This window comes from Primorskyibacter marinus (assembly GCF_003313245.1).
Taxonomy (GTDB): Bacteria; Pseudomonadota; Alphaproteobacteria; order Rhodobacterales; family Rhodobacteraceae; genus Primorskyibacter; species Primorskyibacter marinus.
Map to the genome: position 1 here is coordinate 227,259 of NZ_QJSD01000001.1, position 57,671 is coordinate 284,929.

The 57,671-nt window shown below is 61.4% G+C and carries 46 protein-coding genes and 1 tRNA gene (1 of these 47 only partly in view); 22 read left to right on the forward strand and 25 right to left on the reverse strand.

The features are described 5' to 3' along the window. Positions 1-117: 117 nt before the first annotated feature. The gene (locus DMZ65_RS01120) at positions 118-1,194 is read left to right on the forward strand and encodes a hypothetical protein (RefSeq protein WP_116597073.1); all 1,077 of its coding nucleotides are present in this window, start codon (positions 118-120) and stop codon (positions 1,192-1,194) included. 321 nt (positions 1,195-1,515) lie between these two features. Here DMZ65_RS01120 and tig read toward each other — a convergent pair whose 3' ends face one another. From tig to DMZ65_RS01135, 3 genes are all read right to left on the reverse strand, one after another. Beyond that, positions 1,516-2,850, reverse strand: a complete 1,335-nt coding sequence (gene tig / locus DMZ65_RS01125; RefSeq protein ID WP_116597074.1) for a trigger factor — start codon at positions 2,848-2,850, stop codon at positions 1,516-1,518. A 24-nt stretch (positions 2,851-2,874) separates the two neighbouring features. Continuing rightward, positions 2,875-2,959, reverse strand: a tRNA-Leu gene (locus tag DMZ65_RS01130). 150 nt (positions 2,960-3,109) lie between these two features. Next, a complete protein-coding gene (locus DMZ65_RS01135; protein ID WP_116597075.1) occupies positions 3,110-4,840 on the reverse strand; it encodes an NAD(P)H-hydrate dehydratase in 1,731 nt (576 codons plus the stop codon). A gap of 252 nt (positions 4,841-5,092) precedes the next feature. Between DMZ65_RS01135 and DMZ65_RS01140 the strand changes: the two genes are divergently transcribed. The 8 genes from DMZ65_RS01140 to DMZ65_RS01175 all read left to right on the forward strand — a co-directional run bounded on the left by DMZ65_RS01140 (position 5,093) and on the right by DMZ65_RS01175 (position 13,561). Beyond that, positions 5,093-5,431 carry a P-II family nitrogen regulator gene (locus tag DMZ65_RS01140; protein ID WP_084349898.1) on the forward strand — a complete coding sequence of 113 codons (339 nt, stop codon included), beginning with the start codon at positions 5,093-5,095 and terminating at the stop codon, positions 5,429-5,431. A gap of 115 nt (positions 5,432-5,546) precedes the next feature. Beyond that, entirely contained in the window at positions 5,547-6,953 is a 1,407-nt protein-coding gene (gene glnA / locus DMZ65_RS01145; RefSeq protein WP_116597076.1) for a type I glutamate--ammonia ligase, read from the forward strand. A gap of 196 nt (positions 6,954-7,149) precedes the next feature. Continuing rightward, complete coding sequence (locus tag DMZ65_RS01150) at positions 7,150-7,965, forward strand: lytic murein transglycosylase (protein ID WP_116597077.1); 816 nt, start codon at positions 7,150-7,152, stop codon at positions 7,963-7,965. A gap of 301 nt (positions 7,966-8,266) precedes the next feature. Continuing rightward, positions 8,267-9,478: a bifunctional alpha/beta hydrolase/OsmC family protein gene (locus DMZ65_RS01155; RefSeq protein WP_116597078.1), complete on the forward strand. Its 1,212-nt coding sequence runs from the start codon at positions 8,267-8,269 to the stop codon at positions 9,476-9,478. Positions 9,479-9,621: 143 nt separating this feature from the next. Next, entirely contained in the window at positions 9,622-10,923 is a 1,302-nt protein-coding gene (gene purB, locus DMZ65_RS01160; protein WP_116597079.1) for an adenylosuccinate lyase, read from the forward strand. Positions 10,924-11,189: 266 nt separating this feature from the next. Then, positions 11,190-11,348, forward strand: coding sequence for an adenylosuccinate lyase (locus DMZ65_RS01165; RefSeq protein ID WP_116597080.1), 159 nt, complete (start codon positions 11,190-11,192; stop codon positions 11,346-11,348). Positions 11,349-11,455: 107 nt separating this feature from the next. Next, positions 11,456-12,523, forward strand: a complete 1,068-nt coding sequence (locus DMZ65_RS01170) for a flagellar motor switch protein FliG (protein WP_116597081.1) — start codon at positions 11,456-11,458, stop codon at positions 12,521-12,523. Positions 12,524-12,568: 45 nt separating this feature from the next. Further along, positions 12,569-13,561: a lysophospholipid acyltransferase family protein gene (locus DMZ65_RS01175; protein ID WP_116597082.1), complete on the forward strand. Its 993-nt coding sequence runs from the start codon at positions 12,569-12,571 to the stop codon at positions 13,559-13,561. On the opposite strand, the gene DMZ65_RS01180 is transcribed toward DMZ65_RS01175, so the two are convergent. Further along, a complete protein-coding gene (locus tag DMZ65_RS01180) occupies positions 13,525-14,220 on the reverse strand; it encodes a DUF1223 domain-containing protein (protein ID WP_116597083.1) in 696 nt (231 codons plus the stop codon). The two genes, DMZ65_RS01175 and DMZ65_RS01180, sit on opposite strands and share 37 nt — an antisense overlap. A gap of 327 nt (positions 14,221-14,547) precedes the next feature. Here DMZ65_RS01180 and acnA point away from each other — a divergent pair, with 327 nt between their 5' ends. Together acnA and DMZ65_RS19985 are read left to right on the forward strand one after the other, a co-directional pair. Then, the gene (gene acnA / locus DMZ65_RS01185; protein ID WP_116597084.1) at positions 14,548-17,319 is read left to right on the forward strand and encodes an aconitate hydratase AcnA; all 2,772 of its coding nucleotides are present in this window, start codon (positions 14,548-14,550) and stop codon (positions 17,317-17,319) included. Between the two features lie 205 nt (positions 17,320-17,524). Next, positions 17,525-17,659 carry a hypothetical protein gene (locus tag DMZ65_RS19985; RefSeq protein ID WP_269801523.1) on the forward strand — a complete coding sequence of 45 codons (135 nt, stop codon included), beginning with the start codon at positions 17,525-17,527 and terminating at the stop codon, positions 17,657-17,659. Between the two features lie 78 nt (positions 17,660-17,737). On the opposite strand, the gene DMZ65_RS01190 is transcribed toward DMZ65_RS19985, so the two are convergent. The 9 genes from DMZ65_RS01190 to yajC form a co-directional block, all read right to left on the reverse strand. Then, positions 17,738-18,277, reverse strand: a complete 540-nt coding sequence (locus tag DMZ65_RS01190; RefSeq protein WP_232824841.1) for a DsbE family thiol:disulfide interchange protein — start codon at positions 18,275-18,277, stop codon at positions 17,738-17,740. Next, entirely contained in the window at positions 18,270-18,428 is a 159-nt protein-coding gene (gene ccmD / locus DMZ65_RS01195; RefSeq protein ID WP_198662599.1) for a heme exporter protein CcmD, read from the reverse strand. Before ccmD ends, DMZ65_RS01190 begins: the two co-directional genes overlap by 8 nt. Further along, positions 18,425-19,174, reverse strand: coding sequence for a heme ABC transporter permease (locus tag DMZ65_RS01200; protein ID WP_116597086.1), 750 nt, complete (start codon positions 19,172-19,174; stop codon positions 18,425-18,427). Before DMZ65_RS01200 ends, ccmD begins: the two co-directional genes overlap by 4 nt. A gap of 41 nt (positions 19,175-19,215) precedes the next feature. After that, the gene (gene ccmB / locus DMZ65_RS01205) at positions 19,216-19,872 is read right to left on the reverse strand and encodes a heme exporter protein CcmB (RefSeq protein ID WP_116597087.1); all 657 of its coding nucleotides are present in this window, start codon (positions 19,870-19,872) and stop codon (positions 19,216-19,218) included. Continuing rightward, on the reverse strand, positions 19,869-20,480 hold the full coding sequence (gene ccmA, locus DMZ65_RS01210; RefSeq protein WP_116597088.1) for a heme ABC exporter ATP-binding protein CcmA: 612 nt from the start codon (positions 20,478-20,480) through the stop codon (positions 19,869-19,871). Before ccmA ends, ccmB begins: the two co-directional genes overlap by 4 nt. A gap of 95 nt (positions 20,481-20,575) precedes the next feature. Continuing rightward, positions 20,576-20,929 (reverse strand): Mth938-like domain-containing protein, encoded by a 354-nt coding sequence (locus DMZ65_RS01215; RefSeq protein WP_116597089.1) that lies wholly within the window; start codon positions 20,927-20,929, stop codon positions 20,576-20,578. Positions 20,930-21,037: 108 nt separating this feature from the next. Next, positions 21,038-22,006, reverse strand: a complete 969-nt coding sequence (gene secF / locus DMZ65_RS01220; protein ID WP_116597090.1) for a protein translocase subunit SecF — start codon at positions 22,004-22,006, stop codon at positions 21,038-21,040. Between the two features lie 3 nt (positions 22,007-22,009). Next, positions 22,010-23,671 (reverse strand): protein translocase subunit SecD, encoded by a 1,662-nt coding sequence (secD, locus tag DMZ65_RS01225; RefSeq protein WP_116597091.1) that lies wholly within the window; start codon positions 23,669-23,671, stop codon positions 22,010-22,012. Between the two features lie 36 nt (positions 23,672-23,707). After that, positions 23,708-23,995, reverse strand: a complete 288-nt coding sequence (gene yajC / locus DMZ65_RS01230; RefSeq protein WP_116597092.1) for a preprotein translocase subunit YajC — start codon at positions 23,993-23,995, stop codon at positions 23,708-23,710. Between the two features lie 235 nt (positions 23,996-24,230). On the opposite strand from yajC, the gene DMZ65_RS01235 reads away from it, so the two are divergent. From DMZ65_RS01235 to DMZ65_RS01245, 3 genes are all read left to right on the forward strand, one after another. Beyond that, the gene (locus DMZ65_RS01235) at positions 24,231-25,040 is read left to right on the forward strand and encodes a trypsin-like serine peptidase (RefSeq protein ID WP_116597093.1); all 810 of its coding nucleotides are present in this window, start codon (positions 24,231-24,233) and stop codon (positions 25,038-25,040) included. Positions 25,041-25,247: 207 nt separating this feature from the next. Then, positions 25,248-26,540, forward strand: coding sequence for a serine--tRNA ligase (gene serS / locus DMZ65_RS01240; RefSeq protein WP_116597094.1), 1,293 nt, complete (start codon positions 25,248-25,250; stop codon positions 26,538-26,540). Positions 26,541-26,552: 12 nt separating this feature from the next. Further along, on the forward strand, positions 26,553-27,254 hold the full coding sequence (locus DMZ65_RS01245) for a TspO-related membrane protein (protein ID WP_116597095.1): 702 nt from the start codon (positions 26,553-26,555) through the stop codon (positions 27,252-27,254). 95 nt (positions 27,255-27,349) lie between these two features. Here the strand turns inward: DMZ65_RS01245 and DMZ65_RS01250 are convergent, their stop codons facing one another. From DMZ65_RS01250 to DMZ65_RS01265, 4 genes are all read right to left on the reverse strand, one after another. After that, the gene (locus DMZ65_RS01250) at positions 27,350-27,586 is read right to left on the reverse strand and encodes a hypothetical protein (protein WP_084349877.1); all 237 of its coding nucleotides are present in this window, start codon (positions 27,584-27,586) and stop codon (positions 27,350-27,352) included. Between the two features lie 456 nt (positions 27,587-28,042). Then, entirely contained in the window at positions 28,043-29,512 is a 1,470-nt protein-coding gene (gene der / locus DMZ65_RS01255) for a ribosome biogenesis GTPase Der (protein ID WP_116597096.1), read from the reverse strand. Between the two features lie 48 nt (positions 29,513-29,560). Then, positions 29,561-30,901 carry a PQQ-like beta-propeller repeat protein gene (locus DMZ65_RS01260; RefSeq protein WP_332871554.1) on the reverse strand — a complete coding sequence of 447 codons (1,341 nt, stop codon included), beginning with the start codon at positions 30,899-30,901 and terminating at the stop codon, positions 29,561-29,563. Between the two features lie 55 nt (positions 30,902-30,956). Beyond that, positions 30,957-31,622: a hypothetical protein gene (locus tag DMZ65_RS01265; RefSeq protein WP_116597098.1), complete on the reverse strand. Its 666-nt coding sequence runs from the start codon at positions 31,620-31,622 to the stop codon at positions 30,957-30,959. A 251-nt stretch (positions 31,623-31,873) separates the two neighbouring features. Between DMZ65_RS01265 and DMZ65_RS01270 the strand changes: the two genes are divergently transcribed. Then, complete coding sequence (locus DMZ65_RS01270; RefSeq protein ID WP_116597548.1) at positions 31,874-33,166, forward strand: efflux RND transporter periplasmic adaptor subunit; 1,293 nt, start codon at positions 31,874-31,876, stop codon at positions 33,164-33,166. Then, positions 33,163-36,894 (forward strand): efflux RND transporter permease subunit, encoded by a 3,732-nt coding sequence (locus DMZ65_RS01275; protein WP_116597099.1) that lies wholly within the window; start codon positions 33,163-33,165, stop codon positions 36,892-36,894. Before DMZ65_RS01270 ends, DMZ65_RS01275 begins: the two co-directional genes overlap by 4 nt. 40 nt (positions 36,895-36,934) lie before the next feature. Here the strand turns inward: DMZ65_RS01275 and DMZ65_RS01280 are convergent, their stop codons facing one another. From DMZ65_RS01280 to DMZ65_RS19800, 3 genes are all read right to left on the reverse strand, one after another. Beyond that, complete coding sequence (locus DMZ65_RS01280) at positions 36,935-38,119, reverse strand: multidrug effflux MFS transporter (RefSeq protein WP_198662600.1); 1,185 nt, start codon at positions 38,117-38,119, stop codon at positions 36,935-36,937. A gap of 186 nt (positions 38,120-38,305) precedes the next feature. Next, entirely contained in the window at positions 38,306-40,159 is a 1,854-nt protein-coding gene (locus DMZ65_RS01285; protein ID WP_116597550.1) for an ABCB family ABC transporter ATP-binding protein/permease, read from the reverse strand. A 104-nt stretch (positions 40,160-40,263) separates the two neighbouring features. Beyond that, positions 40,264-41,823: a LysM peptidoglycan-binding domain-containing protein gene (locus DMZ65_RS19800; protein WP_232824842.1), complete on the reverse strand. Its 1,560-nt coding sequence runs from the start codon at positions 41,821-41,823 to the stop codon at positions 40,264-40,266. Positions 41,824-41,941: 118 nt separating this feature from the next. Here DMZ65_RS19800 and DMZ65_RS01295 point away from each other — a divergent pair, with 118 nt between their 5' ends. The 3 genes from DMZ65_RS01295 (at position 41,942) to DMZ65_RS01305 (ending at position 45,399) form a co-directional block, all read left to right on the forward strand. After that, positions 41,942-42,535: an LOG family protein gene (locus DMZ65_RS01295; RefSeq protein WP_116597100.1), complete on the forward strand. Its 594-nt coding sequence runs from the start codon at positions 41,942-41,944 to the stop codon at positions 42,533-42,535. Between the two features lie 317 nt (positions 42,536-42,852). After that, positions 42,853-44,061 (forward strand): multidrug effflux MFS transporter, encoded by a 1,209-nt coding sequence (locus DMZ65_RS01300; protein WP_116597101.1) that lies wholly within the window; start codon positions 42,853-42,855, stop codon positions 44,059-44,061. Between the two features lie 123 nt (positions 44,062-44,184). After that, positions 44,185-45,399 (forward strand): NADP-dependent isocitrate dehydrogenase, encoded by a 1,215-nt coding sequence (locus DMZ65_RS01305; protein WP_116597552.1) that lies wholly within the window; start codon positions 44,185-44,187, stop codon positions 45,397-45,399. A 133-nt stretch (positions 45,400-45,532) separates the two neighbouring features. Here the strand turns inward: DMZ65_RS01305 and mfd are convergent, their stop codons facing one another. Then, positions 45,533-49,024 carry a transcription-repair coupling factor gene (mfd, locus tag DMZ65_RS01310; protein WP_116597102.1) on the reverse strand — a complete coding sequence of 1,164 codons (3,492 nt, stop codon included), beginning with the start codon at positions 49,022-49,024 and terminating at the stop codon, positions 45,533-45,535. Positions 49,025-49,418: 394 nt separating this feature from the next. On the opposite strand from mfd, the gene DMZ65_RS01315 reads away from it, so the two are divergent. Together DMZ65_RS01315 and typA are read left to right on the forward strand one after the other, a co-directional pair. Continuing rightward, positions 49,419-49,757, forward strand: a complete 339-nt coding sequence (locus DMZ65_RS01315) for a DMT family transporter (RefSeq protein WP_116597103.1) — start codon at positions 49,419-49,421, stop codon at positions 49,755-49,757. 58 nt (positions 49,758-49,815) lie between these two features. Next, positions 49,816-51,636, forward strand: a complete 1,821-nt coding sequence (gene typA / locus DMZ65_RS01320; RefSeq protein WP_116597104.1) for a translational GTPase TypA — start codon at positions 49,816-49,818, stop codon at positions 51,634-51,636. A 131-nt stretch (positions 51,637-51,767) separates the two neighbouring features. Here the strand turns inward: typA and DMZ65_RS01325 are convergent, their stop codons facing one another. The 3 genes from DMZ65_RS01325 to recA all read right to left on the reverse strand — a co-directional run bounded on the left by DMZ65_RS01325 (position 51,768) and on the right by recA (position 55,925). Beyond that, positions 51,768-52,055, reverse strand: coding sequence for a DUF1330 domain-containing protein (locus tag DMZ65_RS01325; protein ID WP_116597105.1), 288 nt, complete (start codon positions 52,053-52,055; stop codon positions 51,768-51,770). A 3-nt stretch (positions 52,056-52,058) separates the two neighbouring features. Beyond that, entirely contained in the window at positions 52,059-54,719 is a 2,661-nt protein-coding gene (alaS, locus tag DMZ65_RS01330) for an alanine--tRNA ligase (RefSeq protein ID WP_116597106.1), read from the reverse strand. Between the two features lie 126 nt (positions 54,720-54,845). Then, positions 54,846-55,925, reverse strand: a complete 1,080-nt coding sequence (recA, locus tag DMZ65_RS01335; protein WP_116597553.1) for a recombinase RecA — start codon at positions 55,923-55,925, stop codon at positions 54,846-54,848. Between the two features lie 197 nt (positions 55,926-56,122). Between recA and DMZ65_RS01340 the strand changes: the two genes are divergently transcribed. Further along, on the forward strand, positions 56,123-56,716 hold the full coding sequence (locus DMZ65_RS01340; RefSeq protein ID WP_116597107.1) for a sulfotransferase family 2 domain-containing protein: 594 nt from the start codon (positions 56,123-56,125) through the stop codon (positions 56,714-56,716). Between the two features lie 97 nt (positions 56,717-56,813). Here the strand turns inward: DMZ65_RS01340 and DMZ65_RS01345 are convergent, their stop codons facing one another. After that, on the reverse strand, positions 56,814-57,671 hold the final stretch of the coding sequence (locus DMZ65_RS01345) for an ATP-binding protein (protein WP_116597108.1). It continues 1,443 nt past the right edge of the window; 858 of the gene's 2,301 nt are visible here — the last part of the coding sequence; its start codon lies beyond the right edge, outside the window; its stop codon occupies positions 56,814-56,816.

Genomic DNA, 57,671 nt, shown 5'->3' on the forward strand with positions numbered 1-57,671 from the left:
ATCTGCAAAACGATAACCTGCGGGCAGCTTCCACAGCCTACACCCGCGCTACGTTACTGGAAAAATGCGCGACACTCCGACTGCCCAGTCTTCGACCCACACCACACAGGATGACACATGAAAGCCGCCCGCCGTCCCCTTTTTTTCTACAATGTCGCGATGTGGTTGCTGTCACTCGTCATCACAGTTTTCCTGATCGAGCTTGGCGGATTGGTCTTGTCCGACCTGCCGACAGCCGGGCAACCCGTGTCCAAGCTGGAATTCGTCGATACGCAGGCGCTTGAAACGACCGAAGAGGAAATCGACAAGCTCGAACTCTCGATGCAGAGCACCGAAAATGACATCGAAGATGCGAAGTTTGTCCTGGAATCCCGCAGATTGGATTATCAAACCCAGCGGTCAAACTTTGAGAGCTGGATCAGGACGCGCGGTGCAACCGGATTGACCGAACAAAACCAGCAAGTGGTTGATCGCGTAGAAGCGATTGAACTGCTGAAAACCCAAGAGCGCGACGCCCAGCAAGCGGTACAATCGCTGGAACAACAGCAGGTCGAGACCAACCGTATGTTGCAATCTCTTCGGGTTCAGCGCGATCAAATATTTGACGCTGCAACGGCACCCTACGAAAAAGCGCGCCAGAACGAGATCCTGAAAGTATTCCTCTACCGGCTGGCGCTGACCCTACCGTTATTGCTTATCTCCATCTGGCTGTTCGTCAAAAAACGCGGCACCACCTATTGGCCGGTCTACCGCAGCTTTGTCATGTTCTCGCTCTTTGCCTTTTTCGTCGAGCTGGTCCCCTACCTGCCCTCATACGGCGGATATGTCAGAACGGGCGTCGGGATAGTCCTTTCTCTGCTATTCGCACATTTCGCAGTCAAAGGCATGGGCCGGTATATTCAGAACAAGAAGAACGAAGAGGAAAAACCCGAAGCTGAAAAACGCAAAACAATCGAGTACGAACAGGCCGTCAAGAAGATATCCGAGGGTGTCTGCCCAAGCTGCGACAGACATTTTCAACCCAAGGTAACCGGTAAAAAGAGCGGATCTGTCGAAGCGCATGTGGATTACTGCGTCCATTGCGGGTTTTGCTTGTTCGACAAATGCGGACAATGCGGCACGCGCGAAAACTCGTTCTACAAGTTCTGCGGTTCATGCGGCTGCCCATCGGACACAGAGCCTGCCAACGCGTAGTCAACATCATTATTTTTAGTTTTTTGACAGCTGCGATAGGCATCTGGAAGGCCTGCTAATGGCTGGCCCGCTATTACGAATGCCTATGTGGTCAGCTTGATCTCGGCTAACTCAATGCCGTGCGAACACATACGCACACCTACTAACAAATGCACTGTTAGCGAATGGCGCGGTCGCCAGTATAATGCGGATTACCCGTTCAACGCAGTGTCTTCACATCGGCACTGATGTCGCCTTAACTCAAACGCCAATTCACACCGCACACAAAAAAACCGCGCCAGCGAAGGGCGCGGTTTCATGTAATTTCGAAAAAATCGAAGATTATTCGTCTTCTTCCAGCGCCTCGACCGCCTTCTGAAGATCATCCTTCGAGATTTCCTTCTCGGTCACATCAGCCTGTTCGACGATATGATCAACGACCTTGTCCTCGAAGATCGGCGCGCGCATCTGCTGCTGCATCTGCTGATTCTGCTGGATGAACTCAAAGAACTGGCGTTCCTGGCCCGGATACTGCCGCGCCTGGTTCATGATCGCCTGCGTCATCTCGGCATCGGTGACCTGAATCTCGGCCTTCTGGCCCAGTTCCGCCAGAAGCAGGCCCAGACGCACGCGGCGCTCGGCCAGCTTTTTGTGCTCGTCGGTAGGCTCTACCGGATCGTGGTCATGGCCTTCGACTTCGGGGTTTTCTTCGTGCCAAAGCTGATGCGCGATCTGCTTGGCTTCGGCATCCACCAGCGACGGCGGCAGCTCGAAGCTGACAATAGTATCCAGCTGATCCAGCAGTCCGCGCTTCATCACTGCACGGGCCGCGCCCGCATATTCGGCTTCAAGACGCTCGGAGATCTGGGTTTTCAGCGCGGCCAGATCATCGGCACCAAAACGCTTGGCCAGCTCGTCGTCGATTACTGCAGCCTGAGGTGCCTTCACCGACTTGACGGTGCAATCGAAGATCGCCGCTTTGCCTGCCAGATGCTCGGCCTGATAGTCCTCGGGGAACGACACTTCGACGGCCTTCTCGTCGCCTGCTTTCACGCCGACAAGCTGCTCTTCGAAACCGGGGATGAAGCTGTTTGATCCCAGCGTCAGCGGATAATCCTCGGCAGAGCCGCCTTCGAACGCTTCGCCATCCACCTTGCCGACGAAATCAATCACGATCTGGTCGCCATCCTCAGCTGCGGCACCCTCTTCACGGTCCTCGAAATTCTGCGCGGTCTCAGCCAGGTTTTCCAGCGCCTCGGTCACCGAAGCGTCATCCGCCTTGGCCACCAGCTTTTCCAGCTTGATCACGCTTAGATCGACCTCGGGGATCGTCGGAAGCGCCTCATAGCTCATCTCGACATTGACGTCGTCGCCTTCTTTCCAGTCCTCATTGGTCATCTTGACCTCGGGCTGGGCTGCCGGACGGTCGCCGCTGTCTTCGAAATGCTGGTTCATCGCGCCGTCGATGGTTTCCTGCATCGCCTCCCCCAGGAGACGCTGGCCGAACTGCTTTTTCAGCAGCGGCATCGGAACCTTACCCTTGCGAAAGCCCTTCATCTCAACCTCGGGCTGCGCCTCGGCCAGCTTTTCGTTGACCTTCGCGTCAAGCTCATCAGCGCTGACGGTGATCGCGTATCCGCGCTTCAACCCTTCGTTCAGAGTCTCGGTGACCTGCATTTACGTGTCCTTTTTCTCATTCTCTGGTGCGGGTGGAGGGACTTGAACCCCCACGCCTTGCGGCGCCAGAACCTAAATCTGGTGCGTCTACCAATTTCGCCACACCCGCAAAAACCCAAGAGGCAGCCCAACGGGCCGCCCAAGTCCGGCGCTGTCTAGCAAACCCGCAAGCCGGATGCGAGCGGAAAATTCGCCTGAAACGGACAGGGCGGCAGGGTTTTTCCGGTACAGGCAACACGCGGCCGAAACAGAGTGGATCTCAATCCCCCAGAAGACGGCTCAGGACCTGGGGCAAAACCTCCGGCAGGTCCTCAGCTATCAGGCCCGGCCCAAAGCTGCGCGCGCATTCCACATGCAGCCAGGCGGCACTTGCAGCGGCGTCCATCGGACAATAGCCGCGCGCCAGCAATCCGGTGATGAACCCCGCCAACACGTCCCCCGACCCGGCCGTCGCGAGCCAAGGTGCGGCACGATCATATTTGGCCAAGTTTATCCTGCAAGCCCCGGAAGGATCGGCGATCACCGTGTCCGGCCCCTTGAAGAGCACCACGCATCCTGCCCGTTTGGCCGCTGCACATGTGGCATCGACCTTGGAATAGGCCGGACCTTTGGTTGCGGGAGCGTTCGATTTTTCAGCGATGTCAGGAAACAGCCGTTTGAATTCACCCGCATGTGGCGTCAGCACGCACTGATCATGCACCAATGCAAACAGATCCGGGTCGCACGCAAGCAGGCTCAGCGCGTCAGCATCCAGCAGCACTGCCCGCCCCGGGCTTGACCCGGGGCCTTGCGAAACAGAAGGCCCCGGCTCGGGGGCCGGGGCGCGCAGCGCTGCGGCGAGCAGCCCCGCCGCGCGCTCATCCAGTCCCAATCCCGGCCCCAGACACAGCGCATTGATGCGCCGGTCTTCCAGCGCCGAAGCCACCCCGCCACCATCCTCAATCCGCTTCAGCATCATCGCGCTGATCTGACAGGCCACCTCCATCTGCGCCGAGCCGGGCACACCCAAAGTCACCAGCCCCGCCCCGACCCGCAAAGCACCCCGCGCCGCCAGCCGTGCCGCCCCCGTGCGCCCTGCACCACCGGACATGATCAGGGCGTGGCCATGAGAGTACTTATGCTGATAACCTTCTTTTCCGAGACAGATCGGAACTCTGGCAAGCGTGACCTGCTCATGCCACCCGTCCCGCTGTCCGTCCGGCCCCTCACGCAACCACCGGGAGACAAACGTCTCAATCCCCAGAGTTTTGACGACGACCTTGCCACAATGATCTGGTCCATCAGCCAAGACGTGCCCCAATTTCATGCCATGAAAGGTCACTGTCAGATGCGCGCTGGCTGAGACCCCGTGTCGAGAGTCTGAGATCGCGAATATGCGGCCACTATCAGCGCAAATGCCAGTTGGAAGGTCGATGGCGACGATGGCCGCCCGACCGTTTTCATGCCCAACCTCAATGGGACGGGGCCCCACCATATCTTCCATTTTTGAGAATAGGCCATCAAATTCCCGAACCGCGCGCTTAAGCCCGGTTCCGAACAGTGCATCCACCAGCAGGTCGCAGTTCCACAATTTTTCTTCGTATTGCAAAAATGAATAGGTCGATCCCAGCGCGCACCACCGCTCATAATTCACTTTCGCATCGGCCGGCAGTTGCGACGGATCACCATAGAGGAAAACCTGTACCTTCCAGCCCTGTCCTTGCAGCAACCGCGCCACAACAAACCCGTCTCCCCCATTATTCCCCGGCCCGCACAGCACAACGGCCCGCAGAATACTTGCCTCTTCTTCTTGGACCAAATACTCCGGGGGTGTGGGGGCTGGCCCCCGCTCCGACGTCGTATCTCGTGCAAACGCCGGCCATTCCTCGAAAATCGCCTCGACGACACCCCGCCCTGCCCGCTCCATCAATTCCAGACCACTAACCTCGCCGCTGTTTATCGCGGCCTGTTCAATGGCGCGCATCTGCGCGGCGGTCAGAAGTTCGGCCATGCACAACTGTCCTGTCTCTGGTGTAAGCGTTCGACCCCTTATCCGCCCTTCAGGACATAGCTGACAAGAGGACAACCGTGCGGGTTGGCATACAGAGTTTTCTGTTCGCCTATTATTAAGTCAGAACGCACAAATTATGTGCATCCCATTCTGACATCCGGCGTCGAAACAGCCATATCACCCGAATCCGATTGAGCCACGATGCCCCCCATGATCAACCCCTAGCGACACCTGTTGCGACGGAGATTTCAGATGAAGAAGATCGAGGCGATTATCAAGCCATTCAAGCTTGATGAGGTGAAAGAAGCCCTGCAAGATGCTGGCATACAGGGGCTGAGCGTCATCGAAGTCAAAGGTTTCGGACGCCAGAAGGGCCATACTGAACTCTACCGAGGCGCGGAATATGTCGTCGATTTCCTGCCCAAGGTGAAGATCGAGGTCGTGCTGGACGATGATCTGGTCGATGATGCCATCGCGGCAATCATCGACGCGGCCAAGACCGACAAGATCGGCGACGGCAAGATTTTCGTCAGCCCGGTCGAACAGGCGATCCGCATCCGAACCGGAGAGACCGGCTCAGACGCGCTCTGAGCCTGCCCCGGACCTGATCCGGGGCCTCGACGCTTCAACACTGCCACCCGATTTGAATTCTAGATGAAAGCTCACGGCCACCGGCCGGGACGCGATGAGAAGAGGACAACCAAAGATGAGCAATGACGCAATTCTGAAAATGATCAAGGACGAGGATATCGCTTATGTCGATATTCGCTTCACCGACCCGCGTGGCAAGTTGCAGCACGTCACGGTGGTTTCCGACCTGGTCGACGACGATTTCCTGGAAGAGGGTTTCATGTTCGATGGCTCCTCGATTGGTGGCTGGAAATCGATCGAAGCCTCGGACATGAAGCTGATGCCCGACACTGAAAGCGCCTATATCGATCCGTTCTATGCCGAAAAGACGCTTTGCATCCATTGCTCTGTCGTCGAGCCGGATACCGGCGAAAGCTATGAACGTGACCCGCGCGGCACCGCGGAAAAGGCAGAGGCTTACCTGAAATCCTCTGGCATCGGCGACGTGTCCTACTGGGGTCCGGAAGCCGAGTTCTTTCTATTTGACGACGTTCGTTTTTCCAACTCGATCAACAAGGTATCATACGAAGTTGATGCGATGGATGCGTCCTGGAACAGCGACACACAATATGAAATGGGCAATACCGGGCACCGCCCCGGCCTGAAGGGCGGGTATTTCCCGGTCAACCCGATCGATGACGGTCAGGACATCCGCGCCGAAATGCTGACCACCATGAAGCGCCTCGGCATGAAGGTCGACAAGCACCACCACGAGGTTGCGTCCTGTCAGCATGAACTGGGCCTGATTTTCGGCACGCTGACAAAGCAGGCCGACGAGTTGCAGAAATACAAATACGTCATTCACAACGTGGCGCAGGCTTACGGCAAGACCGCGACCTTCATGCCCAAGCCGATCTACGGCGACAACGGCACCGGCATGCATGTGAACATGTCGATCTGGAAAGACGGCAAGCCGCTCTTCGCGGGCGACAAATACGCCGATCTCAGCCAGGAAGCGCTGTATTTCATCGGTGGCATCCTGAAACACGCCAAGACGCTTAACGCCTTTACCAACCCGGCGACCAACAGCTACAAGCGGCTGATCCCCGGCTTCGAGGCCCCGGTGCTGCGCGCCTATTCGGCCAGCAACCGGTCCGGCTGCGTTCGTATTCCCTGGACCGAATCGCCCAAGGCAAAGCGCGTCGAGGCACGTTTCCCCGATCCCGCCGCAAACCCCTATCTTTGCTTTGCGGCCCTGCTGATGGCCGGACTCGACGGTATCAAGAACAAGATTGATCCGGGCGAAGCGATGGACAAGAACCTGTACGATTTGCCGCCGGAAGAGCTGGAAGGCATCCCGACGGTTTGCGGCTCGCTGCGCGAAGCGATGGACGCCCTCAAGGCCGATCACGGCTTCCTTCTGGCGGGTGACGTGTTCACGAAGGACCAGATCGACGGCTATATCGCGCTGAAGATGGAAGAGGTCGAACTTTACGAACAAACACCGCACCCGGTCGAATTCGGCATGTATTACAGCTGCTGATGTCCAGCAGGAACAGCTATCGGAACGGGGCGTCTTCACGGACGCCCTTTTTCTTTTCTGCCTTCGGAAAGAACATCGCTTCGACGCGCTCTTGCGCGCATTGCCGCGCCGAAAAACCGCATTTGCCTTCCCTCTTGGCCCAGAGCATCACTGCGGGTAGGGTCGTCCCGATCAGTTACCTATTCCGGAGACCGCAATGCGTCCGATTTTTACCGCCCTTTTCCTGTCGCTGCTGACTGCCTCTCCGGCATTGGCGGCGAATTGCATCACGAACAAGGGCAGCTTTGGCACCTATAAGCAGGGTCTCAGCCAGCAGGCCGCAGCCAACGGAGTCGGCCAACGCGGCCTTCAGGCGCTTGGCAGCGCGTCCCTGTCCAGCCTGACATGGCGGTTCGAATCCAACCCGTCCAGCCAAAGCGGCGTCTCATACGGCGATCCGGCGGCGTTTCTTGCCAAGCGTTCAGGCAGCTCTGCGCAAAGTTTCATCAACATGGCGCGCTCAAAGAAAAGCAAGAATCCCAACACGTTCTCGTCGATCGAGCGGACTTATGGCGTACCGGCCGATCTGCTGGTGACAATCTGGGGACTGGAAACAAGCTGGGGCGGCTATCTTGGCAAGACGCCCATCGTCGACGGGGCGATCACGCTGGCCTCCTATTGCCGACGGCATCCGCGTTTTGAAGGCAGCGCGATCGCGGCTTTGAAACTGGTGGATCGCGGGGTGATCTCGACCAGCACGCAGGGTGGTCCGTCGGGCGAATTGGGGCATATGCAGTTTCTGGCCGAGAACTGGCTGCGCTACGGGGTTGACGCCAACGGCGATGGCAAGGCCGATCCGTATAGCGCGGCCGACGCGCTGGCCTCTGCCGCCAATATGCTGCGCCAGAACGGCTGGCAGCCCGGTCAACCATATGGCGAAGGCACACGCAACTTTCAGGCGCTGTCTGCCTGGAATGACAGTGGGAACTACCAACGCGCGATTGTCTACGCGGCCCAACGGATTGGAAGGTGAGTTAAAGGCCACACTTAACAGAAACTTATCAATGACTTAAAAGGGAAACGTAAGGTTCTAGATGAAGATGCGCCCGCTCTTGATGGTTGCAACAGGCGTCGGGCGCGCTGCATCTCGATAAGATTGAGCGGCATCGGGCGTGCGGACGGGTGTTCGAAACCGGCCACTCCGCCCGCAGGGTCCGATTTCTGCTGAAAACCAAACAACACCGGTCGTCACCTTGACGTGACAGCCATGACACATCTCTGGCGGGCAGGCACATGTCTGCTTACCCTTTCAATCACATCAGAAAGGAGCCGCCATGGCCACCGAACGTATCACTTTTGACGGCCACGCGGGTGCCCCGCTCGCCGCGCGGCTCGACCTGCCGGAGGGCCCGCATCTGGCCACGGCGCTGTTTGCGCATTGCTTCACCTGTTCCAAGGATATCGCCGCCGCGCGCCGGATCGCGGGTCGGCTTGCGATGATGGGGATCGCCGTTCTGCGGTTCGATTTCACCGGGCTTGGGCATTCAGGCGGCGAGTTTGCCAATACGTCTTTCTCGTCGAACGTGCAGGATCTGCACAACGCCGCCGCATATCTTGACGCGCGCGGCATGGCACCGTCGCTTATGATCGGTCACTCACTGGGCGGCGCGGCGGTGCTGCGCGCGGCGGGCAGCATCGACAGCGTACGCGCGGTCGTCACGATTGCAGCCCCCTTCGATCCCGCCCATGTGACGCAGAACTTTTCCGACGCGCTGGACAAGATTGCCGAGGATGGCCGTGCAGAGGTTGATCTGGGTGGGCAGACCTTCACGATCTCGCAGGATTTCGTGCAGGACGTCACGTCGGAAAAGCTTGAAAGCGCCATTTCCGGCCTGAAACGCGCGCTGCTGGTGATGCACGCGCCGCGCGACAGCGTTGTGGATATTTCCAATGCGACACGCATCTTTACCACTGCGAAACATCCGAAAAGCTTTGTCACGCTGGACGATGCCGATCATCTGGTCAGCCGCGCAAGCGATGCAGAATATGCAGCGCAGGTGATTGCCGCCTGGGCCGGGCGCTACCTTGATTTGCCAGCGCCCGCACCGCCCCCCGGCGCGCCCGAAGGCGTGGTCCGCGTGGCCGAGGCCGATCCGGACGGTTTCCTGCAAGATGTACAAAGCGGCCCGGATCATCACATGCTGGCGGACGAGCCCGAGGCCTACGGCGGCAGCAATCGCGGCATGTCGCCCTACGGGTTCCTGGCTGCCGGTCTGGGTGCCTGCACCTCGATGACGATCCGCATGTATGCGCGCCGCAAGGGCTGGCCGCTGGATCACGTCTCGGTGGATGTTCGCCACGACAAGGTTCATGCGCAGGATGCGGCCTCTGGAAGTACCGACAAGATCGACACGTTCCGCCGCCGGATCACGCTTGAAGGTGATTTGTCACAAGAGCAATGCGCCAAACTGCTGGAGATTGCGGATAAATGCCCCGTCCATCGCAGCTTGGAACGCGGCGCGAAGGTGTTGACGGAACTGGTCTGACGCGCCGCGCTGGTTGACATCAGGAACGGTTGCGTCCCCGAACGGCTGCCATGGCACGCGGGTTGGGGCGCTACTGCCTTGTGGGCAAGGCCGCTTGGGTCTAAACCCCGCGCAATCCTGTTTGCAGCTTGGAAGGCCCGCCGATGATCCCCCGCTATTCCCGCCCCGACATGGTCGCAATCTGGTCGCCCGAGACCAAGTTCCGCATCTGGTACGAAATCGAGGCACATGCCTGTGACGCTCAGGCCGAACTGGGGGTCATCCCGAAGGAAAATGCCGAAGCGGTGTGGAAGGCCAAGGACGTAGAGTTTGACGTGGCGCGGATTGACGAGATCGAGGCCGTCACGAAGCATGACGTGATCGCCTTTCTGACCCACCTGGCCGAGATCATCGGCAATGACGAAGCGCGGTTCGTGCATCAGGGCATGACCTCTTCGGATGTGCTGGACACAACTTTCAACGTGCAACTGGTCCGTGCTGCCGATCTTTTGCTTGCCGATATGGACAAGCTGCTGGAGGCGCTGAAACGTCGCGCGCTGGAACACAAGGACACGGTCCGCATCGGCCGCAGCCACGGCATTCACGCCGAACCCACCACCATGGGCCTGACCTTCGCGCGCTTCTACGCCGAGATGGACCGCAACCGCACCCGCCTGGCCACCGCCCGCGACGAAATTGCAACCGGCGCGATCTCCGGCGCCGTTGGCACATTTGCCAATATCGACCCCGCGGTCGAAGAACATGTCTGCGCAAAGCTGGGGCTGAAGCCCGAACCGATCAGCACGCAAGTGATCCCGCGCGACCGTCATGCCGCGTTCTTCGCGGCCCTCGGCGTTGTCGGCAGTTCTATCGAGAATGTCGCGACAGAGATTCGCCACATGCAGCGCACCGAGGTTCTGGAAGCCGAAGAATTCTTCTCGGCCGGTCAGAAAGGCTCTTCCGCGATGCCGCATAAACGCAACCCGGTGCTGACCGAAAACCTGACCGGGCTGGCCCGTCTGGTGCGCATGGCCGTGGTTCCCGCGATGGAAAACGTGGCCCTCTGGCACGAGCGCGACATCAGCCACAGCTCTGTCGAGCGCAATATCGGCCCCGACACCACCATCACGCTGGATTTCGCTCTGGCCCGGCTGACGCAGGTGATCGACAAGCTGGTGATCTATCCCGACAACATGCTGGCCAACATGAATAAATTCAAAGGTCTGGTGATGTCGCAGCGGGTTCTTCTGGCGCTGACGCAGGCCGGTGTCAGCCGCGAGGATTCCTATCGCCTTGTCCAGCGCAACGCGATGAAGGTCTGGGAAAAAGGCGCCGATTTCAAGACAGAGCTTCTGGGTGATGACGAGGTCACAGCCGCCCTGTCGATAGAAGAGATCGAAGAGAAATTCGACCTTGGTTATCACACCAAACATGTCGACACGATCTTCAAACGCGTCTTCGGCTGAAGCCACAAGACCCGTACCATCGCAATCCCTCACTGCCCAGCAGTGGGGGATTTTTCGTTTTTCGACGTCGCGCAGAAGGCGTTTCGTGCCGGCCTGAAGCGTCGCTAAGGTGCTGACAGACAGACGGCCGGACGTTCCAGCGATTCCGGCCAAACCCCAACGCGCGATGGCAAGCTGACGCCGATCTCATTGAACAGGTGTCTTGGTGTTTTGTCGCAGGCCAAGGCTGTGCTATCCTTGCTGAACAGTTCAACAGGAGGATTGCAATGAATATCAAGACAATTCTGGCCGCCACCGCTCTGGCAATCATTCCCGCAGTCGGCGCTTGGGCGTCCTGTTCGGGCCATAGCGAGGCGATGTCCTGTGCGCAAGGCACCGTCTATGACAGCGCAACGGGTAGCTGTGTCGAACAAGTGACCGGCTGACGCAATAAGAACAAACTGCGATCAAACAACGCTCGTTCAGGGTTTGTTCACCCGACTCGGGTTAGGTCCGGAACATACCGGATGTAACCGGATGAGGTCCTGAACGGATGACGAAGCAGACACAGATCGCCACATTGGCACCCCCTGCCGCCCGCCCACCGGTCGGCATGAACCCCGTGTTGACCCGCCGCCAGAAGGCGGCGATCGTGGTGCAGTTCATTCTGAATGAAGGTGCAGAGGTGGCATTGACCACCCTGCCCGATGATTTGCAGGCCACGCTGACCCAGCAGCTTGGCGATATGCGCTATGTGCACACCGACACTTTGAACGAGGTGTTGACGGAATTCGCCGATGAACTTGGCGGTGTAGGTCTCAGCTTTCCGAAAGGGATCGCGGGGGCCTTGTCGGCGCTGGACGGAAAAATCAGCGCTCAGACAGCCCAACGCCTTCGCAAAGAGGCCGGCGTGCGTCAGGCAGGCGACCCTTGGGCGCGTATCGCGAGTCTGTCGGCCGATGAATTGCGCCGCATGCTGGAAGCTGAAAGCACCGAGGTCGCCGCCGTTGCCCTGTCAAAGATTGACGTGACCCGTGCGGCAGAAGTTTTGGGCAAACTTCCCGGAACCCAAGCCAGACTGATCGCCTATGCCGTATCGCAGACCGGCTCTGTCACGCCAAGCGCGGTCGACCGGATCGGCCTGAGCCTTGCAAGCCAGTTGGATAACAAGCCCGAACGCGCCTTCAATGCGGCCCCGGAAAATCGCGTCGGGGCAATTCTGAATGTCTCGCCCTCGCTGACCCGCGACGATGTGCTCAGCGGGCTGGACGAGACCGACAGCGTTTTTGCGCAAGCCGTGCGCAAGGCAATCTTCACCTTTACCGACATTCCGACGCGGATTGCGGCACTGGACGTGCCGCGTATCCTGCGCGACGCCGATGGTGACGCGATGGTGACCGCGCTGGCCTTTGCGGCCAGCACTGAACAAGGGGCGGCGCGCGACCACATCCTTGAAAATCTGGGCAAGCGCATGTCCGAACAGGTCCGCGAACAGATCGAAGAGCGCGGCACGCCGAAATCCAAAGACGGAGAGGCCGCGATGAACACCGTGGTCGCAGGTATACTGTCCTTGGTCGAAGCCGGCGAGATCACATTGGTCCAGCCTGACGAAGAAGAATGAACTCAGCCGATACTGGCAATGTAACGGTGTTATACAACTGAGCTGATGCTTGTGATCGGTCCTGCCTCGGCCTATGTCACGGCAGTCCTTTCAAGGAAAGCCGTCACAAACGTGCCAGACAAGACATCTTCGACGCCCCCCAAGGGCAGCTTTGGCGACTGGATGACCGATCGCATATTACGGGCGATGATCCAGCTGGCACTGGTCTTGCCGCTGCGTGCCCGGCTCTGGCTGATGGGCCGGCTCATCAGCCGCATCGTCGCGCCACTTGCCGGATACCGCGACCGCGCCATGGCCAATCTTGCCCATATCTGGCCCGACCTGCCCGAAGTGGAACGCAGGCGACTCGCAGATGCCGTGGCCGACAATGCCGGGCGCACGATGATCGAGAATTACGACGTCAAAGGTTTGCTGCGCAAAATGACCGACACACCCGTCTATGGGCCAGGTGTTGCCGCCGCAGAACAGGCCCGTGCAGAAGGCCGCCCGGTGGTTTTTGTCACCGGGCATTTTGGCAATTTCGAGGCTCCGCGAGCGGCCCTTGTGGCGCGCGGATTTGAAATTGGCGGGTTGTACCGGCCGATGTCCAACGCCTATTTCAACGCACATTACGCCGCCAATATGCATGCCCTGTCCGGCCCGGTCTTTGAACAGGGCCGCCGCGGTACGCTGGGCCTGATGCGCCATATCCGTGAGGGTGGCATGGGGGTGTTGCTGTTCGACATATACGACAGTTCAGGCACGCCCCTGCCGTTTCTGGGCAAGCCTGCACCGACGGTCACTTCGGCCGCTGATATCGCGCTGAAAACCGGGGCCTTGCTGATCCCGTTCTTTGGCACAAGGCAGCCGGACGGTCAGAATTTCCACATCGAATTCGATGAGCCGGTACAGCACGGCGATCCGCTAGAGATGATGCGGCAGGTGACGCAAGCGCTGGAACGCCGGATCGAAGCGCATCCCGCACAGTGGTTCTGGATCCATCGCCGGTGGAAACCGAAACGTCAGCGCAAACGTGCCGCCGCTAAGATCGGTCCGTAACCTGCACGCTGCACCAGCACCACCACCGGGCGCGGGCCTTCGACCGACAAACGTGCCTTGTAGGTGCCCTGCCCGTCCCAGCGCCCCAGAACCCGCCAATCGGTCACGATATTGTGGTAGGTCAGCGTGCGTCCGGCATTCTCGCCGCGCTTGATAGCGACAATCTGTTCAGGCTCGTAGCGCACCAGATGAATGTCTGCCGGACCGGCAGAGCGCAGGGCACGCGCCGAAATCACCAGTTCCGAGCCGTTACGCGCAAGGTCCACCGACACGGGCAGGCGTTGCGATTCATGTTTGCGGATCAGATCGGCCACATCCATCCTGCGGTTGCCGACGACATCCTCTGTCCCTTGCACGACCATCTGCGGCGTGTAGATGCTGCGAAGCCCGGCGACTGCGGCATAGGCCTTTTGCCGCTTGGTGAACCCGGCCTGGGCGAAGACATCTTTCCAGCCGATATAGTCCCAGTAATCGACATGCAGCGCCAGCGCGATCACATCGTCCCGTCTCGCCAATTCGCCAAGCAGTTGATCGGCAGGCGGACAAGAGGAACAGCCCTGCGAGGTGAAAAGCTCTACCACCACCGGATGGTTCTGCGCCGCAGCAGCGCCGGCCAGCGTGATCCAGATTGTGGTGATCCATCCAACCAGCTTTCGCATGCGTCACTCTATTCCGTTTGAAATGTCCCAACGTCATTAAAACGATCATGCTGAAATAGCCAATCAAGGATTTGCGATAACCCGAGAGCCGCCCCCAAGACCCGAGTCGCCCCCGTTTTGGCACCGCCGATCTTTCGCCTCAGCGACGAAAGCGGACGCATAGACACACTGTTCCATGTCAGGTGTCGAAATTTCTGGATCTGGCGGCCCAAATTCGGTGTGCAATGGTATACATAACGACGCACCCCCCTTGATTGGCACGTCAGGTTAGGGCAGATAACAGCCAGCAACACCCTTATCACCCGCATTTTCGCAAGGGAGCCAACAATGCCCATCACAGTCGGTCAGGATACAGCCAAGACACGCAAGACGTTGTCTGTCGGCGACCAGTCGTTCGCCTATTATTCGATCCCCGCAGCCGAAGCAGCCGGGCTTGGGGATTTCTCGAAACTGCCCGCCGCGCTGAAGGTCGTGTTGGAAAACATGCTGCGGTTTGAGGACGGCAACACCGTCACCGTCGACGACATCAAGGCTTTTGCCGAATGGGCGACAAAAGGCGGCCAGAACCCGCGCGAGATCGCCTATCGTCCGGCCCGCGTGCTGATGCAGGATTTCACCGGTGTTCCCGCCGTAGTTGACCTTGCCGCCATGCGCGACGGCATCAAGCATCTCGGGGGCGATCCGCAGAAGATCAACCCGCTGAACCCGGTCGATCTGGTCATCGACCACTCGGTGATGATCGACGAATTCGGCAATCCGCGCGCCTTCCAGATGAACGTGGACCGCGAATATGAGCGCAACATGGAGCGCTATACTTTCCTCAAATGGGGCCAGACCGCGTTCAACAACTTCCGCGTTGTGCCACCGGGCACCGGCATCTGCCACCAGGTGAACCTGGAATATCTCAGCCAGACCGTCTGGAGCGACAAGGATCAGAACGGCGATGTTGTCGCCTATCCCGATACGCTGGTCGGCACCGACAGCCACACAACCATGGTCAACGGCGCGGCCGTTCTGGGCTGGGGCGTTGGCGGGATCGAGGCCGAGGCCGCGATGCTGGGTCAGCCGATCTCGATGCTGATCCCCGAGGTCGTGGGTTTCAAGCTGACCGGCCGCATGATCGAAGGCACCACCGGCACCGACCTTGTGCTGAAAGTCGTGGAAATGCTGCGCGAAAAAGGCGTGGTCAGCAAGTTCGTCGAGTTCTACGGCGACGGTCTGGACAACCTGCCACTGGCCGACCGCGCCACGATTGCCAACATGGCGCCTGAATACGGGGCCACCTGTGGCTTCTTCCCGATCGACGACGAAACCCTGCGTTACCTGCGCAATACCGGCCGTGAAGACGACCGCATCGCGCTGGTCGAGGCCTATGCCAAGGAAAACGGTTTCTGGCGCGGCGCGGATTACGATCCGGTCTATACCGACACGCTGGAGCTTGACATGGGCACCATCGTGCCTGCGATCTCCGGCCCCAAACGTCCGCAAGATTATATCGCGCTGGATTCCGCGGCCACCGCATTTGGCCACTATGTCAAGGGCATCCGCGAAGGCAAGGACACCAGCGCGAATTCCGAGGTTCGCTGGGAAGGTGAAGGCGGCGCGCCGGAACCCACGGACATCCCCGGTGATGAGGGGCATCACAAACGGGGGTTCGTTCCGACAGAGAAAAGCCACTACCAGCTGCATGACGGCTCTATCGTGATTGCCTCGATCACGTCCTGCACCAACACGTCGAACCCTTATGTGATGATCGGTGCGGGCCTTGTGGCGCGCAAGGCGGCGGCCCTTGGGCTGACACGCAAGCCATGGGTCAAGACATCCCTCGCTCCCGGATCGCAGGTCGTCTCTGCCTATCTGGAGGCCGCGGACCTGCAAAAAGACCTCGACAAGATCGGGTTCAACCTTGTCGGTTATGGCTGCACCACCTGTATCGGCAACTCCGGTCCGCTGGCCGAGGAAATCTCGAAATGCATCAACGACAATGACCTGATCGGCACGTCGGTCCTGTCGGGCAACCGCAACTTCGAAGGCCGGATCAGCCCGGATGTACGCGCCAACTATCTGGCATCGCCGCCGCTGGTTGTGGCCTATGCGCTGGTGGGTGACATGAATGTCGACATCACCAAGGACAGTCTTGGCAAGGACAAGGACGGCAATGACGTCTACCTCAAGGACATCTGGCCGACCACAAAGGAAATCGCGGATCTGGTCGAACAGACCGTGACGCGCGAAGCGTTCCAGTCGAAATATGCCGATGTCTTCAAAGGCGACGAAAAGTGGCAGGGCGTCGAGGTTCCGCAGCAGGAAACCTATGATTGGCCCTCCGCGTCGACCTATATCCAGAACCCGCCCTACTTCCAGAACATGAGCAAGGAACCGGGCACCATCAGCAATATCGAAGGTGCGCGTGTTCTGGCCTTGCTGGGCGACATGGTCACCACCGACCACATCAGCCCGGCCGGGTCATTCAAAGACACCACGCCCGCCGGCCGCTACTTGACAGAGCGTCAGGTGCCCGTGCGCGAATTCAACTCCTATGGCAGCCGTCGCGGCAACCATGAGGTGATGATGCGCGGCACATTCGCCAACATCCGCATCAAGAACGAGATGCTGGACGGGGTCGAAGGCGGCTACACCAAAGGCCCGGATGGCGAACAGGCGGCCATTTTCGACGCCGCGATGGCCTATCAGGAAAACGGCACGCCGCTGGTGATCTTCGGTGGCGAGCAATACGGTGCGGGTTCCAGCCGTGACTGGGCAGCCAAGGGCACGGCCCTTCTGGGCGTCAAGGCAGTCATCGCCGAAAGCTTTGAGCGTATCCACCGGTCCAACCTGGTGGGCATGGGCGTCGTCCCGCTGGAATTCACCGGTGGCGACACGCGCAAATCGCTGAAGCTGACGGGTGACGAGACGGTCTCAATCTCGGGTCTGGACACGATCAAGCCGCTTCAGGATGTGCCTTGCACCATCGCCTATGCCGACGGGACCGAGAAGGAAATCACGTTGAAATGCCGGATCGATACCGCGATCGAGATCGAATATATCGAGCATGGCGGCGTTCTGCACTATGTGCTTCGCAACCTCGCGGCGTCCTGATCCGTCAGGAACCGCAATCCCCGGCTGATGGGGTTCAATCCAGAAAATGGCGCGTCGCTTCGGTGGCGCGCCTTTTCGTTTCGCGCAACCCTGCTATGCGCGAGTCTTCGCCAAACACGGTTTCGTGACGCGCCAGCCCGGAAATTTCCCCTTATGTCATTTGCTGTAATGCCCCATTTGAAGGGCAAGCAAAGAGGCAGAGACCATGAAGTTTACGATTACATTCGCGCAGATCATCGCATTGAGCATTCTTGCCGTTTACGGTGCCCAGGCCAGCAACAAGTCGCCCCCGGCCTGCCCCTCGCTCAGCGCGTCGGAACATTGCGCGATCGCGCCCTGATATAAGGGCCACGCTATTCTTGGTATTTCATATCACATGCGCGTTGCCCCGGCTCGGACTGGGCCGGGGCAGCAAGCGTCAGTCAGCCAATGCTTTTTCCAGCTCAGGCGCGAAACGGTTCTCATAATCTGATCCGATCAGCGGCCCCGCAAAACGAAACAGCACTGTGCCATCGCCATCGACGATGAATGTCTCGGGTGGCGCGGTCACGCCCCAATCAATCGCGCTGCGGCCCTTGGGGTCAAACGGAACGGCTATGAACGGGCTGTCCGACTCGGCCAGATATTTCTGTGCGTCCTCGGCCTGATCCTTGAAGTTCACACCGACGATCCGTATCCCCTCTGCCTCCAGCTCCAGCAGCTTGGGGTGTTCGGCGCGGCAGGGCGGGCACCAGCTTGCCCAGAAATTCACCACCGTCACCTCACCGGACGCCAACGCCCCCGGTTCCAGCGCGGGATAGCCTGTCAGGGCCGTCTCGGTGATCGCCGGTGCGGGTTGTCCGATCCGGGTGGAGGGCAGCCCCTGCGGATCGTCGCGGAACATGCCGACGTAAAACAATGCGGCCAGTCCGGCAAAGATCGCCGGCGGTGCAATCATCAATGGTGAAAGTTTAGCCACGGCGTATACCTCTTGTTTCTACCCGGTCCAGCTCTGCCTTGATCCGGCGTGCGCGCCAGATGCTGACGCCGACCAGGGCCACGATCAGCAGGATCGACACTGCATAGGATGACAACACGACATCCGCGTATTTCCCGAGATCCGGCATCATCCCATCCTCTCCCGCGCCATCAAGGCCCGTGTCCGTCGCGCCCTGATTTCCGTCTGCGTGCGCAGGAAGACCAGCGCGATGAACAGCAGCGCGAACCCTGCCATCGACACGAAAAGCGGCACGGCGAAGATGTTGCTGACACGTTCTTCGGTATCGCCCGCAAGCGCGCCCGCACGCATCACCGACGCCCCCTGATGCAGACCCTGATTCCAGAAATTGACCGCATAGCGGCTGAGGATCGCAAAGACCGACCCCACCAGACACAGGATTGAGGTCAGATCGGCGGCGGTGTCGTCATCCTCGATCGCGGCCCACAGCGCCATGTAGCCAAGGTAGAACAGGAACAGGATCAGGAACGAGGTCAGTCGCGGATCCCATTCCCACCACGTCCCCCACATCGGCTGCCCCCAAAGCGCGCCGGTGACCAGCGCGATCACGGTCATCACCGCACCCACGGGGGCGGCGGCACGGGCGGCCAGCGCGCTGACATGGTGTCGCCGCACGATCCAGATCAGAGAGGCGACCAGCATCATCAGCCAGGCGTTGATCGCCATCAGCGCGGCGGGAACATGCAGATAGATGATCTTGACGGTAGAGCCCTGCCGGTAATCGTCCGGCGTGAAGAAGAACCCCCAGACCAGCCCGACCAACAGCGTCACCACCGCAGCCGCAGACAGCCAAGGCAACACCCTGTCGGTGGTCCGGATGAATTTCACCGGGTTCGCATATTCCCAGATAGAGGCCATGCCTCCTCCTACATCAGTTCCGCGCCGTCCTAACAGATGGCTCAGCGCAGGTTAATCCGCAACACTGCCGCAGAGGCAAATGGCAATAGCGCGATCACGCCAAAAGTGATCCCGGCAAGCAGGGTCAGCGGCGTCACGACCTCCAGCCCGGCAGCCCCACGTCGCGCGACCTCTGCCCCGAAGATCAGCGTCGGGACGTATAGCGGCAGGACCAGCAGCGACAGGAGCAGCCCGCCGCGCTTGATGCCCACCGTCAGCGCCGCCCCGAAGGTACCGATCACCGACAAGGCGGGCGTGCCCAGCAACAGCGAAACCGTCACCCACAGGTATCCCGGCCCCGGCAGGTTCAACAGCACGCCAAGCGCCGGCGCGACCAGAACCAGCGGCAGGCCCGTGGTGATCCAATGCGCCAGCGCCTTGATGCTGACAATCCCTTCCATCGGCAAAGGCGCGGTCGCCAGCAGATCCAGGCTGCCATCCTCCCAGTCCAGTGTCAGAATACGGTCCAGCGACAGAAGGCAGGCCAGCAGCGCGCCCAACCACAGGATGCCGGGGGCGATGCGCGCCAACAGCGCGCTTTCCGGGCCGATGCTGAACGGCACCAGCACCGTCACGATCAGAAAGAACGCAAGCCCAAGGCCAAAGCCGCCGCCCGCGCGCACGCCAAGCCGCAGGTCGCGTGTCAGCAACGCGATCACAGGAACGCCTCGTCCGGGTCAGAGGCCCGCCAGACCGCACGATAAGGCGTCACATCCAGGACATCGGCGTCGAGACCCAAATCGATATGGGTGGCGATCAGCGCCGATCCGCCCTGCCCCAGATGCGTGCGCACGGCTGCGGCGAACAGTTCGACAGAGGCCGCGTCCAGTGAGACTGTCGGTTCATCCAGCACCCAGATCGCCCGCCCCGTCACCATGAGCCGCGCCAATCCCAAACGTCTTTTCTGGCCAGCCGAGAGTGTCCCGGCGAGCCGATCTGACAGGGGCTCCAGATCGAAGGCGCGAAGTGCGGGTGCGATGTTATCCGTGCCAAAGACCGACGCCCAGAAAGACAGGTTTTCGGACACGCTCAGCATCGCCTTCAACCCGTCAGCATGGGCGGCATAGGCAATCTCTTCACCGTCGCGCTCGACCCGCCCGGCCAAGGGCGGCTGCAAGCCCGCGACGGTGCGCAAAAGCGTGGTCTTGCCGGATCCGTTCGGCCCGCGCAACACAAGGGCGGCACCGGGTGAAAGAGCAAAATTCACCCCTTCCAGCACCGCAATCCCGCCACGCGAGACGCTGAGATCTATGCCACGCAATGTCATGCTGTCGGGCTTAATTCATTGCCCGCACGGACAAAAGTGATCAAATGCGCGCGGGCGATATTGATCCCTGCCGCGACACTGGCCAATCCGCACGCTCACACCGGAAGCGCGGCCAGCGCCACCCGCCGACCTTCGGAAAGCAGCACATTATACGTCCGGCAAGCCGAGGGCGCGCTCATTACCTCGATCCCCATGCCCGCGCCCTCCAACTCTTCGCGCATATCGCGCGGCAGATGCAGGATTTCCGCGCCCGTGCCGACGAACAGCACGTCAATCTCGCCGGCAAGCGCCAGAAGCGGCGCGCGGTCGTCATAGCCGCCCCAGCTTTGCACACCACCCGCGCTTAGGATCACCGGGCCTTCCATGACCTTGCCGCCGATCCGAAAATAGCCCGACCCATAGCCTTCGACGGGCTGGGCATCGGTGAAAACAATCTCGTTCAGACGCATGTGCTTCTCCTCCAGATGAACAGCGGCACTCTGCTTGGCACTGAAAGCGCCGCCTCCCCGCGAAAGAGTTTGCCAAGCACCAACGCGCCTTGCGGCGCGCCCGACATGTCAGGCATCAATATCCGCGAATTGCGTTCCGGCCTTGCCATCCGTCTTTGTCCAATCGCGCTTGACGCCCAACCAAAGCAGGGAGGTCGAGGCCACGAAGATCGACGAATAGGTGCCCACGACAACACCCCAGATCATCGCAAAGACAAAGCCCCGGATCACGTCGCCCCCCAGCACGAACAGCGCGATCAGCGCAATCAGCGTGGTGATCGAGGTCATGAAGGTCCGGCTAAGCGTTTCGTTGATCGAGACATTCAGAACTTCCTTGAGCTCCATCTTCTTGAACTTGCGCAGGTTTTCGCGCACGCGGTCGAATACCACGACCGTATCGTTCAAAGAATAGCCCACGATGGTCAGAAGCGCCGCGATGATCGCCAGATCGAACTTGATGCCAACCTCGGAGAACACGCCGATGGTCAGCACCACGTCATGCACGAGCGCGACCACGGCCCCCAGCGCGAACTGCCATTCGAACCTGAGCCAGATATAGACGAGCACCGCAAAAATCGCGAGAACGACGGCAATCACGGCGGTCTGGATCAACTCGCCAGAGACTTTCGGGCCGACCGATTCCACCGACACAAACCTGATATCCGGGGTCACCTCGGACAAGGCGTTTTCAGCGGCGATGATGGTTTCGGCTGAAACGCTATCCGTCTCGTCCTGGGCCTGAATACGGATCATCGCCACGTTCTGCTCTGGCCCGAAATTGGGGTCGAACACTTCGGATATGGTGATGTCGCCCAGTTCCAGCGCGGCCAGCGCGTCACGATACGCGCCCACATCCACCGCCTGTTCGCTTTGCGTGCGTATGGTCGTACCGCCGCGAAAATCGATGCCGTAGTTAAGCCCGCGCGCCCCGAAAGAGATCAGGGCAAGCACGATCATGAAGGCCGAAATGCCCAGCCACAGCTTTGAGCGGCTGAAGAAATCCCAGTTCGTCGTCTCGGGTACCAGTCTCAGGCGCATGGGTCAGACCTCGATCGTCTTGGGGCGGGTGCGTTCAAACCACATCACCACCAGCAGGCGGGTGACGAAGATCGCGGTGAACACGGATGTCAGAATGCCGATGCCCAGAGTGATGGCAAAGCCGCGTACCGGGCCAGAGCCCATGGCGAACAGGATCACGGCGGTGATGAAAGTGGTGATATTGGCGTCGACGATCGCGGACAGCGCTTTTTCATAGCCAAGATCAATGGCACGCGCCGGGCCTCGGGCAGATTTCAACTCTTCCCGGATACGCTCAAAAATCAGCACATTGGCATCCACGGCCATACCGATGGTCAGCACAATGCCCGCAATCCCCGGCAGCGTGAGCGTCGCGCCGATCAGACTGAGCAAGCCGAAAAGCAGACCCACGTTGATCAGCAGCGCGATATTGGCGAAGAAGCCGAACAGTCCGTAGCTGAGGAACATGAACACAAGCACCGCAATGAAAGCGACGATACAGGCGATTTTGCCCGCGTCGATGCTGTCCTGGCCAAGTTCTGGCCCGATGGTACGCTGTTCAAGAAAGTTGAGACCAGCAGGCAAGGCACCCGCGCGCAGCAACACGGCAAGCTTGGTGGATTCCTCGACGGTGAAATTGCCGGTGATGATGCCCGATCCGCCCGGAATATGGCTTTGAATCACAGGCGCGCTGATCACCTCGCTATCCAGTACGATGGCGAAGGGGCTGCCGATATTCTGGGCCGTGTAATCGCCAAATTTCCGCGCCCCTGTCGGGTTGAAACGGAAGTTGACCGCCGGACGCCCGTTCTGGTCAAAGGCAGGCTGCGCGTCGGTCAGCTCTTCACCGGTGACGACGGGCGCGGTTTCCAGCGTGTAGAACACCCCCTCTTCGTCGAGCGATGGCAACACTTCCTGACCGGCAGGCACAGTGGCGTCGGCGCTGGAGCCGCGTCCGATGACCGGTTGAAAAGTCAGTTGCGCGGTGGTGCCGATGATCGCGATCAGCTCTTCCGCGGACCCGATGCCGGGCACCTGGATCAGGATGCGGTCGGCCCCCTGACGCTGGATCGTGGGTTCGCGTGTGCCAACCTCGTCGATGCGACGTCGAATGATTTCAAGGGCTTGTTGCAGCGTGCGGTCATCCATCGCCGTGCGTTCCGCCTCGGACAGGGTAACGACCAGCACATCTCCCTCGCCCGCCACGTCCAGATCGCGCGTCCCTGCGGCGGTGATCGAGGTGACGGGTTGCGACAATGCGCGCGCAACCTCGATCGCCCGCGCCATACCTTCGGGCTGCGAGATCTTCACACGAAGTTCATCATCGCCGGAAGGTTGCAGGCGGATCGTGCCGACATCAGAGCGCGCAGCGCGCAGGGCGTTGCGCAGCTCCGGCCACATGGAATCCATCCGCGCCTTGTAGACATCCTCGACCTGAACCTCAGCCAGCAGGTGCACACCGCCCCGCAGGTCAAGGCCCAGATTGACCAGAGACGACGGCAAGAACGACGGCCAACCCGCTGATTGTGCAGCAAGTTCCGGCGTCTCACCTGCAACCTCTATGGCGGCCACGGCGTCGTTATGTGTCTCGACGCGGGTGTAGAAGGCGTTGGGCAGGGCAAAAGCCAGGCCTGCGATACACACTGCCCAGATCAGCACGCGCTTCCAAAGGTCGATTTGCAGCATCAGGCCGCTCCGTCTACGAGGCAGAAATTGGGCGGATCAAGTGTCGGCGGGTTCTGTCTTGGACAGCACCTGCGCGATGGTGGATTGCACCACGCGAACCTTCACCCCGTCGGCAAGTTCAACTTCCAACTCGTTGTTTTCCTTGACCTTAACGACCTTCCCGATCAGTCCACCCTGGGTCACGACCTGATCGCCACGGCGCAGGGCGCTTACCATTTTCTGATGATCTTTCAGCTTTTTCTGCTGCGGACGGATCAGCAGAAAATACATGATCGCGAAGATCAGAATGAGGGGCAAAAACTGCGCGATGGCGCTGGTGTCCATGGGAAGGCTCCGTTGGTTCAGGCGGAGATGTCCCCGCAAATTCTGGCGGAACCTATGCGCAGAGCCGGGGCATTGCAAGGCGGCTTGGTTGGGGCATTTTGTGCTTTTTGTACCTCCGTTCCGTACAAAAGCCCTTTGCCCCGCAAATCCCCCCAGATTGCCGCCAATGCACGACGGCGCTAGGGTCCGGCCACGCCGCCCTAGTTGCTGGCCGGAATAACACACGGGACATCAAATGGACAACGCCACGCAGCCAAACACGCCGGTCCGGCGGGACGCAGCGGTCAGGGATGCAATGCTTGCCCGACAGAAGGCGATGTGCCGAGTGGACGATCCGGCAACCGCCCCCATAGACCGACGCGCCAGCGGATTGACCGGACAGACGCGCATGGGGTTTTGGGCGGCGATGATCCTCGCATTGGGACTTGGAGCACAGGCGCAGGCCGAATTGCCTGCCCTGCCGTTGGAGGACCACGCAGCGTGGCAGGCCGTGGGGCGGGTCAATCAGGCGGGATTCAATCAAAAGGCGCTGTGTTCCGGCACGCTGATTGCGCCGGATCTGGTGCTGACCGCGGCGCATTGCGTGCAAGGGCGCGATGGGCTCATTCCGCTTGGCCGGTTGCATTTTGTCGCGGGCTGGCTGGGCGGGGAATATGCCGACGATGCCGGCGCGCGGCGGGTTTTGGTGCATCCCGACTATGCCGACAAGCCCGGCCCTTCGGACATCGCCTTGATGTGGCTGGACCACCCGCTGGAGGTCACGCCTTTTGCACTCCACGCGCCGCAGCCGGGGATCGCCGCAATCATGGGATATCAGGACAACCGGCCGCACCGGCTGGGCGCGCGGTTCGATTGTCAGCGGCTGAGCGACACGCAGCTGTGGCTGTCCTGTCCGGCGCGGCGCGGCACCTCTGGCGGGCCGGTCTTGCAGCAGGTGGGCGGCATCTGGCATCTGGTCGGTGTGGTCAATGGCACGAACAGCACGGCAAGCGTGGGCGCCCCTGTCGGGAACTGGGTCTTGGCGCATATGACGGACAGGCCGTAGCGCCGGGGCACCGACCGGGGCAAAACATACGCAACGCGTGGCGATTGCGCGACGTTGCGGGTTGCGCAACTGGCACGTCATGGGCAAAAACATGGACGGTGGCTTGGACCGTCGCGCCACAGCACAGCGGCAAAACCGCCAGTACCGCCCAGCCGCAATCTGGTGCATAACGCCGCACAGAACGATTCATCACGAAGGACCAGACAGATGCATGACATCCGCGCCATCCGCGAAAACCCGGCCGCATTTGACGCGGCGCTGTCCCGCAGAGGGGTTGCTGCGGTGTCGTCTGACATTCTGGCCATTGACGAGGCCCGCCGCGCCGCGATCCACGCCGCAGAGACCGCACAGGCCGAACAGAACAAGGCCTCCAAGGAAGTGGGTGCCGCCAAGGGCCGTGGCGACGAGGCAGAGTTTGAACGTCTGCGCGCGCTGGTGGCCGCGAAAAAGGCCGAGATGGCGGAAATGCAGGCCGCGGCAAAAGCCGAGGATGAGCGGCTGACCGCGCTGTTGTTGACCCTGCCCAACCTGCCGCATGACGATGTGCCGGACGGGGCCGACGAGGATGACAATGTCGAGATGCACCGCTGGGGCAGCCCGCGCAGCTTCGATTTTGCCCCCAAGGAACATTACGATCTGGACGGCGTGAAGCCGGGCATGGATTTCGAGACCGCCGCAAAACTGTCCGGCGCGCGGTTTGTCGTGCTGTCGGGCGGTGTCGCGCGCATTCACCGGGCGCTGGCGCAATTCATGCTGGACACGCATGTCGAGGAAAACGGACTGTCCGAGACCTGGACGCCCGTGCTGGTGCGTGAAGAGATGATGCTGGGCACCGGGCAATTGCCGAAATTCGGCGAGGACAGCTATCAGACCACCAATGGCTGGTGGCTGATCCCGACCTCCGAGGTGACGCTGACCAATATCGTCAATGGGTTGACGGTGGACGAAGACACCCTGCCCCGCCGTTACGTCGCGCATTCGCAATGTTTCCGGTCCGAGGCAGGCAGCGCGGGCCGCGACACATCGGGCATGCTGCGCCAGCATCAGTTTGAAAAGGTCGAGATGGTCAGCGTGACCCACCCCGATCACAGTCGCGCCGAACTGGACCGTATGACGGGTTGCGCGCAGGGCATTCTGGAACGGCTGGGCCTGCCCTACCGGACGGTCGCGCTCTGCACCGGCGATACGGGCTTTGGCGCGCGCCGCACCCATGACATAGAGGTCTGGCTGCCCGGACAGGACGCGTATCGCGAGATCAGCTCTGTCTCGGTCTGCGATGCCTTCCAGGCCCGCCGGATGAATGCGCGGTTCAAGCCCGCAGGCGGCGGCAAGCCGGAATACCTCCACACGCTCAACGGCTCTGGCCTTGCGGTGGGGCGCTGCCTGATCGCGGTGCTGGAGAACGGCCAGCAAGCGGATGGATCGGTCGATCTGCCTCAGGCGCTGCACCCGTGGCTGCGCGGCAAGACCCGGCTGAGCGCCGATGGCACATTGGTCTGAGAGGAGCACTGCATGACACGAGTCTGGGCCCCCCTCGTGCTGCTGGCGGCGGTGGCATTTGCCGCCTCGCCGCTGCTGTCGCAGGGGTTCAGCGGGTTCCCTCCTGACCGCTTTCCGATCCCGCAGGTCAACCCGCCCGTGCAGCCTGCGGGCTACGCGTTCTCGATCTGGGGGCTGATCTATGCGTGGCTCATCGTCGGCAGCGGCTTTGGTCTGATCCGCCGGTGGGACGATCCCGACTGGGCACCGATGCGGCCCTGGCTTCTTGCCAGCATGGCGGTGGGGGCTGTCTGGATCCCGCTGGCGAACCTTTCGCCAGTCCTTGCCACGGTGCTGATCTTCATCATGCTGGGCACGGCATTGATGGCACTGTTCAAGTCCGGCGATACCGACCGCTGGTGGCAACAGGCACCGATCGCGGTCTATGCAGGCTGGCTGACAGCCGCCTCGGCCGTGTCGGTCGGGCTTTTGCTGGGCGGATATGGCTGGTTGCCGGAAACCCCCGCGGCGCTACTGGCGCTGAGCCTGGGGCTGGCAGGTGCTGTGGCCACGCAATATTTCCTGCACCGTGCGCCGAGCTACGGCATCACCATCATCTGGGCGCTGGTGGGGATCATCGTCGCCAATTCCGACCCGTTGAACGTCGCGGTGACGGCGCTGGCCGTCATCGGCATCCTGGTCATCCTCGCCCTGCGCGGCACCGATACCGAATAGACCCGAAAGCCAAGAGGCACCGGGTTGCGCGCCTTGTCAGGCACGCCCCCGGTGCGCGACGGGCCCCCGCCGCAAAGCGAAGGCCCTGCCGTCAATTATTCAGCGACAACACCGGCTTCGCGCGCGGCGGCCAGCTCGTCGGCATCGACTTCACCGTCACCCGACGTGTCGATCTGGGCAAACCCATCCTCGGTCAGATCGGGATAGGCCGCCTGAAGCTCTTCCATCGAATAGGCACCGCTGGCATCCATATCCTCGACCATGGTCTCGGCATGAACCTGTGCTGCACCAAGAGCAAGGACAGTTCCGAGTGTGAGTGCTGCGAGTTTCATAAGTCTTCTCCTAGGTTGAGTTGCACGGCCATTCAGGGCCGCGAAATCGACGGCGTTTCGTCCGTCATGCCCCTGACAAAGCCCTCTTTCCCGCCCCTTTCAAGCCCAACCAGAGCGCTTTGGGCACCGCCCGAGAAATCGGCAGATCAACGCCACCGACAGGCAGAAGATTGCCGAAAAACCCGGCGGAAAAACGCATCCGCATCCGGTTTTAACCACCTCTGCGCGGACCCCCGCCAAGCCTGCGCGCAGGTTCCCGCCGCCCCTGCCGCAAAACCGGCCAATGGCAGGATTTCGCTCGCAAATTTGCCTCACCAAGGGCCCCGCCGTGACAGCTTCTTCTTGGTAAAAATACTCGAATCGAAACAGCCTTCCGGGGTCGTACCCGAAAGGCTGTCGCGTCACGCTGCAAACTGCTGAATAAAGAGCGCGCGGAAGCGCTCAATCTGGAAACCACTACTTCGGGCGCTTGCCCAGATGCTTGGTCAATGCGCCCGCATTGGTCTTGCGGCGGCCCTTGAAGGGGTTCTTGTCGCTTTGGCCACGCATGAACAGCCGGATCGGGGTGCCGGGCATGTCGAAATCCTCGCGCAGCCCGTTCACAAGATAGCGCGAATAGCTGGCAGGCAGCTTGTCAGGATGCGAGCACATCACCACGAAACCCGGTGGCCGGGTCTTGGCCTGCGTCATGTAGCGCAGCTTGATGCGCTTGCCCTGCGGCGCGGGCGGCGGGTGTTGTTCCAGCATGCCGGTCAGCCAGCGGTTCAGCTGCGCGGTGGACACGCGACGGTTCCAGACGTCATGCGCCTTCATCACCGCGGCGTGCAGCCGGTCCAGCCCCCGGCCCGTCTTGGCCGACACCGTCACCAAAGGCGCGCCGCGCAATTGCGGCAGCAGGCGTTCAAAGGATTCCTTGAGATCGCGCAGCTTGCCCTGGCGGTCTTCCTCGATGTCCCATTTGTTCACGGCGATCACCACGGCGCGGCCTTCGCGTTCGGCAAGGTCGGCGATCCGCAAATCCTGGCTTTCGAACGGAATTTCCGCATCCAGCAGCACGACGACGACTTCGGCGAATTTCACCGCGCGAAGCCCGTCTGATACGGACAGCTTTTCCAGCTTGTCCTGCACCTTGGCCTTCTTGCGCATGCCTGCCGTGTCGAAAATCCGCACCGGCGTGCCGTCCCAGCTGGTGCGGCTGGAGATTGCATCGCGGGTGATCCCGGCCTCTGGCCCGGTCAGCATCTTGTCTTCGCCCAGGATCTGGTTGATCAGCGTCGATTTGCCGGCATTGGGTCGGCCGACGACGGCGATCTGCAATGGTTTCGCATCCGTGATGGGACGCAGGGCCGGGCCGTCTTCGCCTGCCTCGGCTTCGTCCTCGTCCAGTGTCACATCGACCTCTGGCGCATCCTCGGCGGCACGTTCGGCAAAGCCGTCGGCCAGCGGCATCAGCTGCACATAGAGGTCGTTCAACCCTTCGCCATGTTCGGCGGACAGGCGGATGGGTTCGCCCAGCCCAAGGCTGTATGCCTCGATCACACCGGCATCGGCGGCGGCACCCTCGCCCTTGTTGGCGGCCAGGATCACATGTTTGGCGCGTTTGCGCAGGATCTCGGCAAATACCTCGTCCGTGGTCGTCACGCCCGCGCGCGCGTCAATCATGAACAGGCAGATATCGGCCATGTCCACGGCGCGTTCGGTCAGTTTGCGCATCCGGCCTTGCAGGGATTCGTCCGTGGCCTCTTCCAGCCCGGCGGTGTCGATCACGGTAAAGCGCAGATCGGCAAGGCGGGCATCGCCTTCGCGCAGGTCGCGCGTCACCCCCGGCTGGTCATCGACCAGAGCAAGGCGTTTGCCGACAAGGCGGTTGAACAGCGTGGATTTGCCCACATTCGGGCGGCCCACGATGGCGAGGGTGAAGGACATTTTCAGGCTCCAAGGCGCGTCAGACCGCCCCGATAGCGCAATTTCGCGTCAACGGAAAGCGTGGAGTTGCCCATTGGACGACACGACATACAGCACACCGCCCATGACGATGGGCCGCGACGTCGCGCCACCGGGAATTGCAGTGCTGCCGACCAGCGCGCCGCTGACCGGGTCAAAGCTGCGGATCTGCCCGTCCGAGGACGCGATGACCAACCGGCCACCTGCCAGGATCGGACCGAAATGCGCGTGGATCGCCTTGCGTTTGCGCGGGCGGTTCTCGCGGGTATAGCCGGGCAGTTGCGCCGCCCAGATCCGGCTGCCGTCAGAGGCGTCCAGACGCAAAAGCTCGTTGCGGTCGGATACGAAGAACACCGATCCGCCAGTGACCCAAAGCGCATCCAGCGCCCCGTCCCGCGCGGTCCAGATCCGGTCGCCGCTATCGGCGTTCAGCGCCATGGTGCGGCCCGAATGGGTGCCCGCGTAAAGCACATCGCCAACCAGCATCGGATCGCCCGTCACATCGCCGATGCCAGCCGCGGCATAGCCCTGCCGCTGACCCGCGAGCGAGGCGTTCCACAGCCGGATGCCGCCTTTGCGGAAGGTCGATTGCAACTCGTTGGAACCGAAGGAGAACACCACCTGCTTGTCGTTGACCACCGGCGCGGGGCCGCCTGCGACGTTGTTTACATCCGAAAGCCCGTCGATCTGCCAGCGAATGCGGCCGGTATCGGCCTCCAGCGCCCAGGCGGTGCTGTCGCCCGCGACCAGATAGACGACGCCGTCATGATAGCTGGGCGTGCCGGTGCCGCTGGCTTGCAGTTTCTGTTGCCATTTCTCGGCGCCGGTCGCCGGGTCGAGCGCCGTCAGGGTCCCGAAGCCGGACGAGACGTACAGCGTGCCATCCCCCAGCGCCAGACCGCCGCCGCCCGCATCCCCCGCACCGTCACGCGCCGGGGTCAGGGAGGCCTGCCACAGCGTCGCGCCGCCGGTCGATGTCGCGGTCACGGTCGAGGCGCTGTCCATGGTGAAGATGCGCCCCGATCCGCCGACGGGATCGGTCGAGATCCGCGCCCGGCGCTTGTCGCCCTGCCCGATACTTGAGGACCAGACCGGGGTCAGGTTGCGGCCCAGCTGCGCGTGGTCAACGCGAAACAACGCGCTGCCCGCGGCTTGCGGCCAGCTGCCATTGGTGGACATGGCGGGAAGGCGGATCGGTGCCTCGCGGTTGATGCCGTCATTCAGCGCATCGGCCTGATCGACAAAGCCATCCTCGGCCTGCAAGACCTCGCGCAGGTCCAGCCGTTCGCCCGGCAGGATCACTTCACGTTCTCCACAGGCACCAAGCAACATCAGCCCGGCCAAACCGGCCATCCCGCTAAATTTCAGCACAGCATCGTCCCCTTATCGTCCTGCTTCACGGATTTGCGCCCGTCGGTCGCCTTGCCTATCCGGCGGAAACTTCGCCGGGCGTGCCACCAAGGGCAACAATCAACTGTGTTGCCCGCCGACGCAAGCCCGAGGTGATCTCGGCATCTTCGAGAAGCGCCTGCAAGCGGGTCAACGCCGCGTCGCGATCCCCGGTTTCAATGTCGATCAGCGCAAGCTGTTCTTCGGCCAGAAGGCGCACCGGGCTGCCGGGCGTGGCCAGCCCTTCGAACCGCAGGCGTCGGTCTTCGACAGTGATGTCCGTGCCGCCGCGTGTCAGCGCCTTGTAGGCCGCGATCTGGCGGTAGATTTCGGGAACCTCCGCATCGGCGCTGATCGCATCAAGGCTGTTGCGCGCGCCCGCATCATCCCCGGCGCTCGCCTGTTCGGACGAGGTCAGCAGATGCAGCAGCGCCTTGCCGCCGGGGGTCGGCGCGTCGATCGCGGTCAGGGCCGAAACCCGTTCCTGCGCGTCGTCCTGTTCCAGCGCGGCCAGAATCGCATCGCCCAACTGTTCGGCAGAGGCGCGGGCGCTGGCCTTGCGCCATTCGTTCCATGCCGCCCCGCCCACCAGCAGGATCACGACCAGCACCGCAATCCAGCCATAGCGCTTCATCAGCGCAAAAAGCCTGTCGCGGCGGACCTCTTCGGTCACCTCATCAATGAAACTGTCGGAATTGCTCACAAGCGGCCCCTGTCTGCGATTGGGTAGCGGTCTATACCACTGGTTTTGCCCCCTCTTAACGGTTGCGGCGCGGCGTGCCAAGGCCGCATGAGACCGCGACTGCACAGCCGAAGCCATGTCGTTTCACTGCTGCCTTGCGCGGCGATGTAGAAAAGTTTATTTTGAACCAAGCAGTTCAGCGCATGTCTTTCGACATGGTCCTTCCGGGGGATCGGTCGGGGCGGACAGGCCATCCCATTGGAAGGATAATCATGCGGATCGTTTCGATCGTCACCGCGTTATTGGTGTCCGCACTTTTGTTTGCCATTGTTTTTCAGCGTGAGGCGTTACTGGATTTTGCGCGCCAAGCAACACCCGACGCCCTGATGCGCGGCGACACGCCCGGCGCGGGGGATACCGACGAACAGGCGGAACCGCAACCTCCCGCCGCATCCGAGGCCGCATCGGAAAATGCCGCCGAACCGGCCCCCGGCACGGTGTCGGTGATCGCACGGCACTCGGTCGCGCGCGAAGTGGACAGTGCGGTTGTCTTGCGCGGCGAGACCACCGCCGCCCGTCAGGTCGATGTCCGGGCCGAAACCACCGCCCGCGTCGTGTCAGAGCCGCTGCGCAAGGGGTCTTTTGTCAACGAGGGCGAATTGCTGTGCCAGCTTGAACCGGGCACCCGCGACTCCGCTCTGGCCGAAGCAGAGGCACGTCTGGCAGAGGCTCGCGCCCGTGTGCCCGAGGCTGGTGCCCGTGTGGCAGAGGCACAGGCGCGGCTGGAAGAGGCGAAGATCAACGACAATGCCGCTTCGTCCCTGCAACAGGACGGGTTTGCCTCGGCCACGCGGGTGGCCACCACCAAGGCGGCGGTCAGCTCTGCCGAGGCGGCGGTCGAATCGGCCAGATCCGGGCTGGAAAGCACGCAGGCCGGCATTCAGGCCGCCGAAGCCGCCGTGGCCTCGGCACGCAAGGAAATTGAGCGGCTGGAGATTCACGCGCCCTTTGCCGGGCTGCTGGAAAGCGACGGGGCCGAGTTGGGCAGCCTGTTGCAGGCCGGTGGCATCTGCGCCACCGTCATCCAGCTTGACCCGATCAAGATGGTGGCATTTGTGCCGGAAACAGAGGTCACGAGGATCGAGATCGGTGCCCCTGCTGCTGCCCGCCTGACGGGCGGCGAGGAAACCAAGGGGCGTGTCACCTTTCTGTCGCGCAGCGCCGACGAGACCACCCGCACCTTCCGGGTGGAGGTGCAGGTGCCCAATGCCGCACTGGCCCTGCGCGCGGGCCAGACCGCCGAGATCCTGATCGAGGCCGAGGGTGCCATGGCGCATCTGCTGCCGCAATCGGCGCTGACGCTGAACGATGAAGGCGCGCTTGGGGTGCGCACGGTTACGGCCGATGACGCGGCGCAGTTCATCCCTGTCACCCTGCTGCGCGACACGCGTGAAGGCGTGCTTGTCACCGGCCTGCCGGACAAGGTGGATGTCATCACCGTCGGGCAGGAATATGTGGTCGACGGCGTGCCGGTGGCCGCGACCTACAAAGAGGTCACGCAATGACCGGTATCGTCGACTGGGCCGCCGAACATGCCCGGATGGTCATCGCCTTCATTTTCCTGTCGCTGGCGATCGGCGTGTTTGCCTATGCCATGCTGCCCAAGGAGGGCGAACCGGATATCGAGATCCCGGCGCTGTTCGTGTCCGTCCCCTTCCCCGGCATTTCCGCCGAGGATAGCGAGACATTGCTGGTCAAGCCGATGGAGACCGAGCTTGCCGATCTGGACGGGCTGAAAACCATGTCGGCCACCGCGTCCGAGGGCTATGCCGGGGTCGCGCTGGAATTTGAGTTCGGCTGGGACAAGACCAAGACCATGGCCGATGTCCGCGACGCCATGAGCAATGCCGAGGCAGGCTTTCCCGCCGGGGCAGAGCAATATTCGATCAACGAGATCAACTTTTCCGAATTTCCCATCGTCATCGTCAATCTGACCGGGGCCGTTCCCGAACGCACCATGACCCGCGTCGCCAAGGAATTGCAGGACCGGGTCGAGGGGCTGGACGCGGTGCTGGAGGCGGCCATCGCGGGCAATCGCGACGAGATGCTGGAAGTGGTGATCGATCCGCTGCGGCTGGAATCCTACAATGTCACGGCAGGCGAGCTGATTTCCGTTGTGCAGAACAACAACCAGTTGATCGCCGCTGGCGAGGTAGAGACCGATCAGGGCACGTTCAGCGTCAAGATCCCGTCCAGCTTTGACGATGCCAGCGATGTCTACAACCTGCCGGTCAAGACCAATGGCGACCGGGTGGTGACGCTGGGCGATCTGGCTCAGATCCAACTGACCTTCGAGGACCGCACCGGCACCGCGCGCTTCAACGGTCAACCGACGGTCGCGCTACAGGTGGTCAAGCGCAAGGGGTTCAACCTGATCGACACCGCCGCCGAGGTCACGCGGGTTGTCGAGGAGGCGCAGGCCAACTGGCCGCCCGAATTGCAGGCCGCTGTCAAGGTCGGCACCTCCAACGACCAGTCGCGCACCGTGGGGTCCATGGTCAGCCAGTTGGAAGGCTCTGTCCTGACGGCGATTGCGCTGGTGATGATCGTGGTGCTTGCCTCGTTGGGGACGCGGCCCGCGCTGCTGGTGGGGTTTGCGATCCCGACCTCCTTCATGCTGTGCTTTGCCTTTCTGGCGATCATGGACATCGCGATTTCCAACATCGTGATGTTCGGGTTGATCCTTGCCGTGGGCATGCTGGTCGATGGGGCCGTGGTGGTGGTGGAATATGCCGACAAGCGGATCTCGGCCGGGGTTGGCCCGATGCATGCCTATGTCGAGGCGGCCAAGCGGATGTTCTGGCCGGTCGTGTCCTCTACCGGGACGACGCTGTGTGCGTTTCTGCCGATGCTGTTCTGGCCGGGGGTTCCGGGCGAGTTCATGGGCATGTTGCCGGTCACGCTGATCTTCGTGCTGTCGGCCTCGCTGGTGGTGGCGTTGATCTTCCTGCCGGTGATGGGCGGGGTCACGGGGCGGTTTTCGCGGATGCTGGGCAATGCCAGCGCCGCGCTGCGCCACAATCTGCCGTGGCTGGCCCGCGCGGCGCTGGTGCCGGTGGCGATGCTTGCGCTGTTCGCGGGGGCGATGCAGGCGCTGAACCCCGATTACCTCCTGCCCTTCGGCCCGCTGGTGGGGTGGGCGCTTTCCGATGCGGGCGGCGTTCCGGGCATCGTCATCGGTGTGCTGGCGCTTGGCCTGCCCTTCGTCTTGGCGGCCGTCTTCGCCTCTATCGTGATGGGGGCCGCAAAGATCGAACGCCGTGCCAGCCGGGTGCAGGGGCGTTATCGCCGCCGCCCGTTCGGCTGGCTGATCTGGCTGATCGCGGGCAACCCGGTGATGCCGCTGGTGACCATCGCGGCGGTCGCGATTTTCGTGGGCAGCGTGTTCACCTATTTCGGGGCCAACAATAACGGCGTGGATTTCTTTGTCGAAAGCGAACCGGAACAGGCCATTGTCTATGTCCGCGCGCGTGGCAATCTCAGCCTTGCCGAAAAGGACGGATTGCTGGCCGAGGCGGAAGAGATCGTTCTTGCCCATCCCGGTGTGCAGACGGCCTTTGCCTTTGCGGGCGATGGCGGGCTGAATTCCAACACCGGCGGCGCGCAATCGCCCAAGGACACGATCGGCCAGATCCAGCTGGAAACCGTGCCGTGGGAGGATCGCCGCGACGTGCCCGAGCTGGATGGCGATGTGGTGCTGGCCGAACTGACCGAACAGCTGGAAGCCCTGCCGGGGATCGAGATCGAGATCCTCAACCTTGCCATGGGGCCGGCCAGCGGCAAGCCCGTGCATCTGCGGCTGAAGGGTGACAACTGGGAGGATCTGCTGACCGCGACCGACATCGCGCGCACCCGGTTTGAGGAAACACCCGGCCTGACCTTGGTCGAGGACACCCGCCCCCTGCCCGGCATCGACTGGCAGATCGACGTGGATGTCGAAAAGGCAGGCCGCTACGGAGCCGATGTGGCCACGGTGGGCGCGATGGTGCAGCTTGTCACACGCGGCATACTACTGGACACGATGCGCGTTGACAGTTCCGACGAAGAGATCGAAATCCGCGTGCGCCTGCCGGAAAAGGACCGCGTGCTGTCAACGCTGGACACGCTGAAGGTGCGCACGGCGGACGGGCTGGTGCCGCTGTCAAATTTCATCTCGCGCAAACCCGTGGCCAAGCTGGCAGAGATCAACAGGATCGACCAGAAACGCTATTTCGACGTGAAGGCGGATGTGGTGGACGGGCTGGTGTCGTTGAAGGACGTGCAGAACGACGCGTTGGTTGGCATCGGGCGCGCACGGATGCAGGACAGCACCGGCACGCCGGATATTCCGGGCGGCGATTTTGGCTATGACATCGTGTCCTTGTCCGATCCATCCGCATCGGTCGACCCCGAAACGCTGAAAACGGTGCCGCTGAACGCCAATGAACGCATAGCGGTGCTGACAAGCTGGCTGGACAGCACCCCGTTCCCGTCTGACATCACATGGGAATGGACCGGCGATCAGGAGGATCAGGCCGAAAGCCAGGCCTTCCTCGGCAATGCCTTTCTGGGCGCTCTGGGGCTGATGTTCATCATCCTGCTGGCGCAGTTCAACAGCCTTTACAACTCGGTCCTGGTGCTGCTGGCGGTGGTCTTGTCCACCACCGGCGTGCTGATCGGGATGCTGGTGATGGATCAAAGCTTTTCGATCATCATGACCGGCACGGGGATCGTGGCGCTGGCCGGGATCGTGGTGAACAACAACATCGTGCTGATCGACACCTATCAGGATTACGCACGCTACATGCCCCGGATCGAGGCGATCATCCGCACCGCAGAGGACCGCATCCGCCCGGTGCTGCTGACCACGATCACCACGATGGCGGGGCTTGCGCCGATGATGTTCGGGCTGAGCCTCGATTTCATCAATGGCGGCTATTCGATCGACAGCCCGACCTCGCTTTGGTGGAAACAGTTGGCGACGGCGGTGGTGTTCGGACTGGGCATCGCCACGGTGCTGACGCTGGTCGTAACGCCGTCGATGCTGGCGCTGCGGGTCTGGTTCGTGGCTTATATCGGCTGGTTCGCGCGTCTGCTGGCAAAGCTGTCGCTGGGCCGGTCCAGTGCGGCCGCGCAGGACTGGGCGCTGCGCCGTGCCGCGCGGCGCATCAAGGCACCGACGATCCTGTGGGAAGACACGCCAGAGGCCGCCCCCGCGCCGGGCAGCCATGTCGCGCTGAAGGCGGCCGAGTAACCACCAGCCCAAAGCGCCGACACGGAGCTTGCGGCCGGGCCTATGCCACGGCCGCCTGTTCGCTCACCAGCAGGCGGGACAGGCCGAAGGCAACCCACGCACAGATCGCGATGGCCACCACCATCGGCAGCGCCGTGCCGTCAAAGAACGGCCCCACCAACGCGATCATCGCGCCGCCTGCCAGCATCTGCATGGTGCCCCCCAGTGACGAGGCCAGCCCGGCAATCTCGCCATGCGGATCAAGGGCCAGCACCATGGTTGTCGGGATGACCAGTCCAAGGCAGGCATTGCCCAGAAACAGGCAGCCGATCAGGACATAAAGGCTTGCAAACCCGGACAGTGTCAGCACCAGAAGCAATGTCGTGAAGGCGGCAAACCCCATGACCGCGCGGCGGATCACCTTTTCGGGGCCAAGCTGTTCGCCCAGACGGGCGGCCAGCTGCGACGCGCCGAAAAAGCCGACGGCGTTGACGGCAAAAGCAATGCTGAACCCGGTGGGTGTCAGGCCGTATTGCCCGGAATAGACAAAGGGCGCGCTGGCAATGAAGACAAAAAAGCTGGCCATGCCGAAGCCACCGATGAAGGTCATGCCCAGAAATGTCCGGTCGCGCAGCAAGATGCCAGCCCCGCGCCACAGCGAGGCCAGGTTGATCGGGACGCGCTTTTCAACAGGCAGCGTTTCGGGTTGCAATGCCGCTGTCAGGGCAAGGCTGAGAACCGCACCGCCTGCAAGCACCCAGAAGATCACCCGCCATTCCGCAAAGGCCAGCACGATACTGCCCGCCAGCGGTGCCAGCATGGGCGACACGGAAATCACCAGCATCACCAGCGCCATCAGCCGGGTCGCGGCATTGCCGGTCAGCATGTCGCGAATGACCGCGCGGGGCACCACCATGACCACGGATGCGCCGATCCCCTGCACAAAGCGCAAAGCCGTCAGCGTGACAATGTTGTCGGCCATCGCACAACCGATGCTGGCGAGCGAAAAGATCGTCAGCCCGACATAAAGCGGCAGTTTGCGGCCCACCTGATCCGACCACGGGCCGTAAATCAGCTGCGCCAGCCCGAACGAGATGAAGAAAGCCGTGATCGTCGCCTGCGTCGCGGTTTCCGATACCGCCAGATCGGCGGCGATGGCGGGCATTGCAGGCAGGAACATGTCGATCGCGAAGGGACCAACGGCAGACAGAAGGCCCAGAACGAGGGCGGCGCGGAACAGTGACATGAGGAAATCCTTTCGCCATTGCCCTAGCGCGCCGCTTTGCGATGCTCAACCCCGTTTGCTGACAGTATCTGTCAGCAGGAGGTATGCGTTTCGTGATCAGGCAAGTTTGTGCTTTCGACACATCAGGCGGCTGCTTTTACATTCTGCAAATGCAGCGTTGGGCAGAATCTGTGCGGGCCAGTGACCTCAAGCCACGTCGTCTTCCTCTTCGGCCTGTTGGCGCGCCCAAAGCTGGGCGTAGCGTCCGGCGCGGGCAAGCAGATCTTCATGCGTGCCCTGTTCGATCACGTCGCCCGCTTCCAGCACGACGATGCGATCAGCATCGGCGATGGTGGACAAACGGTGTGCGATGGTGATGACCGTGCGGCCTTCGGCGGCTCGCGACAGCGCGCCCTGGATCTCGTGTTCGGTTTCCGTATCCAGCGCCGAGGTCGCCTCGTCCAGCAGCAGAATGGGCGGGTTCTTCAGAAGCGTGCGGGCAATGCCGACGCGCTGCTTTTCACCGCCCGACAGCTTCAAGCCGCGTTCGCCCACCGCCGTGTCATAGCCTTCGGGCAGTGACGAGATGAAATCGTGGATCTGTGCGGCGCGCGCGGCCTCGACAATCTGCGCCTCGGTGGCACCGTCGCGGCCATAGGCGATGTTATAGCGTATCGTATCGTTGAACAGCACCGTGTCCTGCGGCACCACGCCGATCGCGTCATGCACGCTTTGCTGGGTCACCTCGCGCAGATCCTGCCCGTCGATGCGAATGGCCCCGCCATCGACATCGTAGAAGCGGAACAAGAGCCGCCCGATGGTGGATTTGCCCGACCCCGACGGCCCGACCAGCGCCACGCTTTCGCCCGCCCCCACGGTCAGCGAGATACCCTTCAAGATGTGGCGTTCGCTGTCATAGCCGAATTTCACATTGTCAAAGCTGACCACGCCGCCCTTCACGTCAAGCGCGGGCGCGCCGGGCCTGTCCTGCACCTCGGCGGGCTGTTCGAGCAGGTCGAACATCTGGCCCATATCCACAAGGCTCTGGCGGATCTCGCGGTAGACCGTGCCAAGGAAGTTCAGCGGCATGGTGATCTGGATCATATAGGCGTTGACCATGACAAAATCGCCGACCGTCAGGTCGCCCGATTGCACGCCCAACGCCGCAAGCACCATGACCACCACAAGCCCGGTGGTGATCAGCAGGGATTGACCGAAATTCAGTACCGCCAGCGAGGTCGCGGTCTTGATCGCCGCCGTTTCATACCCCTCCATCGCCGCGTCATAGCGTCGGGCCTCGCGCGCCTCGGCTCCGAAATACTTGACGGTTTCAAAGTTCAGCAGGCTGTCGATGGCCTTCTGGTTGGCGTCGGTGTCCTGATCGTTCATCTGGCGGCGCAGCTTGACCCGCCATTCGGTAACCGCAAAGGTGAACCAGACATAGAGCGCGATGGTCACGACCACGGCCGCCAGATACCAGGCATCAAAGACGAAGAAGAAGATCCCGGCGACGAGCAGAAGCTCCAGCAGCAATGGCCCGATGCTGAACAGCAAGAAGCGCAGAAGGAAATCCACGCCCTTGACGCCGCGTTCGATGATGCGGCTCAGCCCGCCGGTCTTGCGGGTGATGTGATAGCGCAGGCTGAGGCGGTGGATATGGGTGAAGGTTTCCAGCGCCAGCATCCGCAGCGCCCGCTGACCGACCCGCGCAAAGATCGCATCGCGCAATTGCTGAAATCCCACCGACATCAGACGCGCCATGCCATAGGCGATGGTCAACCCGACGGCCCCCAGCATCAGCGGCGAGGCACCCTCGCCGCTCAGCGCGTCAACCGCGCCCTTGTAGATCATCGGCGTGCCCACCGCGACCAGCTTGCCCAGGATCAGTGTTGCCATCGCCCAGACAACCCGGTGGCGCACCCAAGCCGGGTCTTTCGGCCAAAGATAAGGCACGACCTTGCGGATGGTGCGCAGGGAAGAGCGGCGCTCGGCCTTGGCAAGATTGGCCTCGGTGGGATCCCGGCTTTCGTCGGCGGCGGCGGTGGTGGTATCTGCGGACATGGGGACGTCTTTCTGCTTCAAGACTGCCGAGATAGTCGGTGCAATGCGGAAAGACCAGTGCCCCGCCCTGCGCAGCCCCTGTGCGCGCAAGCAGGTGTGGCAGGTTATTCGGGCGCGGCGGCCGGGCTGACATCGCCGGTGTCGTCCTCCGGCAAGGCAAAGATCTGACCGGGATAGATCAGGTCGGGATTGCGGATGCGGTCGGCATTTGCGCGAAACACCCGGACATAAAGAAACCCGTCGCCGTAGCGGTCATTTGCAATCGCCCAAAGCGTATCGCCGGGCTGCACCGTCAACGCCTGTACCTGTTGCGCGTCGTTCGTCAGCCCGGCCGCCAGGGACGCAGGGGATTCGCGCTTGAACGGGCTTTCCACCCGGCTGATCACGGTGCCCTCGCCATTCACCTCGTCGATGCGCAGCGTGTAGACGCCGGTATCGACATCCGGCAGCTCTGCGCGCCAGTTGCCATCCTTTGCGATCCGCGCGGTGGTGACGGGGGTGTTGTCCAGATAGACACGGACAGATCCCTGCCCGGCCCCGCGCCCTGACAGTGCCACATTGCCAGTTTCGGAATAGGTGATCGCATCCAGTGCCACGGCCTGCGTGGCCCCGTCCGATGGGGCCTGAAATACACGCACGCCTTGCCGGTTTGCCAGGATCACGGTCGGGGCCTGTGGTGTCGGCGCAGGCACCGTATCATGCTGAGGCACGGCCCCGGCGGGCTGCGCCAGCGTGTCGGGTTGGGATTCGGACGGGCTTGTCCGGCCTGACACGCCGATCGCGTCACTTGGCCCGAGTTTTGAAGATGCGGGACGATTGGTCCTGCCTGTCGCGGGATCCTCAACAGCGAGACTGTCCGCCGATGCACCGGCCATCGCCAGCCCGGCGTCTTGCGCGTCCTGCGCGATTGCTGTCGGGTCGGTTGCCGCATTCATCCCGGCGCGCGCCGTTGTCCTGGCCATGTCGCCGGGCATGTCGCGGGTATCGGGAGGGGCGGGAATGTCGGCGGCGGATTGCTCTGGCGTTTGGGTCTTCTGCTTCGGCGAGGCGACCGCGCCGTTCGGCCCCGTGCCGGGCTGCGGCAGCTTTGCACCCGACATTTCGGCCTTGCGCCGCGCCGGCTCGACCGACGCGGGATCTTCGGGGGGGGCGACAGATCTTGGCGCAATGATGACCCGGTCTTCGGAGTCGACGGTGCCATCCCTGGTCACCAGTCGAAGGCTCAGCACGCGGGGCAGATCGTTGGGTGGCAAGGACAGAAAACTGACAAAGCGTCCCGTGCCGTCAGCCTCGACCTTGGCTTTTTCTTGCCCGTCGAGAAGTACAAGCACCCCCGCCCCCGCCGTTGCGGTCCCGGCAATCAGCGCCGCCCCGTCCGGGTCCACCCGGACGATGTCGAAACCGGGTGGCGTTTGTGGCTCTACCCCCGCCTGCGGCGCGACCGGATCATCTGCCGTAGTCACATCCGCAGCTCTGGCCTTCTGCGGCACCTTTGACGTTTCTGCCTGCGATGTATCTGCGACGGGCATATCAACCGGCGACGGTGCAGGCCTGTCCCCGGAAAAGAACACCAAGGCGAGAATGGCAGCGGTGCCTGTCCCGCCGATTGCAGCGACGCCACCAAGCGTCATGCCGGCCACCTTGTTCATGGCGATCCTTTTCATGCCCGGAGACCGGATAAATGACGACAGTGTGTCAGGAAGACACCTGCCCGGTTGAGAGTATATATCAACAAGGCTATCAGGAATCAAAACCTTGGAAAACCTATCGGAGCACGCCCACATGGCCAACTCGCCCACCCGGTCCGTCTGTGTCTATTGCGGTTCTCGCAGCGGCGACGACCCCGCCTTTCACGACGAGGCGGAAAATCTGGGCACGGCGCTGGCGGCCGAGGGCTGGCGGCTGGTTTACGGCGCGGGCGATGTCGGGCTGATGGGCGTCGTGGCACGGGCGGCGCAAGCGGCAGGCGGCGATACGTTTGGCGTGATCCCCGAACACCTGCTGCGCGCCGAGGTCGGCAAGGTCGATCTGACCCGCTTTATCGTCACCGAGACAATGCATGAACGCAAGAAGGTCATGGTGATGAACGCCGACGCAATCGTGGTCATGCCCGGCGGTGCAGGATCGCTGGATGAATTTTTCGAGGTGCTGACATGGCGTCAGTTGGGCCTGCACGCCAAACCGATCGTCCTGCTGAACGTGAACGGCTACTGGGATCCGCTGCAAGCGTTGCTGGATCATGTGATCGCGCGCGGCTTTGCCGACGCGTCCCTGGCGGCGTTTGTCACCAGCGCCACCTCTGCACACGATGTGACTGAGACGCTGCGCGACGCCCTGTGCCCTGACGCGCTGACGCAGACACAGACGCGCGGCTGAATCACCGACATATCCCCTGAGCAACTGCATTTTCGGTGGAAGCCGGCCGGGGTTCGGCCCGGCGGCAGCGTCCGAAGATGACCCCGTCCGCCTCGCAGACGCAGCTTTGTTAACGGGATCTTGAAATACCTTTGCTGTGACTCTGCCTGTCACGCGATTCTCGCGACAACACCGCTGGTGAGCAGGCGGACAGGCCATCTGCTATTTTTGACAGGTATTGCACTGGTCAAGGCTAAAAAATGGGCATAGGCAGGCTGAATGCGCCCGCCCTGTCACGGCAGGTCCGAGGCACATTGCACTGAATTCAGGACTGCGCCATGCCACACCGCCTTTCACAATTTGAGTTCGTTGCGTTGATGGCAATGATGGTATCCACCATTGCGTTCTCGATCGATGCAATGCTGCCCGCCCTGCCCGAAATCGGAACAGAGCTTAGCCCCGGTTTCGAAAATCGCGCGCAGCTGATCCTGACGACATTTGTGCTGGGCATGGGGCTTGGAACGCTTGTCACGGGGATGCTGTCGGACCGGTACGGGCGCAAACCCGTGCTGATGATCGGGGCAGTTGTCTACGTTCTGGCATCCGCCGTGGCCTGGGCCGCGCATTCGCTGGAACTGATGCTGGCGGCGCGTCTGGTGCAAGGTCTGGGTGCCGCCGGACCGCGCATTGTGACATTGGCGATCATCCGCGATTTATATGCCGGGCGCGGGATGGCAAAGATCATGTCCTTCATCATGATGGTGTTCACTTTGGTGCCCGCCCTTGCCCCGTTGATGGGCGCGTTTCTTATCGCGCATTCCGGTTGGCGGGCAATCTTCGTGGCATTTGTGGTGTTCATGGGGCTCGCCTGCCTGTGGCTGGCGCTGCGCCTGCCGGAAACCCTGCCCGTAGAGGAGCGGCGACCGATGCGGATTTCGGCCCTGAAACAGGCGCTGACGGAATTGGCGATGCACCCCACCGTGCGGCTGTCCATCATCGTGCAGACCCTGTGTTTCGGGATGCTGTTTTCAATGCTGTCATCGGTCCAGCAGATCTATGACATCACCTTTGGGCGGGGCGCGGAATTTCCGTTCTGGTTTGGGATCGTCGCGGTATTGGCAGGGACGGGCAGCCTGTTGAATGCAGCGCTGGTCGGCCGTTTGGGAATGCGGTTTCTGGTGACGGTGACGCTGGCGGTTCAGGTCGGGTTGTCCGGTGCCATGGTGCTGCTGAGCATGGCTGATCTGCCGGGCAATCTGGGCTTCGCGGCTTTCGTGATCTGGCAGATTTCGGTGTTCTTTCAGGCCGGCATGACGCTGGGCAACCTCAACGCGCTGGCGATGGAACCCATGGGCCATATCGCGGGGACGGCTGCCAGTGTGATCGGCGCGGTTTCGACCGTGTTCTCTGTCGCGCTGGCGATCCCGCTGGGATTGATGTTCGACGGCACCACCCTGCCGCTCGCCCTGGGTGTCTGTGCGATGGCCCTGGCGTCGCTGGTCATCATGTTGCACATGCGCCGCGTCGAACGTGGCCTGCCCGCTTAGCGCGCTGTTTTCGGGCGCACCCGCGCAAAAAACCGCATTGCGAAAAGCAGGTCTTTGACGCTGCACCCGCATGCGGTAGGGATCGGGCAGGTTTACCAGTCAGCCAGCGCGAAAGAGGCCCCCATGTCAAAGATCAAGGTGCAAAACCCGGTTGTCGAGCTTGACGGCGACGAGATGACCCGGATCATCTGGGATTTCATCAAGCAGAAACTGATCCTGCCCTATCTGGACATCGACCTGCTGTATTACGATCTGGGCATGGAAGAGCGGGACCGCACCGATGACCAGATCACCGTGGATGCCGCACAAAAGATCAAGGAGATCGGCGTCGGCGTGAAATGCGCGACCATCACGCCGGACGAGGCACGGGTCGAGGAATTTGGCCTGAAAAAAATGTGGCGCAGCCCCAATGGCACGATCCGGAACATCCTTGGCGGCGTGATTTTCCGCCAGCCCATTATCTGCCGCAACGTGCCGCGCCTTGTGCCGGGCTGGACCCAACCGATCGTTGTCGGGCGTCACGCTTTTGGCGATCAATACAAGGCCACCGATTTCCGCTTTCCGGGTGCGGGCAAGATCACGTTGAAATTCGAAGGTGCCGATGGCGAAGTGATTGAGCGCGAGGTGTTTGACGCGCCGGATTCCGGCGTGGTCATGGGGATGTATAACCTCGACAAGTCGATCTATGACTTTGCGCGCGCGTCGCTGAATTATGGCCTGAACCTTGGCTGGCCGGTCTATCTGTCCACCAAGAATACGATCCTCAAGGCCTATGACGGGCGCTTCAAGGAGATCTTTGAAGAGGTCTATGAGGCCGAATTCAAAGAGGCGTTCGAGGAAAAGAAGATCTGGTACGAGCACCGGTTGATTGACGATATGGTCGCCTCTTCGTTGAAATGGTCCGGCGGCTATGTCTGGGCCTGCAAGAACTATGACGGCGACGTGCAGTCGGATACCGTGGCGCAGGGATTTGGCTCGCTTGGGCTGATGACGTCGATCCTGATGACACCGGATGGCAAGGTCGTGGAATCCGAGGCCGCGCATGGCACCGTCACGCGCCACTACCGCCAGCACCAGAAGGGCGAGCAGACCTCGACCAACTCCATCGCGTCGATCTACGCGTGGACAGGCGGGTTGAAGCACCGCGCCAAACTGGACGGGAACGAGGCGCTCCAGCGTTTTGTCGAAACCCTGGAGCGGGTCATCATCGAAACGGTCGAGGCCGGGCATATGACCAAGGATCTGGCGCTGCTTGTCGGCCCGGATCAGGGTTGGCTGACGACGATGGGCTTTCTGGAAAAGGTCGAAGAGAATCTGAACAAGGCGCTTGCGGGCTAAGGCTGTTCCTTGACTGTGCGCCCTCGCGGGCGCGCAGGGTTCATTTTTGCGTACACGCAGATGGGGGCGCTGCCCCCGTCTGGCATACGCCAGCCTCCCCCGGAGTATTTTCGCCAAGAAGAAGCGATCAGGGTCAGCTGGCGGATTTGGCGCGCTTTTTCTCGGCGGCGAGTTTTTCGGCAAGGTCGCGGGCGATGGCGAAGGCACCCTGGATCTTGTCACGGTCTTTTTTCCAGTCCCGCCGGACGACGATCTTGTTTTCGCGGATCTTGGCCAGGCCTTTCTGATCCTCGATAAATTCGACCAGCCCTTGCGGCGAGGCGAATTTATCGTTGTGGAACTGGATCGTGGCGCCTTTGGGGCCGCCGTCGAGCTTGGCAATGCCTGCGCGTTTGCACATCGCCTTGATGCGGACCACCAACAAAAGCGTGTTGACCTCTTTCGGCAACGGGCCGAAGCGGTCGATGAGTTCGGCGGCGAAGCCTTCGAGTTCAACCTTCCTGGTCAGGCTGCTGAGCCGGCGGTAGAGGCCAAGGCGCACGTCGAGATCGGGGACATATTCCTCGGGGATCAGCACCGGCACGCCGAGATTGATCTGTGGTGCCCATTGATCGTCCGCCTCGGACAGGCCTTCCATCTCGCCTGCGCGGATCTTGGCGATCGCCTCTTCCAGCATGGATTGGTAAAGTTCATAGCCGACGTCGCGCATCTGGCCGGACTGTTCCTCGCCCAGAAGGTTGCCCGCGCCGCGAATGTCCAGATCCTGACTGGCGAGTGTGAAGCCTGCCCCCAGCGTGTCGAGGCTGCCCAAGACGCGCAGGCGCTTTTCGGCGGTGGCGGTCAGTTTCGCGCGCGGTTTGGTGGTGAGATAGGCATAGGCGCGGGTCTTGGACCGTCCGACCCTGCCGCGGATTTGATATAGCTGCGACAGGCCGAACATATCGGCGCGGTGGATGACCATCGTGTTGGCTGTGGGAATATCCAGGCCGGATTCCACGATTGTCGTGGCCAGAAGCACGTCGAATTTGCCATCGTAGAAGGCGTTCATGCGGTCGTCGAGTTCGCCTGCGGCCATCTGGCCATGGGCCACCACATAGCTGAGTTCGGGCAGTTGTTCTTTCAGGAAATCCTCGATCTCCGGCAGGTCGGAGATGCGCGGCACGACGTAGAAGCTTTGCCCGCCACGGTAATGTTCGCGCAGCAGCGCCTCGCGGATGGTGACGGGATCGAATTCCGACACATAGGTGCGGATGGCGAGCCGGTCCACCGGGGGCGTGCCGATGATCGACAGATCTCGCACGCCGGTGAGCGACAGTTGCAGCGTGCGCGGGATGGGCGTGGCGGTCAGTGTCAGCACATGCACATCCGAGCGCAGCTGTTTCAGCCGCTCCTTGTGGGACACGCCAAAATGCTGTTCTTCGTCGATGATCAGCACGCCGAGGTTCTGAAAGCGGATGGATTTGGCCAGCAAAGCATGCGTGCCGATGACAATATCGACGGTGCCGCGCGCGATGCCGTCGCGGGTTTGGGCCGCTTCCTTGGCGCTGACAAAGCGCGACAGGGTGCGCACCTCCAGCGGGAAGCCACGAAAGCGTTCGGCGAAGCTTTTGTAATGTTGCCGCGCCAGCAATGTCGTGGGCGCGATCACCGCCACCTGCACGCCGGACATGGCGGCGACAAAGGCGGCGCGCATCGCAACCTCTGTCTTGCCAAAGCCGACATCGCCGCAGATCAGCCTGTCCATGGGCTGGCCGGAATGCATGTCGGCCATCACATCCTCGATGGCGCGCAGCTGGTCGTCGGTTTCCTGATAGGGAAAACGCGCGGCGAAGGCGTCCCATGCGCCGGGGGGCGGATCCATGACGGGTGCCTTGCGCAAGGCCCGTTCCGCCGCGATGCGGATCAGCCGGTCGGCCATCTCGCGGATGCGTTCCTTGAGCCTGGCTTTCTTGGCCTGCCAGGCCCCGCCGCCCAGACGGTCCAGCAGACCTTCGTCATGGCCATATCTCGACAGCAGTTCGATATTCTCGACCGGCAGGTAAAGCCGCGCGCCTTCGGCATAATCCAGCAACAGGCATTCATGCGCGGCACCGGCGGCTGTGATGACCTCCATCCCCTGATAGCGGCCGATGCCGTGATCGACATGCACCACAAGATCGCCGGGGCTGAGCGATTGCGCCTCGGTCAGGAAATTCTCGGCCTTGCGGCGTTTCTTGGGCGCGCGGATCAGCCGGTCGCCCAGCACATCCTGCTCGGCAATGACCGTGATATGCTGACGGTCCTGCCACGGCCCTTCGAACCCGTGCTCCAGCGCCCAGACGGCCAGATGCAAGCCGCGTTTGCCAATGCGGGTGGCGTCCGTGATGGGGATGGTTTCGGCAAGGCCTTCGTCTTCGATCAGGCCGGACAGGCGTTCGCGCGCACCCTCGGAATAGCTGGCGACGACCACGGGGCCTTGGGCCAGCTTCGCCTTGATATGGTCGGCCAGCGCCCCGAACAGGCTGATGCTTTCCTGCTGGCGTTCGGGGGCAAAGCTGCGTCCGATACGCCCGCCCGCATCCACGACCTTTGGACCTGTGGCTTGCGGCAACGGGTGGAACTGGATCACGCGCCGCTCGGCTGTGGCGGCGTCCCATGCGGACTCGTCAAGGTAAAGCAAACCGGGGGGCGCGGGTTTGTAGACCGTGCCCATACGGTTCTTCTGCCCCATCGCAAGGCGGCGGGTTTCATACTGGTCGGCAATCGTATCCCAGCGTGCAATCCGGCTGGGGGTGACCTGATCGTCCTGTGTGATCGTGGCGCCTGGCAGGTAGTCGAACAACGTCTCCAGCCGGTCGTGGAAAAACGGCAGCCAATGTTCGATGCCCTGATGCTTGCGGCCCGCGCTGACCGCCTCGTATAGCGGGTCATCGGTGCCGGCCGCGCCAAATTCGATGCGGTAATTCTGCCGAAACCGGGTGATCGCCGCCTCGTCCAGGATCACTTCCGAAACCGGTGCAAGCTCGATCATGTCGAGCTTTTCTGTGGTGCGTTGCGTGGCGGGATCAAAGCGGCGCGCGCCGTCCAGCACATCGCCGAAGAAATCGAGCCTGACCGGTCCGCCATCGCCCGGCGGGTAGATGTCAATGATACCGCCCCGGATGGCATAATCGCCGGGTTCCATCACGGTGGGGGCCTGAGAAAACCCCATGCGGACAAGAAAGCCGCGCAACGCCTCTTCGTTGACACGCTCCCCGACGCGCGCGGTGAAGGCCGCCTTTCGCAACACGTCCCGCGCGGGGATATATTGCGATGCCGCATTGAGCGTGGTCAGCAGGATGAACCGATCCGGCATTGCGTGAACCAGCGCGGCCAGTGTCGCCATGCGCGCCGCAGAGATGTCGGCATTGGGCGACACCCGATCATAGGGCAGACAATCCCATCCCGGAAAGCTGAACACCGGCATCGCAGGCGCGAAGAAGTGCAACGCATCGCGGATCTGCGCCAGCCGCTTGTCGTCGCGGGCAATATGTATGACCGGAGCGGCGCTGCGCTCCAGCTCTTGCAGGATCAACCGGGCGTCGTAGCCTTCGGGCGCGCCACCCATGGTGATATGATCGCGCGAGGGGGTATCGGAATATGCCATAGCTGAGGCAAATGGGGCATGCCGGGGGCCGCGTCAACCTGTCTCCAGCGCGTTTGGCAGTGTGTCTGGCCTGGTTGGTGACCCTGCCCGAATGTTATTCTGGCGCTTATCCGTCGAATGCCTGCAACGCGCCGCAAATTGATGGATTATGGCTGACCGTATCGGGGTGATCGTCTTTATGCCATTTAACGACCCAAACCGGGTTTGGATGCGCCGCGATGGCACGGGACGGGCTATTCGACACCGCCCCATGCAGCAGCGCATATCGGTCGATGGCTTCAAAAAGACCCGCCTGTGCATCTGCCCCTCCCAACCAGACCCAATTTGCTTGCGTTTTCGGTCACTCTGATTGATCTGAAGGCACGCGATACATGCTTTGAAGAAAGGTCCATCCATGTCTTTGTTGACTTACGCCACGCTGTTTCTGGCGGTTCTGGCGGAAACCATCGGCACGACCGCGCTTCAGGCCAGCCAGCAATTCACCAAGCCCCTGCCCTCGGTGATCGTGGTGGTGGCCTATGCCGCAGCGTTTTATCTGCTGGCGCTGACCCTTCGAAGCGTACCGGTCGGGGTGGCCTATGCGCTTTGGTCCGGTCTGGGAATTGTGTTGATCGCGCTGATCGGCTTTGTCGTTTTTGGTCAAACGCTCGACTGGGCCGCCGTTGTAGGAATGTCGCTCATCGTCGGGGGCATCGCCGTGATACAGCTGTTTTCAGCGGCTGCGACGCATTAGGGGTGGTGTTTTTCCCCCAGCGGGCGTAGGGCGCGGGCGAACAGAATAAGGTTTCCAAATGGATCTGCGAAATATCGCCATCATCGCCCATGTCGACCACGGCAAGACCACACTTGTGGACGAGCTCTTGAAACAGTCGGGCGCTTTCCGTGAAAATCAGGCAGTTGCCGAACGGGCGATGGATTCGAACGACCTGGAGCGAGAGCGCGGCATCACCATCTTTGCCAAGCCCACCTCGGTTGAATGGAAAGGTCTGCGGATCAATATCGTCGACACGCCCGGCCACGCCGATTTCGGTGGCGAGGTAGAGCGGATCCTGTCGATGGTGGATGGCGTTGTGCTGCTGGTCGACGCCGCCGAAGGCCCGATGCCGCAAACAAAATTCGTGACCTCGAAGGCGCTGGCGCTTGGCTTGCGCCCGATTGTCGTTCTCAACAAGGTCGACAAGCCGGATGCAGAGCCCGACCGCGCGCTGGATGAATGTTTTGACCTTTTTGCCAGCCTCGACGCCAATGATGACCAGCTTGATTTTCCGCATATGTATGCGTCGGGCCGCAACGGCTGGGCCGATCACGAATTGGACGGACCGCGCAAGGATCTGACCGCGCTGTTCGATCTGATCGTCAATCACGTCCCTGCCCCCAAGCAGGTCAAGCGCCAGGATGAAGATTTCCGCATGCTGGCAACGACGCTGGGGGCCGATCCGTTCGTCGGGCGCATCCTGACGGGCCGCGTGGAATCAGGCAAGCTGAAGGTCGGCTCCACCGTGCAGGCGCTTAGCCGCATCGGCCAGAAGATCGAACAGTTCCGCGTCACCAAGATCCAGGCGTTCCGTGGCCTTGCTCAACAGGACATCGACGAAGCACAGGCCGGTGATATCGTCAGCCTCGCCGGCATGACCAAGGCGACAGTTGCCGATACGATCTGCGCGCTGGCCGTGGACGAAGCCCTTGATGCCCAACCCATCGATCCGCCCACCATCACCGTGACATTCGGCATCAATGACAGTCCTCTGGCCGGGCGCGACGGCAAGAAGGTACAATCCCGCGTCATTCGTGAACGGCTGATGAAAGAGGCGGAATCCAACGTCGCGATCAAGATCAGCGACACGCCCGGCGGCGAAGCCTTCGAGGTCGCAGGGCGCGGCGAATTGCAGATGGGCGTTCTGATCGAGAACATGCGCCGCGAAGGGTTCGAGCTGTCAATCTCGCGTCCGCAGGTGCTGATGCGCGACGGCGATAATGGTGTACAACTGGAACCCATCGAAGAAGTCACCATTGATGTCGATGACGAATATTCCGGCGTGGTGATCGAAAAGATCACCGGAACGCGCAAAGGCGAATTGGCCGAAATGAAGCCCGCCGGTGCAGGCAAGACCCGCATCATCGCCCATGTTCCGTCGCGCGGCCTGATCGGCTATCACGGCGAATTCCTGACCGACACCCGCGGGACAGGCGTTCTGAACCGGGTGTTCCACACATGGGCCCCGCATAAGGGCACCATTCCGGGCCGTCGTGCGGGTGTTCTGATTTCGATGGAATCAGGCGTCGCGGTTGCTTACGCGCTGTGGAAGCTGGAAGACCGCGGCAAGTTCTTCATCGGTGCGCAAGAGCAGGTCTATACCGGCATGATCATTGGCGAGCACAGCCGTGAAAACGATCTTGAGGTGAACCCCCTCAAGGGCAAGCAGTTGACCAACGTGCGCGCCAGTGGCACCGACGAAGCCGTGCGCCTGACCACGCCGGTTCGGATGTCTCTGGAAGAGGCGATCGCCTATATCGACAATGATGAACTGGTCGAGGTCACGCCCAACGCCATCCGTCTGCGCAAACGCTACCTTGATCCGCATGAACGCAAGCGGATGTCGAAAACAAGCTGATCTGTGGACGCAATCGGTGTCCAGCGCGGGCACCGATTGCTATCTGCGCGTGACAAAGAAACGGCGGCCCATGGCCGCCGTTTCTTGTTCAAACTACTTGATTTCAGGACATAAGCGCGCCTGACCACCCTCTAATCGGTTGTCTCGACAATCAGCAGCTCGCGTTCCGAGGCATCGCGCGCATGGCTCAGCGCCTCTTGATACTCGGGCGAATGATAGCACGCTTCGGCATCTTCCAGGCTGGCAAATTGCGCGACGACATTGCGCGGCCGTTCCTTGCCCTCAAGCTGAACGAAACGTCCGCCCCGCGCGATGAAGCGACCGCCATGTTTGGCAATCGCGGGACCGGCAAGCTCGGCATAGCGGCCATAGGCCTCGGCATCCGAAACGGTCACATGGGCAATCCAAAGTGCTGGCATGATTTATCCTCCTATTACGGCTTCCGCCGCCTTGAACGCGGCCTGTGCATTTGCGGCATTCGCGCCGCCGCCCTGCGCCATGTCGGGCCGACCGCCGCCGCCCTTGCCGCCCAGTTCGGCCACGGCAGCGCGGACCAGATCAACGGCGGACACACGGCCCATCAGATCCTCTGTCACGCCAGCAGCCACAGCGGCCTTGCCGCCGGTATCCGCGATCAGCAACACCACGCCGGACCCAAGCCGCGCCTTATGCTCGTCAATCAGCGGCGGCAGATCCTTGCCGGACACGCCAGACAGCACCTGCGCCACCATCTGCACACCATTGACGTCGCGCGCGCCACTGTCACCGGACTGGTCCGATCCTCCGGCCATTGCCAGTTCGCGACGCAGCTGCGCCACCTCGTTGCTCAGCGCCTTGCGCTCGTCCAGCAAGGCGCGGACACGGGCGGGAACGTCGGTGGATTGCGTTTTCAACTCCGACGCCACATCGGCAAGCCGGTGATCCTGCTCCGACAAATAGCGGAAGGCATCGGCCCCGGTCAGCGCCTCGATCCGCCGCACGCCCGCGCTGGAGGCGCTGTCGCCAAGCGTCACGAACACACCGATATCGCCAGTCTGGCGGACATGGGTGCCGCCGCACAGCTCTATCGAGTAGGTCGCGCCATTGCCGCCCTTGCCCGATTGCGGATCATGCCCCATCGACACGACACGAACCTCGTCGCCATATTTTTCGCCAAACAGCGCCTGAGCGCCCAATCCACGCGCGTCGTCCGGCGTCATTATCCGGGTTTCAACCGGCGTGTTCTGACGGATGAAATCGTTCACTTCGGCATCGACCTGAGCCAGTTGTTCGGGCGTCAGCGGTTTTGTGTGCGAGAAATCGAAACGAAGCCGGTCATCGGCATTCAGCGACCCGCGTTGCGCGACATGATCGCCAAGCGCCCGGCGCAGCGCCTCGTGCAGCAGATGCGTTGCCGAATGGTTGGCGCGGATCGAGGTACGCCGCGCATGATCGACCTCCAGCACCGCGCCTTCCCCATTTGCCAATTCGCCTTCGGTGACTTCCGCGAAATGAAGGAACACACCGGCCACCTTGCGGGTGTCGGTGATCCTGGCCAGCCCCTTGTCGCCACGGAGCGTGCCGCTATCGCCAACCTGGCCGCCGGATTCGGCGTAAAACGGTGTCTGGTTCAGCACGATCTGCACGGTGTCGCCCGCTTTGGCCGACGCGACCGCGGCCCCGTCGGACACCAACGCCACGATCTGCCCCTCGGCGGTTTCGGTATCGTAACCCAGGAAATCCGTGGCACCATGCTTGTCGGCGATGTCAAACCAGATCGCTGCATCGGCCGCCTCGCCGGAACCGGACCATGCGGCGCGGGCCTTGGCCTTCTGTTCGGCCATCGCGGTATCAAAGCCCGCCGTATCGACGCTGCGTTCCTTTTCGCGCAACGCATCCTGTGTCAGGTCGAGCGGAAAGCCGAACGTGTCATACAGCTTGAACGCCGTCTCACCCGGCAATGCGGCATCGGCGGGCAGCTTGCCCAGCTCGTCATCCAGCAGTTTCAGACCGCGATCCAGCGTTTGCTTGAACCGCGTCTCTTCCTGCTTCAGCGTTTCCTCGATCAGCGACTGCGCCTGCCCCAGTTCGGGATAGGCCGCGCCCATTTCATGCACCAAAGACGGCACCAGACGGTGCATGATCGGATCCTGCGCACCCAGCAAATGCGCGTGCCGCATCGCCCGCCGCATGATCCGGCGCAACACATAGCCGCGCCCGTCATTGGACGGCATCACACCGTCCGCAATCAGAAACGAGGTCGAGCGCAGATGGTCTGCAATCACCCGGTGATGCACGTTGCCCGACCCGTCCGGCGCACCATCGGTGACATTGGCGCTGGCCTCGATCAGGTGGCGCATCAGGTCAGTGTCGTAATTGTCGTGCTTGCCCTGCAAGAGCGCGCCGATGCGTTCCAACCCCATCCCGGTATCAATTGACTGCATGTCGAGCGCGCGCATCGAGCCGTCCTCGAACTGCTCGTTCTGCATGAAAACGATGTTCCAGATCTCGATGAAACGATCGCCATCCTCTTCGGCACTGCCCGGAGGGCCGCCCCAGATATGATCGCCGTGATCGTAGAAAATCTCTGTGCAGGGACCGCAAGGACCGGTCGGACCCATCTGCCAGAAATTGTCAGAGGTGGCGATGCGGATGATGCGATCCTCTGGGATGCCTATCTTCTTCCAGATCTCGAATGCCTCATCATCGGTATGGTACACCGTGACCAGAAGGCGAGAGGCATCTATGCCGAATTCGCGCGTGATCAGCTCATAGGCAAACCGGATCGCTTCGGTTTTGAAGTAGTCGCCAAAGCTGAAATTACCCAGCATTTCAAAGAAGGTATGGTGCCGCGCCGTGTAACCGACATTGTCGAGGTCATTGTGCTTTCCGCCTGCCCGCACACATTTCTGCGAGGTCGTGGCGCGGGTATAATCGCGATGCTCCACCCCGGTGAACAGGTTCTTGAACTGAACCATGCCGGAATTGGTAAACATCAGCGTCGGATCGTTGCGCGGCACCAGCGGGCTGGAGGGCACGATACGATGGCCCTGTTTCTCGAAATAATTCAGAAAAGTAGAGCGTATGTCGTTGAGCGAAGGCATATTCTGGTCTCGTGCAAGGATTTTACGCAGGTGTACCGCCCTGCCCTGCGACTGTCCATCATGCAATGAAAAAGGCCGACATCGCGTGGCGACGTCGGCCTTTGAAATCTGTCTGTCCGGCTGTGCCTAGCTTTCCATCACCTCGTCGGATGAGGTTCCTCCAGCGGCGGCGATATCGAAATCAAGCCCGTGGCTGGCGCGGATCTTGTCCTCGATCTCCAGCGCCATCTGTTTGTTCTCACGCAAGAAGTTCTTGGCGTTTTCGCGACCCTGACCGATGCGCTCATCGCCATAGCTGAACCAGCTGCCGGATTTATCGACCACCCCCGCTTTGACGCCCAGATCAAGCATTTCGCCCATCTTGCTGATACCTTCGCCGAACATGATGTCGAATTCCACCTGTTTGAAAGGCGGCGCGACCTTGTTCTTGACGACCTTGACGCGGGTGGCGTTGCCCACAACCTCATCCCGGTCCTTGATGGACCCGATACGGCGAATATCGAGCCGCACGGAGCTGTAGAATTTCAGCGCGTTGCCGCCGGAAGTCGTTTCCGGGCTGCCGAACATCACGCCGATCTTCATCCGGATCTGGTTGATGAAGACCACCATGCAGTTCGACCGGTTGATCGAGCTGGTCAGCTTGCGCATCGCCTGGCTCATCAAGCGGGCCTGCACGCCGACGCTGCTGTCACCCATGTCGCCCTCAAGTTCGGATTTCGGCGTCAGGGCCGCGACCGAATCGACAATCACCATGTTCACCGCGCCCGACCGCACCAGCGTATCGACGATTTCCAGCGCCTGTTCGCCGGTGTCGGGCTGGCTGATCAGCAATTCGTCCAGATCGACACCCAGCTTGCGGGCATAAAGCGGATCAAGCGCATGTTCGGCATCGACAAAGGCGCAGACGCCGCCTTTTTTCTGCTCTTCGGCCACGCAATGCAGGGTCAGCGTGGTTTTACCGGAACTTTCAGGCCCGTAGATCTCGATGATCCGCCCCTTGGGCAGCCCGCCAATTCCCAGCGCGATGTCCAGTCCAAGCGACCCGGTCGAGGTTGCTTCAATGTCCTTGATCACATTGTCGCCGCCAAGTTTCATGATCGACCCTTTGCCGAACTGCCGTTCGATCTGGGCCAAAGCGCTGTCCAGCGCCTTTTGTTTGTCCGCGTTGCGCTTGCTGTCCATCGTCAAAAGATCTGCCGTTGCCATGAGTTTCGTGTCCTTATTCCACACCCTTTGCCGGGCGGCAATTGCTGCTTCATGTTCGCCTCTTGTTCTCACCTGTATGAGATCAAAACAGGAACAATTCAAGTCAAATCCTACTCTCGTCAGTTTTCGCGGAATTGGTTAAGGAAGGATTGAGGGGTTGGGGCGATACCTGCCAAACGATCGAGGAGGTTTTCCGAATGCTGGTGTTCTGGAAAGAAAGACTGGTGTTTCTGGCGGTGCCGAAAACGGGTTCGTCGGCTTACGAGGCGGCCTTGAAGTCCCGCGCTTCCATGTCTGTCATGGACCCGCCGGAGCTGAAACATGCGCCGATCTACCGCTATAATCGGTTTTTCCGCCCGATGTTCGAAAAAGCCGGTGCCGATAACATGGAAACCTTGGCCGTGGTCCGTGACCCGCTGGATTGGCTTGGCAGTTGGTTTCGGTATCGCAAACGCCCCTTCCTGAACGGAAAGCCGGCCTCTACCGCCGGGGTGGATTTCGAAGATTTCGTCCTGGCCTACATGAAGGGTGACAAGCCGCCCTACGCCAATGTCGGCAGCCAGGCGAAATTCCTTGAGCCGCGTCCAAACGGGGTGCGGATCAACCATCTTTTTCGCTACGAAAACCAACCCGCATTGCAGCAGTTCATCGAATCCCGTTTGAACGTCACCCTTGACCTGCCAAAGACCAATGTTTCGCCAGAGATGGACCTTACTGTTTCGACAGAAACGGAAAAGATGTTTCGCAAGAAATGCGCCAATGAATATGAGGTCTGGGAAAGCGGATCGTAAGCTGGAGCAGCCGAGCCGCACGTTCCATTGCCAGCATCGATAGCGACCTGCACCCGCTACGGTTGCGGCGTTACAAACGCGTAGTGTCGTTGCAAGTTTACGCCAAACGGTCCGGTGCCGGATATGACAATTGCTTGTGGACCGTTTCCGTCAGATCGCTCAGCGAGAAGGGTTTCGGCAGAAAAATCGATTTCGGGATTCGCGCATCGCTATTGCGGAAGACATCCTCGGCATAGCCGGAGACAAAGACGACACGCACGTCGGGCCGCGTCTTTAACGCTTCACGCACCCAGGTAGGCCCATCCATGCCGGGCATCACCACATCCGTCACGAAAACGTCGACCTCGACGCTGGTATCTTCCAACAGCTTCAGCGCATCCTCGGCAGAGGCCGCCTCCAACACCGTGTATCCCCGAAGCCGCAGCGCGCGGGATGCGAACGCACGCACCGGTGCCTCGTCCTCGACCAGAAGCACCACACCTTCGCCATGCCGGATTACCGGTTTCTCAATCGCCGGTCTGGGCAATGCTTCAAGAGGCAGTTCCAACTCGCTGGCGGGCAGGAGAAGCGTGAAACACGTCCCGGACCCGATCACGCTGTCGACAAAGATGAAACCACCGGTCTGCTTGACGATCCCGTAGACCGTGGACAGGCCCAGCCCCGTGCCCTCGCCCGTGCGTTTGGTCGTGTAGAACGGCTCGAACACCTTTTGCAGCTTGTCCGGCGGAATGCCGATACCGTCGTCGGACACTTTCACCGACACATATTCACCCGCCGCCACCTCTGCGCGGTCACGGCGCATGGGTTCACTCAGCACCTTCATGCCGGTTTCGATCACGATACAACCGCCCGTGGGCATGGCGTCGCGTGCATTCACGACAAGATTCATCATCACCTGTTCCAGCTGACGCTTGTCCGCCCGCACGGGTTTCAGCACCGGATCATGCCGCAAATC

Excerpts from the sequence above, each read along its gene's own strand:
- secD (WP_116597091.1), bottom strand. The coding sequence starts at position 23,671 with ATGCTGCAAATCGACCTTTGGAAGCGCGTGCTGATCTGGGCAGTGTGT.
- DMZ65_RS01215 (WP_116597089.1), bottom strand. The coding sequence starts at position 20,929 with ATGCGTCTGAACGAGATTGTTTTCACCGATGCCCAGCCCGTCGAAGGC.
- alaS (WP_116597106.1), bottom strand. The coding sequence starts at position 54,719 with ATGCCTTCGCTCAACGACATACGCTCTACTTTTCTGAATTATTTCGAG.
- DMZ65_RS01170 (WP_116597081.1), top strand. The coding sequence starts at position 11,456 with ATGACGAAGCAGACACAGATCGCCACATTGGCACCCCCTGCCGCCCGC.
- DMZ65_RS01300 (WP_116597101.1), top strand. The coding sequence starts at position 42,853 with ATGCCACACCGCCTTTCACAATTTGAGTTCGTTGCGTTGATGGCAATG.
- DMZ65_RS19800 (WP_232824842.1), bottom strand. The coding sequence starts at position 41,823 with ATGAAAAGGATCGCCATGAACAAGGTGGCCGGCATGACGCTTGGTGGC.
- yajC (WP_116597092.1), bottom strand. The coding sequence starts at position 23,995 with ATGGACACCAGCGCCATCGCGCAGTTTTTGCCCCTCATTCTGATCTTC.
- DMZ65_RS01245 (WP_116597095.1), top strand. The coding sequence starts at position 26,553 with ATGACACGAGTCTGGGCCCCCCTCGTGCTGCTGGCGGCGGTGGCATTT.
- typA (WP_116597104.1), top strand. The coding sequence starts at position 49,816 with ATGGATCTGCGAAATATCGCCATCATCGCCCATGTCGACCACGGCAAG.
- DMZ65_RS01340 (WP_116597107.1), top strand. The coding sequence starts at position 56,123 with ATGCTGGTGTTCTGGAAAGAAAGACTGGTGTTTCTGGCGGTGCCGAAA.
- DMZ65_RS01285 (WP_116597550.1), bottom strand. The coding sequence starts at position 40,159 with ATGTCCGCAGATACCACCACCGCCGCCGCCGACGAAAGCCGGGATCCC.
- DMZ65_RS01175 (WP_116597082.1), top strand. The coding sequence starts at position 12,569 with ATGCTTGTGATCGGTCCTGCCTCGGCCTATGTCACGGCAGTCCTTTCA.
- glnA (WP_116597076.1), top strand. The coding sequence starts at position 5,547 with ATGAGCAATGACGCAATTCTGAAAATGATCAAGGACGAGGATATCGCT.
- DMZ65_RS01315 (WP_116597103.1), top strand. The coding sequence starts at position 49,419 with ATGTCTTTGTTGACTTACGCCACGCTGTTTCTGGCGGTTCTGGCGGAA.
- DMZ65_RS01165 (WP_116597080.1), top strand. The coding sequence starts at position 11,190 with ATGAATATCAAGACAATTCTGGCCGCCACCGCTCTGGCAATCATTCCC.
- secF (WP_116597090.1), bottom strand. The coding sequence starts at position 22,006 with ATGCGCCTGAGACTGGTACCCGAGACGACGAACTGGGATTTCTTCAGC.
- DMZ65_RS01150 (WP_116597077.1), top strand. The coding sequence starts at position 7,150 with ATGCGTCCGATTTTTACCGCCCTTTTCCTGTCGCTGCTGACTGCCTCT.
- DMZ65_RS01155 (WP_116597078.1), top strand. The coding sequence starts at position 8,267 with ATGGCCACCGAACGTATCACTTTTGACGGCCACGCGGGTGCCCCGCTC.
- DMZ65_RS19985 (WP_269801523.1), top strand. The coding sequence starts at position 17,525 with ATGAAGTTTACGATTACATTCGCGCAGATCATCGCATTGAGCATTCTT.
- DMZ65_RS01180 (WP_116597083.1), bottom strand. The coding sequence starts at position 14,220 with ATGCGAAAGCTGGTTGGATGGATCACCACAATCTGGATCACGCTGGCC.
- DMZ65_RS01295 (WP_116597100.1), top strand. The coding sequence starts at position 41,942 with ATGGCCAACTCGCCCACCCGGTCCGTCTGTGTCTATTGCGGTTCTCGC.
- serS (WP_116597094.1), top strand. The coding sequence starts at position 25,248 with ATGCATGACATCCGCGCCATCCGCGAAAACCCGGCCGCATTTGACGCG.
- DMZ65_RS01270 (WP_116597548.1), top strand. The coding sequence starts at position 31,874 with ATGCGGATCGTTTCGATCGTCACCGCGTTATTGGTGTCCGCACTTTTG.
- mfd (WP_116597102.1), bottom strand. The coding sequence starts at position 49,024 with ATGGCATATTCCGATACCCCCTCGCGCGATCATATCACCATGGGTGGC.
- ccmD (WP_198662599.1), bottom strand. The coding sequence starts at position 18,428 with ATGATGCCGGATCTCGGGAAATACGCGGATGTCGTGTTGTCATCCTAT.
- purB (WP_116597079.1), top strand. The coding sequence starts at position 9,622 with ATGATCCCCCGCTATTCCCGCCCCGACATGGTCGCAATCTGGTCGCCC.
- ccmA (WP_116597088.1), bottom strand. The coding sequence starts at position 20,480 with ATGACATTGCGTGGCATAGATCTCAGCGTCTCGCGTGGCGGGATTGCG.
- DMZ65_RS01135 (WP_116597075.1), bottom strand. The coding sequence starts at position 4,840 with ATGGCCGAACTTCTGACCGCCGCGCAGATGCGCGCCATTGAACAGGCC.
- DMZ65_RS01275 (WP_116597099.1), top strand. The coding sequence starts at position 33,163 with ATGACCGGTATCGTCGACTGGGCCGCCGAACATGCCCGGATGGTCATC.
- recA (WP_116597553.1), bottom strand. The coding sequence starts at position 55,925 with ATGGCAACGGCAGATCTTTTGACGATGGACAGCAAGCGCAACGCGGAC.
- acnA (WP_116597084.1), top strand. The coding sequence starts at position 14,548 with ATGCCCATCACAGTCGGTCAGGATACAGCCAAGACACGCAAGACGTTG.
- tig (WP_116597074.1), bottom strand. The coding sequence starts at position 2,850 with ATGCAGGTCACCGAGACTCTGAACGAAGGGTTGAAGCGCGGATACGCG.
- DMZ65_RS01120 (WP_116597073.1), top strand. The coding sequence starts at position 118 with ATGAAAGCCGCCCGCCGTCCCCTTTTTTTCTACAATGTCGCGATGTGG.
- DMZ65_RS01280 (WP_198662600.1), bottom strand. The coding sequence starts at position 38,119 with ATGTCACTGTTCCGCGCCGCCCTCGTTCTGGGCCTTCTGTCTGCCGTT.
- DMZ65_RS01235 (WP_116597093.1), top strand. The coding sequence starts at position 24,231 with ATGGACAACGCCACGCAGCCAAACACGCCGGTCCGGCGGGACGCAGCG.
- DMZ65_RS01250 (WP_084349877.1), bottom strand. The coding sequence starts at position 27,586 with ATGAAACTCGCAGCACTCACACTCGGAACTGTCCTTGCTCTTGGTGCA.
- DMZ65_RS01200 (WP_116597086.1), bottom strand. The coding sequence starts at position 19,174 with ATGGCCTCTATCTGGGAATATGCGAACCCGGTGAAATTCATCCGGACC.
- der (WP_116597096.1), bottom strand. The coding sequence starts at position 29,512 with ATGTCCTTCACCCTCGCCATCGTGGGCCGCCCGAATGTGGGCAAATCC.
- DMZ65_RS01305 (WP_116597552.1), top strand. The coding sequence starts at position 44,185 with ATGTCAAAGATCAAGGTGCAAAACCCGGTTGTCGAGCTTGACGGCGAC.
- DMZ65_RS01140 (WP_084349898.1), top strand. The coding sequence starts at position 5,093 with ATGAAGAAGATCGAGGCGATTATCAAGCCATTCAAGCTTGATGAGGTG.
- DMZ65_RS01325 (WP_116597105.1), bottom strand. The coding sequence starts at position 52,055 with ATGCCAGCACTTTGGATTGCCCATGTGACCGTTTCGGATGCCGAGGCC.